The sequence below is a fragment of the Rhodanobacter sp. Soil772 genome (genome assembly GCF_001428385.1).
In the GTDB taxonomy this organism is placed as follows: domain Bacteria; phylum Pseudomonadota; class Gammaproteobacteria; order Xanthomonadales; family Rhodanobacteraceae; genus Rhodanobacter.
On sequence record NZ_LMSK01000003.1, the window covers coordinates 444,182 to 499,576 of the forward strand.

60 protein-coding genes (2 of these 60 only partly in view) are annotated in these 55,395 nt (G+C 67.6%); 51 read left to right on the top strand and 9 right to left on the bottom strand.

Annotation, left to right across the window (positions count from 1 at the left end; genetic code table 11):
* From flgF to ASG75_RS13625, 39 genes are all read left to right on the top strand, one after another.
* On the top strand, window positions 1-136 hold the 3' portion of the coding sequence (flgF, locus tag ASG75_RS13435; RefSeq protein WP_082547616.1) for a flagellar basal-body rod protein FlgF. The gene continues 605 nt to the left of window position 1, outside the view; the window shows 136 of its 741 coding nt (coding positions 606-741); its start codon lies beyond the left edge, outside the window; the stop codon is at window positions 134-136.
* Between the two features lie 50 nt (window positions 137-186).
* Window positions 187-972, top strand: a complete 786-nt coding sequence (flgG, locus tag ASG75_RS13440) for a flagellar basal-body rod protein FlgG (RefSeq protein WP_056390393.1) — start codon at window positions 187-189, stop codon at window positions 970-972.
* A gap of 11 nt (window positions 973-983) precedes the next feature.
* Window positions 984-1,664 (top strand): flagellar basal body L-ring protein FlgH, encoded by a 681-nt coding sequence (flgH, locus tag ASG75_RS13445; RefSeq protein WP_056390397.1) that lies wholly within the window; start codon window positions 984-986, stop codon window positions 1,662-1,664.
* Entirely contained in the window at window positions 1,664-2,797 is a 1,134-nt protein-coding gene (locus ASG75_RS13450; RefSeq protein ID WP_056390399.1) for a flagellar basal body P-ring protein FlgI, read from the top strand. The genes flgH and ASG75_RS13450 overlap by 1 nt, the downstream gene beginning before the upstream one ends.
* Before the next feature lie 16 nt (window positions 2,798-2,813).
* Window positions 2,814-3,896, top strand: a complete 1,083-nt coding sequence (gene flgJ / locus ASG75_RS13455) for a flagellar assembly peptidoglycan hydrolase FlgJ (RefSeq protein WP_056390401.1) — start codon at window positions 2,814-2,816, stop codon at window positions 3,894-3,896.
* Between the two features lie 72 nt (window positions 3,897-3,968).
* Window positions 3,969-5,843, top strand: coding sequence for a flagellar hook-associated protein FlgK (gene flgK / locus ASG75_RS13460; RefSeq protein WP_056390403.1), 1,875 nt, complete (start codon window positions 3,969-3,971; stop codon window positions 5,841-5,843).
* Between the two features lie 3 nt (window positions 5,844-5,846).
* Window positions 5,847-7,049 carry a flagellar hook-associated protein FlgL gene (gene flgL / locus ASG75_RS13465; protein ID WP_056390406.1) on the top strand — a complete coding sequence of 401 codons (1,203 nt, stop codon included), beginning with the start codon at window positions 5,847-5,849 and terminating at the stop codon, window positions 7,047-7,049.
* A 132-nt stretch (window positions 7,050-7,181) separates the two neighbouring features.
* Window positions 7,182-8,660, top strand: coding sequence for a flagellin (locus tag ASG75_RS13470; protein WP_235580238.1), 1,479 nt, complete (start codon window positions 7,182-7,184; stop codon window positions 8,658-8,660).
* A 63-nt stretch (window positions 8,661-8,723) separates the two neighbouring features.
* On the top strand, window positions 8,724-10,118 hold the full coding sequence (fliD, locus tag ASG75_RS13475) for a flagellar filament capping protein FliD (RefSeq protein WP_056390414.1): 1,395 nt from the start codon (window positions 8,724-8,726) through the stop codon (window positions 10,116-10,118).
* Window positions 10,119-10,149: 31 nt separating this feature from the next.
* The gene (gene fliS, locus ASG75_RS13480) at window positions 10,150-10,557 is read left to right on the top strand and encodes a flagellar export chaperone FliS (RefSeq protein ID WP_056390693.1); all 408 of its coding nucleotides are present in this window, start codon (window positions 10,150-10,152) and stop codon (window positions 10,555-10,557) included.
* Window positions 10,554-10,838: a flagellar protein FliT gene (locus ASG75_RS13485; RefSeq protein WP_235580239.1), complete on the top strand. Its 285-nt coding sequence runs from the start codon at window positions 10,554-10,556 to the stop codon at window positions 10,836-10,838. Before fliS ends, ASG75_RS13485 begins: the two co-directional genes overlap by 4 nt.
* A gap of 80 nt (window positions 10,839-10,918) precedes the next feature.
* Window positions 10,919-11,503, top strand: coding sequence for a PilZ domain-containing protein (locus ASG75_RS13490; RefSeq protein WP_056390416.1), 585 nt, complete (start codon window positions 10,919-10,921; stop codon window positions 11,501-11,503).
* Between the two features lie 346 nt (window positions 11,504-11,849).
* A complete protein-coding gene (locus tag ASG75_RS13495; RefSeq protein ID WP_056390419.1) occupies window positions 11,850-13,274 on the top strand; it encodes a sigma-54-dependent Fis family transcriptional regulator in 1,425 nt (474 codons plus the stop codon).
* A 151-nt stretch (window positions 13,275-13,425) separates the two neighbouring features.
* Entirely contained in the window at window positions 13,426-13,752 is a 327-nt protein-coding gene (gene fliE, locus ASG75_RS13500) for a flagellar hook-basal body complex protein FliE (protein ID WP_056390422.1), read from the top strand.
* 47 nt (window positions 13,753-13,799) lie between these two features.
* A complete protein-coding gene (gene fliF, locus ASG75_RS13505) occupies window positions 13,800-15,506 on the top strand; it encodes a flagellar basal-body MS-ring/collar protein FliF (RefSeq protein WP_056390425.1) in 1,707 nt (568 codons plus the stop codon).
* Between the two features lie 16 nt (window positions 15,507-15,522).
* Window positions 15,523-16,512, top strand: a complete 990-nt coding sequence (fliG, locus tag ASG75_RS13510) for a flagellar motor switch protein FliG (RefSeq protein WP_200935711.1) — start codon at window positions 15,523-15,525, stop codon at window positions 16,510-16,512.
* Window positions 16,512-17,135 (top strand): FliH/SctL family protein, encoded by a 624-nt coding sequence (locus tag ASG75_RS13515; RefSeq protein WP_056390432.1) that lies wholly within the window; start codon window positions 16,512-16,514, stop codon window positions 17,133-17,135. Before fliG ends, ASG75_RS13515 begins: the two co-directional genes overlap by 1 nt.
* Before the next feature lie 16 nt (window positions 17,136-17,151).
* The gene (gene fliI / locus ASG75_RS13520; RefSeq protein ID WP_056390435.1) at window positions 17,152-18,519 is read left to right on the top strand and encodes a flagellar protein export ATPase FliI; all 1,368 of its coding nucleotides are present in this window, start codon (window positions 17,152-17,154) and stop codon (window positions 18,517-18,519) included.
* The gene (gene fliJ / locus ASG75_RS13525; protein WP_056390438.1) at window positions 18,516-18,941 is read left to right on the top strand and encodes a flagellar export protein FliJ; all 426 of its coding nucleotides are present in this window, start codon (window positions 18,516-18,518) and stop codon (window positions 18,939-18,941) included. Before fliI ends, fliJ begins: the two co-directional genes overlap by 4 nt.
* 652 nt (window positions 18,942-19,593) lie before the next feature.
* Complete coding sequence (locus tag ASG75_RS16715; protein ID WP_235580245.1) at window positions 19,594-20,142, top strand: flagellar hook-length control protein FliK; 549 nt, start codon at window positions 19,594-19,596, stop codon at window positions 20,140-20,142.
* Window positions 20,143-20,399: 257 nt separating this feature from the next.
* Window positions 20,400-21,050, top strand: coding sequence for a flagellar basal body-associated FliL family protein (locus ASG75_RS13535; RefSeq protein ID WP_235580240.1), 651 nt, complete (start codon window positions 20,400-20,402; stop codon window positions 21,048-21,050).
* Between the two features lie 16 nt (window positions 21,051-21,066).
* Window positions 21,067-22,083 (top strand): flagellar motor switch protein FliM, encoded by a 1,017-nt coding sequence (gene fliM / locus ASG75_RS13540; RefSeq protein ID WP_056390444.1) that lies wholly within the window; start codon window positions 21,067-21,069, stop codon window positions 22,081-22,083.
* A complete protein-coding gene (gene fliN, locus ASG75_RS13545; protein WP_056390448.1) occupies window positions 22,080-22,427 on the top strand; it encodes a flagellar motor switch protein FliN in 348 nt (115 codons plus the stop codon). The genes fliM and fliN overlap by 4 nt, the downstream gene beginning before the upstream one ends.
* Complete coding sequence (locus tag ASG75_RS13550) at window positions 22,427-22,819, top strand: flagellar biosynthetic protein FliO (RefSeq protein WP_056390449.1); 393 nt, start codon at window positions 22,427-22,429, stop codon at window positions 22,817-22,819. The genes fliN and ASG75_RS13550 overlap by 1 nt, the downstream gene beginning before the upstream one ends.
* Window positions 22,816-23,565 (top strand): flagellar type III secretion system pore protein FliP, encoded by a 750-nt coding sequence (fliP, locus tag ASG75_RS13555; protein ID WP_056390452.1) that lies wholly within the window; start codon window positions 22,816-22,818, stop codon window positions 23,563-23,565. Before ASG75_RS13550 ends, fliP begins: the two co-directional genes overlap by 4 nt.
* Window positions 23,566-24,394: 829 nt before the next feature.
* Window positions 24,395-24,664, top strand: coding sequence for a flagellar biosynthesis protein FliQ (fliQ, locus tag ASG75_RS13560; protein WP_056390705.1), 270 nt, complete (start codon window positions 24,395-24,397; stop codon window positions 24,662-24,664).
* Window positions 24,661-25,431, top strand: coding sequence for a flagellar biosynthetic protein FliR (gene fliR / locus ASG75_RS13565; RefSeq protein ID WP_056390455.1), 771 nt, complete (start codon window positions 24,661-24,663; stop codon window positions 25,429-25,431). The genes fliQ and fliR overlap by 4 nt, the downstream gene beginning before the upstream one ends.
* A gap of 5 nt (window positions 25,432-25,436) precedes the next feature.
* Window positions 25,437-26,573 carry a flagellar biosynthesis protein FlhB gene (gene flhB / locus ASG75_RS13570; protein ID WP_056390458.1) on the top strand — a complete coding sequence of 379 codons (1,137 nt, stop codon included), beginning with the start codon at window positions 25,437-25,439 and terminating at the stop codon, window positions 26,571-26,573.
* A gap of 15 nt (window positions 26,574-26,588) precedes the next feature.
* Window positions 26,589-28,682, top strand: coding sequence for a flagellar biosynthesis protein FlhA (flhA, locus tag ASG75_RS13575; protein ID WP_056390461.1), 2,094 nt, complete (start codon window positions 26,589-26,591; stop codon window positions 28,680-28,682).
* A 127-nt stretch (window positions 28,683-28,809) separates the two neighbouring features.
* The gene (gene flhF, locus ASG75_RS13580; RefSeq protein WP_056390464.1) at window positions 28,810-30,078 is read left to right on the top strand and encodes a flagellar biosynthesis protein FlhF; all 1,269 of its coding nucleotides are present in this window, start codon (window positions 28,810-28,812) and stop codon (window positions 30,076-30,078) included.
* Window positions 30,079-30,092: 14 nt separating this feature from the next.
* Window positions 30,093-31,028 carry a P-loop NTPase gene (locus ASG75_RS13585; RefSeq protein ID WP_082547617.1) on the top strand — a complete coding sequence of 312 codons (936 nt, stop codon included), beginning with the start codon at window positions 30,093-30,095 and terminating at the stop codon, window positions 31,026-31,028.
* Window positions 31,025-31,753, top strand: coding sequence for an RNA polymerase sigma factor FliA (locus tag ASG75_RS13590; RefSeq protein WP_056390467.1), 729 nt, complete (start codon window positions 31,025-31,027; stop codon window positions 31,751-31,753). The genes ASG75_RS13585 and ASG75_RS13590 overlap by 4 nt, the downstream gene beginning before the upstream one ends.
* 62 nt (window positions 31,754-31,815) lie before the next feature.
* On the top strand, window positions 31,816-32,223 hold the full coding sequence (locus ASG75_RS13595) for a chemotaxis response regulator CheY (RefSeq protein ID WP_056390470.1): 408 nt from the start codon (window positions 31,816-31,818) through the stop codon (window positions 32,221-32,223).
* Complete coding sequence (locus tag ASG75_RS13600) at window positions 32,220-32,861, top strand: protein phosphatase CheZ (protein WP_056390472.1); 642 nt, start codon at window positions 32,220-32,222, stop codon at window positions 32,859-32,861. The genes ASG75_RS13595 and ASG75_RS13600 overlap by 4 nt, the downstream gene beginning before the upstream one ends.
* Window positions 32,862-32,874: 13 nt before the next feature.
* On the top strand, window positions 32,875-34,749 hold the full coding sequence (locus tag ASG75_RS13605; protein ID WP_056390474.1) for a chemotaxis protein CheA: 1,875 nt from the start codon (window positions 32,875-32,877) through the stop codon (window positions 34,747-34,749).
* Window positions 34,750-34,754: 5 nt separating this feature from the next.
* Window positions 34,755-35,495, top strand: a complete 741-nt coding sequence (locus ASG75_RS13610) for a flagellar motor protein (protein ID WP_056390477.1) — start codon at window positions 34,755-34,757, stop codon at window positions 35,493-35,495.
* Window positions 35,492-36,520, top strand: coding sequence for a flagellar motor protein MotD (gene motD, locus ASG75_RS13615; protein ID WP_082547618.1), 1,029 nt, complete (start codon window positions 35,492-35,494; stop codon window positions 36,518-36,520). Before ASG75_RS13610 ends, motD begins: the two co-directional genes overlap by 4 nt.
* Before the next feature lie 37 nt (window positions 36,521-36,557).
* Window positions 36,558-37,037, top strand: coding sequence for a chemotaxis protein CheW (locus ASG75_RS13620; protein WP_056390482.1), 480 nt, complete (start codon window positions 36,558-36,560; stop codon window positions 37,035-37,037).
* On the top strand, window positions 37,027-37,380 hold the full coding sequence (locus ASG75_RS13625) for a DUF2802 domain-containing protein (protein WP_056390485.1): 354 nt from the start codon (window positions 37,027-37,029) through the stop codon (window positions 37,378-37,380). Before ASG75_RS13620 ends, ASG75_RS13625 begins: the two co-directional genes overlap by 11 nt.
* A 37-nt stretch (window positions 37,381-37,417) precedes the next feature.
* Here the strand turns inward: ASG75_RS13625 and ASG75_RS13630 are convergent, their stop codons facing one another.
* Both ASG75_RS13630 and ASG75_RS13635 read right to left on the bottom strand, forming a co-directional pair.
* Entirely contained in the window at window positions 37,418-37,672 is a 255-nt protein-coding gene (locus ASG75_RS13630; RefSeq protein ID WP_056390488.1) for a hypothetical protein, read from the bottom strand.
* Complete coding sequence (locus tag ASG75_RS13635; RefSeq protein WP_056390489.1) at window positions 37,669-38,811, bottom strand: flagellar hook-length control protein FliK; 1,143 nt, start codon at window positions 38,809-38,811, stop codon at window positions 37,669-37,671. Before ASG75_RS13635 ends, ASG75_RS13630 begins: the two co-directional genes overlap by 4 nt.
* Window positions 38,812-39,010: 199 nt before the next feature.
* On the opposite strand from ASG75_RS13635, the gene ASG75_RS13640 reads away from it, so the two are divergent.
* The 10 genes from ASG75_RS13640 to ASG75_RS13685 all read left to right on the top strand — a co-directional run bounded on the left by ASG75_RS13640 (window position 39,011) and on the right by ASG75_RS13685 (window position 48,440).
* Window positions 39,011-39,355, top strand: a complete 345-nt coding sequence (locus tag ASG75_RS13640; protein WP_056390492.1) for an STAS domain-containing protein — start codon at window positions 39,011-39,013, stop codon at window positions 39,353-39,355.
* A gap of 13 nt (window positions 39,356-39,368) precedes the next feature.
* The gene (locus ASG75_RS13645) at window positions 39,369-39,731 is read left to right on the top strand and encodes a response regulator (RefSeq protein WP_056390495.1); all 363 of its coding nucleotides are present in this window, start codon (window positions 39,369-39,371) and stop codon (window positions 39,729-39,731) included.
* An 8-nt stretch (window positions 39,732-39,739) separates the two neighbouring features.
* Window positions 39,740-41,740 carry a chemotaxis protein CheA gene (locus tag ASG75_RS13650; protein WP_056390499.1) on the top strand — a complete coding sequence of 667 codons (2,001 nt, stop codon included), beginning with the start codon at window positions 39,740-39,742 and terminating at the stop codon, window positions 41,738-41,740.
* Window positions 41,741-41,954: 214 nt separating this feature from the next.
* Window positions 41,955-42,461, top strand: a complete 507-nt coding sequence (locus ASG75_RS13655; RefSeq protein WP_056390501.1) for a chemotaxis protein CheW — start codon at window positions 41,955-41,957, stop codon at window positions 42,459-42,461.
* A gap of 14 nt (window positions 42,462-42,475) precedes the next feature.
* Window positions 42,476-44,224, top strand: a complete 1,749-nt coding sequence (locus tag ASG75_RS13660; protein ID WP_056390506.1) for a methyl-accepting chemotaxis protein — start codon at window positions 42,476-42,478, stop codon at window positions 44,222-44,224.
* A gap of 10 nt (window positions 44,225-44,234) precedes the next feature.
* Window positions 44,235-45,107, top strand: a complete 873-nt coding sequence (locus tag ASG75_RS13665; protein WP_056390710.1) for a protein-glutamate O-methyltransferase — start codon at window positions 44,235-44,237, stop codon at window positions 45,105-45,107.
* Window positions 45,107-45,748, top strand: coding sequence for a chemoreceptor glutamine deamidase CheD (cheD, locus tag ASG75_RS13670; RefSeq protein ID WP_056390508.1), 642 nt, complete (start codon window positions 45,107-45,109; stop codon window positions 45,746-45,748). Before ASG75_RS13665 ends, cheD begins: the two co-directional genes overlap by 1 nt.
* A gap of 79 nt (window positions 45,749-45,827) precedes the next feature.
* Complete coding sequence (locus tag ASG75_RS13675; protein ID WP_056390511.1) at window positions 45,828-46,925, top strand: chemotaxis response regulator protein-glutamate methylesterase; 1,098 nt, start codon at window positions 45,828-45,830, stop codon at window positions 46,923-46,925.
* A 17-nt stretch (window positions 46,926-46,942) separates the two neighbouring features.
* On the top strand, window positions 46,943-48,130 hold the full coding sequence (locus ASG75_RS13680; protein ID WP_056390514.1) for a methyl-accepting chemotaxis protein: 1,188 nt from the start codon (window positions 46,943-46,945) through the stop codon (window positions 48,128-48,130).
* 10 nt (window positions 48,131-48,140) lie between these two features.
* Complete coding sequence (locus ASG75_RS13685; protein WP_056390516.1) at window positions 48,141-48,440, top strand: STAS domain-containing protein; 300 nt, start codon at window positions 48,141-48,143, stop codon at window positions 48,438-48,440.
* A 103-nt stretch (window positions 48,441-48,543) separates the two neighbouring features.
* Here ASG75_RS13685 and ASG75_RS13690 read toward each other — a convergent pair whose 3' ends face one another.
* From ASG75_RS13690 to ASG75_RS13720, 7 genes are all read right to left on the bottom strand, one after another.
* A complete protein-coding gene (locus tag ASG75_RS13690; protein ID WP_056390520.1) occupies window positions 48,544-48,906 on the bottom strand; it encodes a hypothetical protein in 363 nt (120 codons plus the stop codon).
* A gap of 243 nt (window positions 48,907-49,149) precedes the next feature.
* Window positions 49,150-49,713 (bottom strand): NUDIX hydrolase, encoded by a 564-nt coding sequence (locus tag ASG75_RS13695; protein ID WP_056390523.1) that lies wholly within the window; start codon window positions 49,711-49,713, stop codon window positions 49,150-49,152.
* A gap of 88 nt (window positions 49,714-49,801) precedes the next feature.
* Entirely contained in the window at window positions 49,802-50,821 is a 1,020-nt protein-coding gene (gene corA, locus ASG75_RS13700) for a magnesium/cobalt transporter CorA (protein ID WP_056390527.1), read from the bottom strand.
* A 41-nt stretch (window positions 50,822-50,862) separates the two neighbouring features.
* Entirely contained in the window at window positions 50,863-52,074 is a 1,212-nt protein-coding gene (locus tag ASG75_RS13705; RefSeq protein WP_056390529.1) for a DUF4105 domain-containing protein, read from the bottom strand.
* A gap of 6 nt (window positions 52,075-52,080) precedes the next feature.
* On the bottom strand, window positions 52,081-52,920 hold the full coding sequence (locus ASG75_RS13710; protein ID WP_056390532.1) for a transporter associated domain-containing protein: 840 nt from the start codon (window positions 52,918-52,920) through the stop codon (window positions 52,081-52,083).
* Window positions 52,921-53,001: 81 nt separating this feature from the next.
* On the bottom strand, window positions 53,002-53,463 hold the full coding sequence (ybeY, locus tag ASG75_RS13715) for an rRNA maturation RNase YbeY (RefSeq protein ID WP_056390534.1): 462 nt from the start codon (window positions 53,461-53,463) through the stop codon (window positions 53,002-53,004).
* Window positions 53,460-54,440, bottom strand: a complete 981-nt coding sequence (locus ASG75_RS13720) for a PhoH family protein (RefSeq protein WP_056390537.1) — start codon at window positions 54,438-54,440, stop codon at window positions 53,460-53,462. Before ASG75_RS13720 ends, ybeY begins: the two co-directional genes overlap by 4 nt.
* A gap of 109 nt (window positions 54,441-54,549) precedes the next feature.
* On the opposite strand from ASG75_RS13720, the gene ASG75_RS13725 reads away from it, so the two are divergent.
* On the top strand, window positions 54,550-55,224 hold the full coding sequence (locus ASG75_RS13725; protein WP_056390541.1) for a TetR/AcrR family transcriptional regulator: 675 nt from the start codon (window positions 54,550-54,552) through the stop codon (window positions 55,222-55,224).
* A protein-coding gene (locus tag ASG75_RS13730) for an HlyD family efflux transporter periplasmic adaptor subunit (protein ID WP_056390544.1) crosses the window boundary here: on the top strand, window positions 55,221-55,395 show its beginning. The gene runs 800 nt beyond the window's last position; 175 of the gene's 975 nt are visible here — the first part of the coding sequence; it begins with the start codon at window positions 55,221-55,223; its stop codon lies off the right edge, out of view. The genes ASG75_RS13725 and ASG75_RS13730 overlap by 4 nt, the downstream gene beginning before the upstream one ends.

A 55,395-nucleotide genomic window follows, 5' to 3' on the forward strand; every position in this document is an offset into this window, starting at 1 on the left:
GTCCAGCAACGTCAACCCGTCGCAGACGCTGGTGCAGATGATCCAGCTCTCGCGCCAGTACGAATTGCAGATACGGGCCATCCACAGTGCCGACGAAAACGCGCAGTCGGCTTCGCGCCTGCTGCAGATGACCTGACCGCACGAATTTCACAAAGACATCCAGACGTCCAGACGGAGTCCATCGACATGTTTTCATCCCTGTGGGTAGCCAAGACCGGCCTCGATGCGCAGCAGACGCGCATGGACGTGATCTCGAACAACCTCGCCAACGCCAACACCACCGGCTACAAGAGCGCGCGTGCCTCGTTCCAGGACCTGGTCTACCAGAACCTGCGCCAGCCGGGCGGTCAGACCACCGAGCAGACCCAGGCGCCGGCCGGCCTGATGCTGGGTACCGGCGTGCGCGTGGTCGGCAGCGAGAAGCTGTTCACCCAGGGCAACATCGAGCAGACCGGCAACTCGCTGGACGTGGCCGTGCAGGGTCGCGGCTTCCTGCAGGTGACGATGCCCGATGGCAGCATCGCCTATACCCGCGACGGCTCGCTGCACATGGACCAGAACGGCCAGATCGTCACCGCCAACGGTTACGCGGTGGACCCTGCGGTGAGCATTCCGGCGAATGCGCAAAGCATCACCATCGGCAGCGACGGCACCATCAGCGTGAGCGTGCCGGGTCAGGCCGCGACGCAGCAGATCGGCACCGTGCAGCTGGCCGACTTCATCAACCCCGCCGGCCTGCAGCCGAACGGCGACAACCTTTATCTGGAAACCGCCTCCAGCGGTTCGCCGCAGATCGGCCAGCCGGGCCTCAACGGCCTGGGCACGCTGGCGCAGGGCGCGCTGGAAAGCTCCAACGTCAACGTGGTGGAGCAGATGGTCAACATGATCGAAACCCAGCGCACCTACGAGATGAATTCCAAGGCGGTGTCCGCCGCCGACTCGATGCTGCAGTTCCTCACCAACAAGACCTGAGGCATGTCGTGATGTTCGATCGTCGTTATCCCCTCGTACTGTGCGCGCTGGCCCTGCTGGCCGGTTGTGCCAGCGGCCCGCGCGCGCACGACGATGCCGAATGGGCGCCGACGCCGCCGCCCGCGCAGCAGATCGCGCCGGCGCAGGCCGATGGCTCGATCTATCACGACCAGCAGAACATGGAGCTGTTCGCCGACCCGCGCGCGCACCGCGTCGGCGACATCCTCACCGTGGCGCTGGTGGAGAGCACCCAGGCCAGCAAGAAGGCCACCACCAGCACCAGCAAGACCGACAAGGCCAACATCGCCTCGCCCACCGTGCTCGGCCAGAACCTGTCGATCGGCGGCAAGGTGGCGAACATCGGACTGGACGGCGAGCGCAGCTTCGACGGCGCCGGCTCCAGCACACAGAGCAACCAGCTCACCGGGCAGATCACCGTCACCGTGGCGCAGCGCCTCACCAACGGCAACCTGCTGGTACGCGGCGAAAAGTGGCTGACCATCAACCAGGGCCAGGAGCTGGTGCGCATCTCCGGCATCGTGCGTCCGCAGGACATCGGCCAGGACAACGTGGTGCCGTCCACCCGCGTCGCCGACGCACGGATCAGCTACACCGGCCGCGGCACCCTGGCCGACGCGAACACGCGCGGCTGGCTGTCGCGCTTCTTCAATTCCAAGTGGATGCCGTTCTGATGAGCATGCCCCGATTTCTGCAGCGGCGCGCGGCTGGCGTACTCGCCGGGCTTGCCGTGGCCCTGTGTGCGCTGAGCGGCCCTGTACGTGCGGACAAGATACGCGACCTCGTGCAGGTGGCCGGCGTGCGCAGCAACCAGCTGATCGGCTATGGACTGGTGGTGGGTCTGGACGGCTCGGGCGACCAGACCACGCAGGCGCCGTTCACCACGCAGAGCCTGGAGAACATGCTGCAGCAGTTCGGCATCACGGTGCCAGCCAACGCGCGGCCGCAGCTGAAGAACGCCGCGGCGGTGATGGTGACGGCGGATCTGCCGCCGTTCGCCAAGCCGGGCCAGACCATCGACGTCACCGTCGCCTCGATCGGCAACGCCAAGAGCATCCGCGGCGGCCAGTTGCTGATGGCGCCGTTGCGCGGCGCCGACGGCAACGTCTACGCGGTGGCGCAGGGCAGCGTGGTGGTCGGCGGCATCAGTGCCCAGGGCAAGAGCGGTTCCAGCGTGCAGGTGAACATTTCCGCCAGCGGGCGCATTCCCAACGGCGCCTCGGTGGAGCGCGTGGTGGCCTCGTCGTTTGCCGGCGGCGGCGACCTGATGCTGAACCTCAACACCGCCGACTTCACCACGGCCACGCGCATCGCCACGGCGATCAACCAGGCCTACGGCGCCGGTACCGCGCAGCCGCTCGACGGCGGCTCGGTGTCCGTGCGCGGACCGCAGGATCCGGCGCAGAAAGTGGCGTGGCTGGGTGCGATCCAGAACCTCGACGTGCAGCCGGGCGATGCCCCGGCGCGGATCGTGGTGAACTCGCGTACCGGCACCGTGGTGATCGGTTCGGACGTCCGGGTTACGGCAGCCGCGGTGGCGCATGGCGCGATCCAGGTCACCATCGGCGAGCAGGCGCAGGTCAGCCAGCCGGCGCCGTTCAGCCAGGGGCAGACCGCAGTCGTGCCGAGCAGCAGCGTGCAGGTCAGCGAAGAGGGCGCGCACATGTTCAAGTTCGGCCCGGGCGTGAGCCTGGACACCATCGTGCGCGCGGTGAACCAGGTCGGCGCCACGCCGAGCGACCTGATCTCGATCCTGCAGGCACTGAAGCAGGCTGGCGCGCTGCATGCGGACCTCGTGGTGATCTGACCTGAGTGACGGGACCATGACGTCGATCAACAGCACATCGCCTGCGCTCGATACCTGGACCGAACTGTCCGGGTTCCAGCAGTTGCGTGCGCAGGCGCGCAGCGACGGCGGCAAGAGCGCGCTGCCGGCCGTGGCCAAGCAGTTCGAGGCGATCTTCACCCAGATGATGCTGAAGTCGATGCGCGACGCCAATGCCAGCATGGGCAGCGACATCGCCGGCAGCGAGCAGGTCAATTCGTATCGCGACATGTTCGACCAGCAGCTGTCGTTGAGCCTGGCGAACGGCCACAACGGCCTCGGCATCGCGAAGATGCTGGTGCGCCAGCTTGGTGGCAAGCCGGACGCCGCCGCGACCGCGGCCGATGCCAGCCATGGCCTGCCGCTGCCCGGCGCCGGCGTGCTCAACGCGAATGTGCGCGCGCTGCTGCAACTGGGCGCCAGCGATGCTGCGCTCGACGGCGCCGGCGATGCGGCCGACAGCGCCGGCATCATGGTCACGCCATCGACGGCCGACGCCGGCTCGGCGTGGCGCCAGGCGCTCGACCGCATGGCGCAAGGCGCGCTGGATGTAGCCGGCACCGCGGCGAAGCTGCTGCCGGGCGGCGACCCGGTGGGCTTCGTTCGCGCGCTAGCGCCGCATGCCGAGCTGGCCGCGAAAAAACTTGGCGTATCGGTGCGCGCGCTGCTGGCGCAGGCGGCGCTGGAAACCGGCTGGGGCAAGCACCTGCCCAGCCATGGCGACGGCAGCAGCAGCAACAACCTGTTCGGCATCAAGGCCGGCAGCAGCTGGGACGGCGACAAGGTCAGCGTGCCCACGCTGGAGTACGAGAACGGCGTGGCGGTGCGCCGGCGCGACCAATTCCGTGCCTACGACTCGCCGTCCGAATCGTTCGCCGATTACGCGAGCCTGCTGGCCGACAGCCCGCGCTACGCGCAGGCGCTGGGCCAGGGCGAGAACGTTGCCGGCTTTGCGCGGGCACTGGTAAACGGCGGCTACGCCACCGACCCGTCGTACGTCGCCAAGATCACCGCAATCGCCAACAGCCCGCAGATGCGCGAGGCGCTGGCGACACTCCGACTGTCGGGCGAACTCAAGTGAATGCCCGCCCGGCCGTTACCGTTGTCACGTGCCGTGCCGTTCCGGCGGTGCTCCAGGCGTTGAGGATGTTCCATGGCTGACATGCTTTCGACCGGCGTGTCCGGGCTGCTTGCCGCGCAGATCGGGCTCAGTACGGTAAGCCACAACGTGGCCAACGCGAACACCGACGGCTACAGCCGCCAGCTGGTGTCGTTCGGCGCCCGGCTGCCCGAAGGACAGGCCAATTACTACGTCGGCACGGGCGTCAATACCGTGGCGGTGCAGCGTGCGTACAGCCAGTTCCTGAACAGCTCGCTGTGGTCGGCCAGCTCCGGACAAGGGCGCGCCAGCGCCATGGCCAGCCTCACCGGCCAGCTCAACAACCAGCTTTCCGGCAGCAGCAACCTGCAGACTTCGCTGGACAGTTTCTTCGGTGCCGTGCAGGACATGGCCAACGCGCCGTCGGATGCGGCTTCGCGCCAGGTGCTGCTGGCCCGGGCCGGCGGACTCGCCAGCACGTTCCGGGCGCTGTCCGGCCAGTTCAACCAGCTTTCCGGCCAGGTGCAGCAGCAGATCGGCGACACCGTCGATTCGATCAACAGCGACAGCCAGTCGATCGCCAAATTGAACGGGTTGATCCGATCCTCGCAGGCCACCGACGGCACGCCGCCGGCCGACCTGCTCGACCAGCGCGATGCGCTGGTGAAGAAGCTGGCCGGCCAGGTCGGCATCAGTGTGGTGCCGCAGAACGACAACACCATCAGCGTGTTCGTGGGCAACGGCCAGGCGCTGGTCACCGGCACCGAGGCACATGCGCTGGGCACCGCGCCCAACATGTACGACGCCACCCGCCGGGAGGTGGTGGGTGCGGCCTCGGGCAACGTGCTCAGCGGTCGCCTCGGCGGCGGCACCCTGGGTGCGTTGCTGGATTTCCGCAGCAACGTGCTCGATCCGGCGCAGAATCAGCTGGGCCGCACCGCGCAGGCACTGGCCAGCGCGTTCAATGCGCAGCATGCGCAGGGCGCGGACCTGCAGGGCAAGATCGGCGGCACGTTCTTCGATGTTGCCGGCCCGACCGTGCAGGCGGCCAGCACCAACAGTGGCAGCGGCACGCTGGACGCAAGCATCGGCGACATCGGTGCGCTGACCGGCAAGGACTATGTGCTGAGCTACGACGGCAGCAACTGGAGCGTGCGCGACACCAACGGCAGCAGCGTCGCGCTCAGCGGCAGCGGCACCAGCGCCGATCCGTTCACCGCCGCCGGGCTGAGCCTGGTGGTGGGCGGCAGCGCCAGTGCCGGCGACAGTTTCCGCGTGCAGCCCAGCCGCAACGCCGCCGCGAGTTTTTCGGTGGCGATCGACGACCCCGACAAGATCGCCGCCGCCGCGCCGCTCACCGCCGCCGCTACGGCCGGCAACACCGGCACGGCGGCGCCCAGCGTCAGCATCAGCGACGGCAGCGACGCCAACCTGTTCGCCAGCAGCTCCGTCGTGTTCGCCACGGCCACCAGCTACAGCATCGACGGCGGCCCGGCGCAGGTCTTTACCCCGGGCCAGCCGATCGTCCACAACGGCTGGAGCATGCAACTCAGCGGCGCGCCGCAGGCCGGCGACAGCTTCGGCGTGCAGGCCAACAGCAATGCGCAGGGCGACAACAGCAACGCGCTGATGCTGGGCAAGGTCGCCAACCTCGGCGTGCTCGATGGCGGCGTCACCAGCGCGGGCCGCGCCTATGGCCAGCTGGTCAGCCAGGTCGGCAGCGCCGGCGCGCTGGCCGGCGACGACTTGACCACGCAAACCGCGGTGTACCACCAGGCGATGAGTTCGCAGCAAAGCGTCTCCGGCGTGAACCTGGACGAGGAGGCCGCCAACCTGTTGCGTTACCAGCAGGCGTACCAGGCTTCCGCGCAGGTCATCAGCACCGCCAACAACATCTTCGGCGCGCTGCTCAGCGCCGTGCAGGGGTAAGCCATGCGAGTCTCCACCAGCTGGATGCAGCAGCAGTCCGTCGGCAGCATGATGGACCGGCAGAGCGACCTGTCCGACCTCAACATCCAGTTGAGCACCGGCAAGCGCATCAACCAGCCGTCCGACGATCCGGTGGGCGCGGCGCGTGCGCTGGATTTATCGCATCTGACCGCGGACGTCGCGCAATACCAGCGCAACATCACCACGGCCAACGCGCGGCTGGGACTGGAAGACCAGACCCTGTCCAACGTCACCAACGTGCTGGGCCGCGTGCGCACGCTGCTGCTGCAAGCGGCCAACGGCACGCAGACCGACGAGACCCGCGGCGACATTGCCGCCGAGATGGTGCAGTTGCGCCAGCAGTTGCTCGGCCAGGCCAACAGCAAGGATGGCCAGGGCGACTACCTGTTCGCCGGCAACCGCACTGGCACCGCACCGTTCGCTTCGCAGAACGGCGTGACCTACCTGGGCGATGACGGCCAGCGCATGGTCGCCGCCGGCCCGGGCCTGCAGGTGGCCACCGGCGATCCGGGCAGTGCGGTGTTCGCCGACATTCCCACCGGCAACGGCAGGTTCGCGATCAGCGCCGGTGCGGCCAATACGGGCAGCGCGGTAGCCGGCGCCAGCAGCGTCAGCAACCCCAACGCGAATCCTTCGGCATGGGATGGCGGCGACTACAGCATCGTGTTCACCGCTGCCGATGCGTATGAAGTGCGCGACGGCAGCGGCACGGTGCTGGACAGCGGCAGCTACGACGCAACCAGCGGCGGCAGCATCGTCTTCCGTGGCGCGCAGGTGGCGTTCGGCGGCACGCCCAACGCAGGCGACACGTTCTCGTTGGGCGCCTCCGCCAAACAGGATGTGTTCACCACGCTGGACAACATCATCAACACGCTACGCCAGCCCAACGGCGGCGGTGCTGACATGCAGAACGGCATCAACACGCAGTTCGCGAATCTCGACCAGGCGATCGACACGATCACGCGCACGCGCGGCATGGTCGGCGCGCGCATGAACGCGCTCGATCAGCAGAGCGGACTCAACGACGACCTGACCCTGCAGTACAAGAGCGCGCTGTCGGACGTGCAGGATCTGAACTACTACGACGCGATCAGCCAGCTCGGTGCGCAGACCACCGCGCTGCAGGCGGCGCAGCAGACGTTCACCAAGATCCAGGGTTCAAAATTGTTCGATTATTTGCGTTGACAAGGCTCAAGTTTCGGTGTTGTGGGTCGAAACAGTTCACAAGGCGGATGCATTCAATGGTGAATCCCCGCCGGATTGTCTGAGCCGACCTCAAGTCGGCACACCACCCCGATTCGGAGAATTCCCATGGTCATGAGCGTTATCACCAACATCAGCTCGCTGAATGCCCAGAAAAATCTGGCGACGTCACAGAGCAAGCTGGCCACCGCGATCTCGCGCCTCTCCTCTGGCATGCGCATCAACAGCGCCAAGGACGACGCCGCCGGCCTCGCCATCTCGACCCGCTTCACCACCCAGATCAACGGCCTCAACCAGGCCGTCAGCAATGCCAACGACGGCATCTCGCTGGCGCAGACCACCGAGTCCGCGTTGAACGAGGTGACCAACAACATGCAGCGCATCCGCACGCTGGCGGTGCAGTCGGCCAACGCCACCAACTCCGACAGCGACCGCGCCGCGCTCGACGCCGAAGTGCAGCAGCGTCTGTCGGAAATCACCCGCATCTCGCAGCAGACCACGTTCAACGGTCGCCACGTGCTCGACGGCACCTTCGGCAGCGCCGCGTTCCAGATCGGCGCGAACGTCGGCGAAACGATTTCGGTGAACCTGAGCCAGGGCGCCGGCGCCAAGCAGGTCGGTCAGATGGCCACCTCGGCGACCGGTGACATCAGCAGCCTGTTCCTGTCCGGCGGTACCGCGGCTGTCGCAGGCACACCAGCCGTTGACGGTACAGCGACCAGCGCCGATGTCAGTGGCGGCGTCACGGTTGCCGGTGATTTCTCGATCGATCTGGGCGACGGCAACGGCGCGCATGCTATTGCCGACGGTACGTATGCGGATGCTTCCGCACTCGCTACGGCGATCAATACCGCCGCAGGCTCCACCGTCGCGGCCGACAACGGTGATGGCACCCTGACCGTCACCAACAGCACCGCCAATGGCTTTACCTTCAGCGGCGCCCAGGCAACTACCGCTGGTTTGAGCACGGTCGCCGCGCAAACGCCGGCCACTGCAGGCACTCCGGCCGTAGCTGGAACCCCGTCCGACCTGACCCTCGCCAGCGGCGACCTGACCATCGACGGTACCGACATGGCGGGTACCTACAAGGACGCCCAGAGCCTGGTCGATGCGATCAACAGCAAGGGCGTTGCCGGTGTTTCCGCCTACTACGACAGCAGCAGCAAGGAAATGCACCTGAACGCGCAGGCTGCATTGACCGTGAACGGCGCCAAGGCCGCTGCAGGCGCGGGCAAACTGGGCTTCACCGGTGCCGGCGCCACCGCCATTGCCACCGGCGGCGATCTGGCCAGCAGCAACGTGAAGACCGTGAGCGGCGCGAACGACACCATCAGCCGCATCGATGCCGCCTTGGGCACCATCAGCTCCATGCGCAGCGACCTCGGCGCGGTGCAGAACCGTTTCGATTCCACCATCGCCAACCTGCAGACCATCTCGCAGAACCTCAGCTCGTCGCGCAGCCAGATCCAGGATGCCGACTTCGCCGCGGAGACCGCGAACATGTCCAGCGCGAACATCCTGCAACAGGCCGGTGTCTCGGTGCTGGCGCAGGCCAACGCTTCCACGCAGAGCGTGCTCAAGCTGCTGCAGTAACTTGCCGCCGGAACGGCCGCGGATGTCCGCGGCCGTTCCATTTGAAACCAGGAAAGTCCGATCATGGCGATAACCGTCAATTCCACGACACCCACCACAGGCCTGTTGACCTCGATGGGTGTCGGATCGGGCCTCGATGTGGCCACCTTGGTCAGCCAGCTGGTGGCAGCGAAGAAGGCTCCCCAGCAGAACCAGATCACCGACCAGGCGACCACCGCCAACACCCAGCTTTCGGCCCTGGGCCAGATCAACGCCGCGCTCTCCGCGCTGCAGTCGGCCATGGCCTCGATCAGCGACGGCAGCGCGTTCAGCGCGCGCAACGTCACCAGCAGCGATACCGATGTACTGAATGCCACCGCCACCGGCACGGCCGTGGCCGGCAGCTACAAGATCGAAGTGACCCAGCTGGCCAGCGCCCTCAAGGCGTCGTCCGGCGCATTCACCGACAGCAGCACTCAGATCGGCACGGGTACCCTCACCATCACGGTGGGCGGCCAGGCCATGAATCTTTCCATCGATGGCAGCAATGGTTCGCTGGCGTCGATCCGCGACGCGATCAACAAGGCCAGCGACAATCCCGGCGTGAGCGCCACCATCGTCAACGGCACCGACGGCGCACACCTGGTGCTGAGCGGTACCCGCACCGGCGCAGCCAATGGCTTCACGGTGTCGAGCAGCGGCGGCGACGGCGGCCTTGCCGCGCTCAACTACGACGCAAGCGCCAGCAGCGGCAACAGTCTGACCGTGATCAATGCGGCCAGCGACGCGCTCTACACCATCGACGGCCTGGCCGCGAACAGCGCCGGCAACAGCATCAGCACGGCCAGCGACGGACTCACCCTCAACCTGTCCACGCTGGGCACCAGCACGGTCAGCGTGGCCGATGACCCGTCCAAGGCCACCAGCGCGCTGAGCAACCTGGTCAATACCTACAACAGCTTCGTCGGGATCTACCAGAACCTGACCAAGTACGACGTCACCAGCAAGACCGCCGGCGCGATGATCGGCGACGCCACGCTCAACGGCATCAACAGCACCTTGTCGCGGATCATCGGCGGCAGCGCCAACGGCGCCAGCCTGTCTTCCATCGGCATCTCGTTGCAGGTGGACGGCACCCTGAAACTGGACAACGACAAGCTTTCCGCCGCGCTCGGCGACGGCGGCAAGCAGGTCGGCGCCCTGTTCGGCGGCACCAACGGCTTCTCCGCCCAGCTGGGCGCGCAGTTGACCCAGTGGGTTGGTGATGACGGCGTGCTGGCCGGGCGCACCGACAGCATCAGCCAGCAGTTGAAGGACCTGGGCGACCAGCAGACCGCACTGAACACGCGCATGGACAGCCTCACCGCGCGCTACCAGGCGCAGTTCAGCGCGCTCGACACGCTGATGTCCAAGCTCAACAGCACCAGCAGTTATCTGCAGCAGCAGTTTGACGCGCTCACCAACGCCAACAAGAAGTAGTTCTCAGGGACACCAGCAAGAGGATATGGTCATGGCATTCGGCTACGGCGCAGGCGCCTATCAACAAGTTCGCTCACATAGCGGGGTGGAGTCGGCGGACCCGCACGGACTGATCACGCTGCTGATGGATGGCGCGCTGGAGCGGCTGGTGAAGGCCCGCGCGCACATGGTTCGTGGCGAGGTCGCCGCCAAGGGCGAGGCGATCACGCGCTGCATCGAGATCCTCGGCGGATTGCGCGGAAGCCTCGATCGCAAGGCCGATCCGGTGTTGGTCGAGCGGCTGGATTCGCTGTACGACTACATGAGCCGCCGCCTGCTGCAGGCCAACCTGCGCGACGACGCCAGCCTGATCGACGAGGTCAGCAACCTGCTGCAACCCATCCGCGACAGCTGGGTGAAAATTGCCCCCGCCGCGGCCCAGCCTGCGACCGGCGCGTGAGCACGGGCATCCTGGAACGCGCGCTGCGGCTGACCCACAGCATGCTGGCCGCCGCGCACGCGCAGGAATGGTCGCGGCTGATCGAGCTGGAGGCCGAGCGCGAGCCGTTGCTGCTGCGCCGGCATGCGTCTGACCCGGCCAGCCTCGCGCAGCTGGACGAGATTCTGGCGTACGATCGCCGGCTGCAGGCGATCGTCGGCAGCGCGCGGGATTCAGCCGCCGGACAATGGCAGCGGGAAACCGATCGCGCCCGCGCGATCGCCGCCTACGCACAGCCGTGACGCGCCGCGGCTGCTGAGTTCTTATCTCCGAAAGCCGCCGGCGTGGTGGTTTCGGCATCACTGCGTCGCGGAGCCGCGCCATGACTTCAGACAGTATGACTCCGGGCAGCATGACCCCGGCCAGCTGGGACGATTTCGAGCAGCGGGTCAGCTGCGAAGAGAGCCTGCACGCCGACTGCGAGCCGCTTGCCTGGCCGCCGCCGCCGGCGCAGCTGCAGCAGTTTTCCGAACGCAACGCGAACACGCTGGCGGCGATCGCGGCACTGGAAGAGCGCCGTGCCGATACCGGCGAGGACGACAGTCCGCTGATGCAGGAAATCCTGCGGATGGATGCCAAGCTCACCATGCTCGTGGAGATCGTCAACAACCTGCTGGTGCCCGGCAGCGTGCTGCCGCCGCGGCAGCTGCTGCGCTTCAATGCGACCGGGGCGATCCTGCCCGCCGGCCTGGCGCCGGCCGGCGACGGACTGTTGCTGCGCATCCGCTTCGATCTCTGCCGAAGCCTTCCGCTTGAACTCGCCGCGCGAGTGGAACGTCAATTCGACGATGGTCGGGTGTTCGTGGTTTTCGCGCCGCTCGGCGATGTGTTGGGTGACGCAATTGAGCGACTGGTTTTCCGCCATCACCGACGCAAAGTGGCAGGGGCGCGCCAGCTGATCGGTTAAAGCGCGCTTTGGTCGGCAGACGCTGTGTGACGTGGTTCGCACTTACGAAACCCGGTCCGCAGTTGCTTCGACGCCGATCACACCTGCCGCGTGTGCACTGCCGCGTTGCGGATGCCACGCAAACGTTTTTGTTTCATGCAGTTACAGGGAACGCCCACGTATGTTCGCCGGCGCGAGGGCGTCAGCTTTCCCGGCATGTGACGTTTTACCGTCGCGATGGCCTGAAAAATTGGCCTCCTTATTGCTCATGGTTCATCAGGCCGGCAACGGAAACCCGGCACCGATGAAAAAGTGGCCTCGCTGGAAGCGGGGACCGCCAAACAAGCAGTGTGGTAAGGAGAAAGCGATGCAGAAATTCGACTTCCTGGTCATCGAATCCGATGAGACGCGTGTGGAGTCCGTGCTCTCGGCGCTCCACTTCCTCGGCTACCGGCCACAGCATGGCGCCGCCTGCCGCGAGACGGACGAATCCACCCATGCATGGCGCGCGGTGTACATCGGCAGCGTCGACGATGCCGCCGAGGCGGAACGTCAGTTCGCCCTGCTGGGCACCGCCGCGTCGCACGCTCCGGTATTGCTGGCGAGCGACTCGGCCTGGGTCGAACGCTTCAGCGCGCCGACGTCGCCGTTTGCCGCGCGGGTGGCCACGCTGGCGTTCCCGCTGCGCTACGAGAAGATGGCCGAGGCCATGCGCAATATCTACGCGCGCCTGCTTGGCGGCCAGTCCAGTGGCTTGCGCTTTGTCGGCAACTCGGCGCCGATGATCCGCGTCAACGGCTTGATCCGCCAAGTCGCGCCGTTCGATTCCACCGTGCTGGTGCTGGGCGAATCGGGCACCGGCAAGGAAATGGTGGCGCGCGCGATCCACGAGCATTCGCCGCGCCGGGACAAGCCCTTCGTGGCGATCAACTGCGGGGCGATTCCGGCGGAGTTGCTGGAGAGCGAGCTGTTCGGTCACGAGAAGGGCTCCTTCACCGGTGCGATCAGCGCGCGCAAGGGCCGTTTCGAAATGGCCGAAGGCGGCACCCTGTTCCTCGACGAAGTCGGCGACATGAGCCTGCCGATGCAGGTGAAGCTGCTGCGCGTGCTGCAGGAGCGCGCCTACGAGCGGGTGGGCGGCAGCAAGACCATGCGCTGCGACGTGCGCATCATCGCCGCCACGCATCGCAACCTGGAGCAGTCGATCGCCAGCGACCGGTTTCGCGAGGATCTGTTCTATCGCCTCAGCGTGTTTCCGCTCGAACTGCCGTCGCTGCGCGAACGGCTGGAGGACCTGCCGATCCTGATCGGCGAGTTCAACCAGCGCCTCGCCCGCCGCGGGCTGGGCGTGGTGCGCTTCAGCGCCGGTGCGATGCAGGCGTTGCGCGCGCATGCCTGGCCGGGCAACGTGCGCGAGCTTTCCAACCTGGTCGAGCGCATGGCGATCCTGTTCCCGCATGGCGAGGTGCGCGGCAGCGACCTGCCGAAGAAATATCGCGACCAGCAGATCGGCGACGAAATGCACGGCGCGGCCCTGCTGGCGCTGATGGAAGATGAGTTGCCGTCGGACGAGGCCGGCGTGCAGCCGGTATCCGAATCGCTGCGCATCCTGCCCGAGCATGGCCTCGACCTGAAGGATCACCTGGCCGACATCGAAGTGGGGCTGATCCGCCAGGCCCTCGATGCCACCGGCGGCGTGGTGGCGCACGCGGCGCGGCTGCTGCACATGCAGCGCACCACCCTGGTGGAAAAACTGCGCAAGTACGGGTTGCAGAACAGCCTGGCGGCGTAGGGCCGGGAGTCGGGATTCGGGATTCGAAACGGCAAAGGCTCGTCGGCCCCGCACTGCTCTGACGAATCCCGGAAGAAGCTGGCACGGCTCGTGCAACCACCAAATCGAAACCCCGTCACGCGTCGGGAATCCGTCATGAGGACGCACCGCGATGAGCACCATCGACGTCAACAACCTGCTTTCACAGATGCGCCAGATGACGGCGCAGGTGCGTCCGCCGGAAGCCGCGGTCAAGCCGGCGGCCGTTGGCGGGCAAGCCGATTTTTCCGACGTTCTCAAACAATCCATTTCCGCCGTGGGCCGCAATCAGATGGAAGCCGGCCGCATGGCCGCGAGTTTCGAGCGTGGCGATCCCGGCGCAGACCTCGGTCGCACGATGATCGCGGTGCAGAAGGCCGACCTCTCGCTGCGCACTGTGGTCGAGGTGCGCAACAAGCTGGTCGATGCGTACAAGGAAATCATGAACATGCCGGTCTGACGCGTACGCGTCGATCCGACTTCGCCCCCTAGCCCAAGAGCAGCACCATGGCAGACAACGCCATCGCGACGACCGGAGACAACGGTTCGCGCCTGGACCCCTTCAAACAGCTCGCGCGCAACCCGGCGACGCGGCAGCTCGTGCTGCTGGTGGCGGTGGCTGCGGCCGTGGCGCTGGGCGTGGCCGTGGTGCTGTGGTCGCGCGGCCCGAACTACGGGTTGCTGTATGCCGGCCTGGAACAAAAGGACGCCTCGGCGATCACGCAGGAATTGCAGGCGGGCAATACGCCTTACCAGCTGAGCAGCGACGGCGCGTCGATCATGGCGCCGGCCGCCGACCTGGCTGCCCTGCGGCTGAAGCTGGCCGCGAAGGGCCTGCCCCAGGGCAGTGCCGCCAGCAGTGCGCTGCCGGCCGCCGACTCGCCGTTCGGCATGAGCGACCTGGCCGAACGCACCCGCTATCAGCAACTGCTGGAAGCCGATCTGGGCGCCACCATCGGTGGGCTGCAGTCGGTGCGCGCCGCGCGCGTACATCTGGCGCTGCCGAAACCGTCCGCCTTCATCCGCGACAATCGGGAGGCCAGCGCATCGGTACTGGTCACCTTGTATCCGGGCCGTCAGCTGGATGCCGGCCAGGTGGCGGCGATCGTGCACCTGGTGGCGGCCAGTGTGCCGAACCTGGAGGCGCGCCAGGTTTCCGTGATCGACCAACAGGGCCAGTTGCTGACCACCGATCCGGAAAGCCCGGGGGCAGTGGGCGACAACCGCCTGCGCATCGCCACGCGGATCGAGAACACCTACGCCCAGCGCATCGAGGAACTGCTGACGCCGCTGGTCGGCCCCGGCCGGGTGCATGCGCAGGTGCATGCCGATCTGGATTTCAGCCAGACCGAGAAAGCCACCGAGACGTTCGGCCACGAACACCCGGCGCTGCGCAGCGAGCAGACCAGCAGCGAGCAGCGCGGCGCGGATGGCGCCGCCGGCGGCGTGCCTGGCGCGCTCAGCAACCAGCCGCCGAGCATGGTCGCGCAACCCACGGCGGCCAAGCCGGACGCCGGCAAGGCGGCGCCCGCGACAGCCACGGCAACGACCGCCAACTCGGGGGGAGATAGTTCCAGCAGCGCCACCCGCAACTACGAACTCGACCGCACCATCAGCCATGTCAGCGATCCGGCGGGGCGGCTGGCCCGGCTTACCGTGGCGGTGGTGCTGGACGACAAATTGGTCAGTCCCGACAAGCCGGGCGATACGGCCGACGATCCGGCGGCAGCGCCCAAGGCGGTGCCGTTCAGCGCGCAGGAGCTGCAGCACCTGACCGACCTGACCAGGAATGCCGTGGGCTTCAACGCCACTCGCGGCGACAGCGTCAGCGTGATCAATCAGGCGTTCCAGCGCGGCCCGGCGCTCGAGGCGCTGCCCGAAACCCCGCTGTGGGGCCGCCCCGGCGTGATGGATCTGATCAAGCAGGGGATCGGCGTGCTGATCGCGCTGCTGGTGGCGTTCGGCCTGTTGCGCCCGCTGCTGAAGGGATTGCTGCGCGGCGAAACGGCAGCGCGCGCGCTGCCGTCGCCGATGCCGCAGATCTCGGTGCGTGTCGACGACGATTTGGCGGGCAACGAGCCGGCCCGGCTTGGCGGGGCCGTGCCGGCGCTCTCGTATGAGCAACGCGTCGGCCAGGCCCGGCGGATGGTCGGCGAAAACTCCAAACAGGTGGCGCAAGTCGTGAAGAACTGGGTGAGCGAAGATGGCAACTAATCGTTCCGATGCGCCCATCAATGGTGCGCAGCGTGCGGCAATCCTGCTGCTGACGCTGGGTGAGCAGGACGCCGCCGAAGTGCTCAAGCACCTCAGCGCCCGCGACGTGCAGGCAGTCGGCACGGCGATGGCGGCGCTCAGCAGCGTATCGCGCGAGCATGTCGAACACGCGTTGATCAAGCTCAACGAAGACATGGGCCGGCAGACTTCGCTGGGCGTCGGCACCGAGGAATACATCCGCAAGATCCTGGTCAATGCGCTGGGCGAGAACAAGGCCGGTGGGTTGATCGACCGCATCCTGCTCGGCCGCAGCAGCAAGGGGCTGGAGTCGCTGAAGTGGATGGAGAGCCGCGCCATCGCCGAGATGATCAACCAGGAGCACCCGCAGATCATCGCGCTGGTGCTGGCGCATCTGGAGCCCGACCAGGCCGCCGAGGTGATCGGCTACCTGCCGCCGCGCGTGCGCTCCGACGCGGTGATGCGCATCGCCACCCTCGACGGCGTGCAGCCGCATGCGTTGAACGAGCTGGACGAGATCATGGAGCGCCAGTTCTCCGGCAACACCAAGAAACTCAAGTCCGCCAACGTCGGCGGGCTGAAGGCCGCCGCCGACATCCTCAACGCGATGGAAACCAGCCGCGAGACCGAATTGATGACGGCCATCCGTGGCCTGGACGAGGCCTTGGGCGGACGCATCGAGGACCTGATGTTCGTGTTCGAGGACCTGGCCGAACTGGACGACCGCGGCATGCAGATCCTGCTGCGCGAGGTGCCGTCGGGGACCCTGATCACGGCGCTGAAGGGCGCCGAGCCGGAGGTGCGCGAGAAGATTTTCGCCAACATGTCCAAGCGCGCCGCCGACATGATGCGCGACGACCTCGAGGTGAAGGGGCCGGTGCGCCTGAGCGAGGTCGACGCGGCGCAGAAGGAAGTGCTGGCCATCGCCCGGAAACTTTCCGATGCCGGGCAGCTCAGCCTGGCCTCCGGCGGGGATGAATTCGTCTGATGACCGCCACGACCCACAACGCGGCAACGGATTTCCGGCGATGGGAACTGCCGAACGTGGGCACCCAGCCGACGGCGTCGAAGGCGGCCAACACGTCGCCGCAACCGACCGTGCGCGAGCTGGCGGCACTCGAACAGCAGGCGCGCGAGGAAGGCTATGCGGCGGGCCACGCCGAAGGATCGGCCGCGGCGCAGCAGCAGCTGCAACAGCGCATGGCGCAGCTCGATGCGCTGTATGACGCCGCGGCGCGTCCGCTGCTGGTGCTCGACGAGCAGACTGGGCAGGAGCTGGCGCGGTTGGCCATGATCGTGGCCGGCCGGGTGATCACGCGCGAATTGCAGCTGTCGCCCGAGCTGATCGCACGGGCCGTGCGCGAGGCAGCCTCCGCGCTGCCGGCGGCCACCCGCGAGCTTCGCGTGCACGTGCACCCGGCCGACTTAGCCTTGCTGCATGAACTCGGTGCGGCCGAAAGCCACTGGCAACTGCTCGCCGATCCGTCGCTGGCGCGCGGCGACTGCCAGCTGGAGAGCGAACGCTCCCGGCTCGATGCGCGGGTGGAGACCCGCCTGGCGGCGGTGATCGACGCCGTGCTCGGCGATGACACCGACGGATCCGGCAAATGAAAACGGAGCGTTCTGCATGAGCACCGAGGCGATCCTCGCCGCCCGGCAAACGAACTGGCAGCGTCAGTTCGCGCGTCAGGGCGCGCGCGCCGAAGCGGTGCGTACGCTGACCGTGGAAGGCAGCCTGCGCCGGGTGGTCGGCCTGACGCTGGAGGCGGAAGGTTGCGAAGCCGCGCTGGGTGCGCGCTGCCTGGTCGACACGGCCGACGGTGCCACGCTGGAGACCGAGGTGGTCGGTTTTGCCGATGAACGCCTGCTGCTGATGCCGGTGGGCGACATGCATGGCGTGCTGCCCAATGCACGGGTTCGCCCGTATGCGCGCAGCGGTGGCCTGCCGGTCGGCATGGGCTTGCTGGGCCGCGTGGTCGGCGCCGATGGCGTGCCGCTGGACGGGCTCGGTCCGCTGGAGTCGGACGAGCACGCCGCGCTCAAGCGCGAGCCGATCAACCCGATGGCGCGCAAGCCGATCGACGCGCCGCTGGACGTCGGCGTACGCGCGATCAACGCGCTGCTTACCGTCGGCCGCGGCCAGCGGCTGGGCCTGTTCGCCGGTTCCGGCGTCGGCAAGTCGACCCTGCTCGGCATGATGACCCGCTACACCAACGCCGACGTGGTGGTGGTCGGGCTGATCGGCGAGCGCGGCCGCGAAGTGAAGGAGTTCGTCGAACACACGCTGGGCGAGGAGGGCCGCCGCCGCGCGGTGATCGTCGCCGCGCCGGCCGATGCGCCGCCGCTCAAGCGCCTGCGCGGCGCTCAGTACGCCACCGCTATCGCCGAGTGGTTCCGCGACCGCGGCCAGCGCGTGCTGCTGCTGATGGATTCGCTGACCCGCTACGCCCAGGCGCAGCGCGAGATCGCGCTGGCGATCGGCGAGCCGCCGGCGACCAAGGGTTACCCGCCGTCGGTGTTCGCGATGATGCCGGCGCTGGTCGAACGTGCCGGCAACGATGCCGAAGGGCGCGGCTCGATCACCGCGTTCTACACCGTGCTGACCGAAGGCGACGATTATCGCCACGACCCGATTGCCGATGCGGCACGCGCGATTCTGGACGGCCATATCGTGCTGTCGCGCGACCTCGCCGAAGCCGGCCATTACCCGGCCATCGACATCGAGGCCTCGATCAGCCGCGTGATGCCGGCGGTGGTGAGCCGCGAGCATCTGCGCGCGGCGCAGCGTTTCCGCCAGGTCTATTCCGCCTATCGCCAACAACGCGACCTGATCGCGGTGGGCGCGTACCAGAAGGGTTCCGATCCGCAGGTCGACCAGGCGATCGAGATGTGGCCGCAGCTGCGCGTTTTCCTGCAGCAGGAAGTGGACGAACCGATGACGCTCGAAGTGGCGATCGAGAAACTCGATGCTCTCGCCGCGCAGGTGGCCGGATGAATTCGCGCACGAAACAATTGGAGCCTGCGGTGGAGCAGGCCAGGCAGCGCAGCGAGGATGCGCTGGCGCAACTGGCGGCACAGCAGCAGGCGCTGGCCAGGGCCGAGCACCAGCTCAGTGAACTGCAGCGTTATCGGCTGGAGTATGCGGCTGCCGGCGATGGCGCGCAGAGCGTGACGGCGTTGCTCAACCGGCAGAAATTCGTGGAACGGATCGACCAGGCGATCGTGCAGCAGGAGGCCGAGGTGGCCCGGCAGAGTCGTCTGCTGGCGCAGGTGCGCGATCACTGGCGACGGGCGCATGCCCGCGAAAGCGCGCTGGTCAGCGTGGTCGCGCAGCACCGCGAAGAAGAACGCCGGGCCGCGGATCGCCACGAGCAGGCCGAGGTCGACGAGCGCATGCAATACCGGCGGCTGCGATGAAGGCCGCGATCGCCTTGTCGTTGCCGATCCGCATCCGTGCGGCTTCGTCGCGTGCGCCGCGGCCGGCCGCGCGCATTTATCGTTGAAGGATTGCCCCGCCATGACCGCTTCCGTCACCGTTACCGTACCCAGCGTCGCCGCCACGGCGGGATCGCGACCCGCTGCTGCCGAGCCGCGCGATGGCGCCGACGCGGCGACCGGTTTCGACAGTCAGCTGCATGCCGCGCGGCAACAGCATGACGCCAGGAACATGGACGACGCATCGAACAAGCAGGATGAGCGCAGGCGCATGGCGACTGCACCGTCATCGCTCGGCCAGCAACCGGATGCCGCTGCGCCGGTCGATCCGGGTGTCGTGCCGGTGTTGCCGCCGGCAACCGCGCAGGCCGCCGAGACGGTTGTAGCGGCGACGAGCGAGTCGACGGACAAGAGCGAGCCGGATGACCAGCCGGCATCCGCCATGGCGGGCGCCATGCTCGCCTTGCTGGGATCGTCGGTGGCAGCGGCGCTGCAGCCGGCTGCCGGCATTGCCGGTGCGGCCGCCGGTGCGCTGGCGCAGGCGGGCAAGACCGTGGCCAGCGACGCCAGGGCTGCCGCCATGCTCCAGCTCGGTGCAGCAGGCAGCCAAGCCGCCGCGCCCGCCGTCAGCACGATGCCGGTGGCGGCCAACTTGCTGGCGGTGGCTCACGCCGCGCTGCCGGCGTCGACCGCTGTCGACAAGGATTCATCGGATGGGCGTGGCTTGGCGGCTGTACTGTCGGCTCCTCCCGCTGCCGCCGCGCCGGTGGCAGCGCATCAGCTGCAACTGCAGTCGCCGCTGGGGAGCCAGGCGTTCGCCCAGGACCTGGGCCAGCAGGTGGCCTGGCTGGGCGGCCAGAACATCAAGCAGGCGCGGATCCGCCTGCATCCCGAGGAACTGGGCTCGCTCGACGTCAGCGTCAGCGTGACGCACGGGCGTGTCGATGTGGTGTTCAGCGCGCAGCACCCCGCGGCGGTCTCGGCCGTGCAGCAGAGCCTGCCGCAGCTGGATCAGATGCTGGCACAGCACGGTCTTTCGCTCGGGCATGCCGAGGTCGGCCAGCACGGTCGCGGTGGCCGCCAGGGGCATGCCGAAGATGCCGGCACGGCGGCGGTGGAAGAGATCGGCGATGTTCTGCCGGTGTCGCTGGGCAGGGTCGGTTTGCTCGACGCGTTCGCCTGAGCCCGTCCACGGGCCACCTTGCGCTCGCCAGCACCGTTCTTGTCCCGCCGGTGGGTATCTCGAAAAACCGCGGTCATCCCAGCGAGAGTCGGGATCCGGCGACTCCAGGTTATTGAAGAGCAAGACGCTGGGTTCCTGCTTTCGCAGGAATGACGAGCAAGACCGTGGCTGTTCGAGGCTCCCGGTTTCCACGCCGTCGTTGCAGGGGAGTTTTCGCGCTGATGGAAGAGCCGCCGTGATCGCGTCGCGACGACGCAATGGCAGGCGTCAAGAAAGCGCCGCAAGCGGGTTTCGCCTACCGCAAATCCAGCTGGGACAACGTTTACCGTCGATGGCACGCGGTTTGCTTTTGCAATGGTAAGCACGCCAGTGTGCGTGCCTTTCAACAATTGCAGATCGAGGTTTCCATGGTTGATGACGGACAAACCGGTGAGGTGGTCGATGCCCCGCCGGAGCGCAAGAGCCGCAAGCTGCTGGTGATCGCGGTGTCGGCGGTTCTGCTGCTGGCGCTGGGTGTCGGCGGCTATGTCTGGCAGTCAAGCCAGTCCACGTCGGCCGGGGCCGGCAAGTCGACGCCGAAGGTCGCCAAGGCCGAACTCTATCTGCCGCTGGATCCGGCTTTCGTGGTGAATTTCCGCGACGCCGAATCACTGCGCTATCTGCAGGTCGGGGTCACCCTGATGTCGCACGATCCCCATGCGATCGAGGTGGCCAAGGCTGCCGATCCGGTGATCCGCGATGCGCTGGTGGCGCTGTTCAGCAACCAGGACTTCGCGATCATCGGCGACGCCGCCGGGCGCCAGAAACTGCAGGGCGAGGCGCTTGATGCGGTACGCAAGATCGTCCGGGCGCGGCTCGGCCGGCCCGGCATCGACGCGTTGTACTTCACCAGTTTCGTGATGCAGTGACCGGGATGACGCGCGCATGAGCGATCTGCTTTCCCAGGACGAAATCGATGCGCTGCTGGACGGCGTGAGCGGCGGCGCGGTAGCCACCGGCAGCGACGAGCCGTTGCCCAGCGATGCGGTGATCACGTACGACTTCACCCAGCAGGACCGCATCGTGCGGGGACGCCTGCCCACACTGGAAATGGTCAACGACCGTTTCGCGCGGTTTTTCCGCGCCGCGATCTTCAACGTGCTGCGCAAGACCTGCGAGGTCTCGGTGCTGGGCGTGAAGATGATCAAGTTCGCCGAGTACGTGCACAGCCTGGCGGTGCCGAGCAACCTCAACCTGGTGCGCATCAAACCGCTGCGCGGCACCGCGCTGGTGGTGTTCGAGCCGCGCCTGGTGTTCACCGTGATCGACAACTTCTTCGGCGGCGACGGCCGCTACCACGCCCGCATCGAGGGCCGCGACTTCACCGCCACCGAGAACCGGGTCATCCAGATCATGCTGGGCGAACTGTTCGGCGCGATGGCCGAAGCGTGGGCGCCGGTGCTGGAGCTTCAGTTCGAATATCAGAACTCCGAAATCAACCCGCAGTTCGCCAACATCGTCAGCCCGACCGAGACGGTGGTGGTGTCGCGCTTCCACGTCGAGCTCGACGGCGGCGGCGGCGAGATCCACCTGACCCTGCCGTACGCGATGGTCGAGCCGATCCGCACCCTGCTGGACGCCGGCGTGCAGAGCGACCGGGCCGATCGTGACGACCGCTGGGCCGAATTGCTGCAGGAAGAGGTGCTCGATGCGGAGGTGAGCCTGAACTCGCTGCTGCTCGAAGCGCAACTGAGCCTCGGCGAGTTCCTGCATCTGCGCCCCGGCGACGTGATCCCAGTGCAGCTGCCGGAGCTGGCCACCGTCTATGCCGAGGACGTGCCGGTGTTCCGCGGCCGTTACGGCCAGTCCAACGGCCGCAACGCCGTACGTTTCCATGTCCAGGCCGGTCGTCGCGAAAGACGCTCGGCCGGCGACCATTCCCTAGAGAAGAATCCCGCATGAGCCAACACAGCGATAGCGCGTTCGCCGATACCGCCTCCCGCGTCGAACTTGACCCCCTGCACGGCGTCGCCGCGGACGGCGGCGAGGTCAACCTCGACATGATCCTCGATGTGCCGGTGACCTTGGCCATGGAAGTCGGGCGCACCCGCATCAGCATCCGCAATCTGCTGCAGCTGAACCAGGGCTCGGTGGTGGAGCTGGACCGCGCCGCCGGCGAGCCGCTGGACGTGTTCGTCAACGGCACCCTGGTGGCGCATGGCGAGGTGGTGGTGATCAACGAGAAGTTCGGCATCCGCCTGACCGACGTGATCAGCCCGGCCGAACGCGTGCGCAAGCTGCGCTGATGAGCACGTTGGCGCTCATGCTCGCTGCCGTGCCGGCGGCCACACCGGAGTTCAATGCCGCCGGCGAACTCGTGCGCGTGGTGCTGAGCCTGCTGGGCATCATCGGGCTGATCCTGGCGGCCGGCTGGCTCACCCGGCGGATGCAGCGTCGCCACGGCGTGGCCGGGCGGCGCATCCGTTGCGTGGAGACGTTCGCGGTGGGCGCGCGCGAGCGGCTGCTGCTGCTCGATGCCGACGGCAAGCGCCTGCTGATCGGCATGGGGCCGGGCGGCATGCGCACGCTGCACGTCTACGACGGCGCACCGGCCGAGCCTGTTTCGATCGAGCAGCCCGCCGCTCCATCGCTGCCGGCGTTCGGCGAGCTGCTGGCACGCTGGAAGCGCAGCTCATGAGGACGTGGCGCTGGATCGTTGCGGTGTCGCTGCTGCTGTTGCCGCTGGCTGCGCTGGCGGCACCGCCGCCGGGCATTCCGCTGGTCAACGTGCAGAACGTGCCCGGTGGCGGGCAGAGCTGGACGCTGTCGCTGCAGGTACTGGCGCTGATGACGGCGCTGACGCTGTTGCCGGCGATCGCGCTGATGATGACCTCGTTCACCCGCATCATCATCGTGCTCGGTTTTCTGCGCCAGGCGCTGGGCACGCAATCGACCCCGCCGAACCAGGTGCTGCTGGGGCTGGCGTTGTTCCTCACCCTGTTCGTGATGTCGCCGGTGCTCAATCGCGCCTATGCCGATGGCGTGAAGCCGTACATGGACGGCCAGCTTGCCGCCGAGCAGGCGCTGCCGGCGGCATCGGCGCCGTTCAAGCACTTCATGCTCGACCAGACGCGCGAGGCCGACCTTGCGCTGTTCACCCGGCTGGCCGGTGAAAAACCCTATGCGGACAAGGCCGACGTGCCGTTCAAGGTGGCGATGCCGGCGTTCCTCACCAGCGAACTGAAGACCGCGTTCCAGATGGGCTTCCTGCTGTTCATCCCGTTCCTGATCATCGACCTGGTGGTGGCCAGCGTGTTGATGTCGATGGGCATGATGATGGTCTCGCCGATGATCATCTCGCTGCCGTTCAAGATCATGCTGTTCGTGCTGGTGGATGGGTGGACGCTGCTGCTCGGGACCCTGGCCGGGAGCTTTTACACATGAATATGCTCCCGATGGCCACTGCGGATTTTCGTCTTGTGAAGTTCAAGGCGAAGAGCTTTCGCCCTCCTGCAACTGTAGGAGCGCACCTTGTGCGCGATGCTCTTGTTTCGTTCAGAGCGAAGAGCTTCAGAGGCAAGAGCTTTCGTGCGCCTGCGGCGCCCGAGTTACTTCTCTTTTGCTTGTCCAAAAGAGAAGTAACCAAGAGAAAACGACCCCCCGCTTGGCGCTTGCCGGGCCTCCTGCCCGGCAAGTCCGTGAGCCGGGGCCGGGCTTTTCGAGCGGGCATCCTGCCCGCGCGAAAAGGCGTTGCCATCCCTGGCAACGCCCGCTGCGCGGCCTGTCGTCCCCGACTCACCGCCGCGCAAAGGACCCCGGGTAGAGCAGCGGGCCATCGTGGCCCGCACTCGGTGATGAAGCGGAAAAGCAGAAGCCACAGCAAAGCATCGCTTTGCTGTGGCTTCGCTCCTGCTCTTGATCTGGCTCTTCTGAAGAGTGCGCGCTGGGAGCGCGCTGCTCTACCCGGGGCCCCTATGGCGCGGCGGGTGGGCGAAGGAAAGCCCGCAGGGTGGCCGGCATGGATGCCGGCCAGTTTTTCGCCAGCACAGGATGTGCTGTCGAAAAAACCCGTAGCCCACCCGCGCACCCGGAGGGCAGGATGCCCGCAGGGCGCGCCATCGGGGTGGCCTCTCTTTTGGTTACTTTTCTCTGGCCACCCAGAGAAAAGTGACTCGCCCTCCGAAGGAGGACGAAAGCTCTTCGCTTTGAAACCTGCAAAAGCGTCGCGGCTGAAGCCGATCCCACAAGGGCTGCTCCAACAGGGATGGACACCATGACCCCCGAATCCATCATGGAGATCGGCCAGCACGCGCTGTACGTGGCGATGCTGGTGGCCGCGCCGCTGTTGCTGACCGCGCTGGCGGTGGGTCTGCTGGTGGGCGTGATCCAGGCGGCCACGCAGATCAACGAGATGACGCTGAGCTTCATCCCCAAGCTGATCGCGATGGCGCTGGTCGCCTTGGTGACGGGGCCGTGGATGCTGCGTCTGCTGGTGCAATACACGACGCAGCTGATCGAGAGCCTGCCGGGCGCGGTCAGATGACGGCGCTGGACCTGGCGCAGTTGCCGCTGTGGTTGGGCAGCCTGTTCTGGGCGATCGGCAGGGTGAGCGGGCTTTGCCTGGTGGCGCCGGTGTTCAGCGCGACGGTGGTGCCGGCGCGTATCCGCATCGGCGTGGTGGTGGTGCTGTCGCTGGTGCTGGCGCCGCTGGCGCCGGCGACGATCGACCCGCTCAGCGGCGACGGCGTGGCGACCATGGCCGGGCAGGTGCTGATCGGCGCGGCGGTGGGGTTCGTGCTGAAGCTGGTGTTCGAGGCGGTCTCGTTCGGCGGCGAGCTGGTGGGGCAGAGCATGAGCCTGGGTTTTGCCGAGGTGGTCAATCCGCAAGCCGGCGGCAGTTCGAACGTGCTGAGCCAGTTCTACCTGCTGCTGGTGACCTTGCTGTTCCTCGCGATGGACGGCCATCTGCGCCTCATCGCGCTGCTGGCCGACAGCTTCCACAGCCTGCCGCCAGGCGTGCCGGCGATCAACGCCAACGGCCTGCACGCGGTGGTCGGCTTCGCGGCGCAACTGTTTTCCGGTGCCGTGCGCGTCGCCCTGCCGGCAATGACCTCGTTGCTGGTGGTGAACATCGGCTTCGCCGCGATCAGCCGCGCGGCACCATCGATGAACCTGTTTGCAGTGGGCTTTCCGATCACCGTGTCGCTGGGTTTCATCGCCTTGTGGCTGGCGCTGCGCAGTCTGCCGGGCGCGTTCGAGGCGTTGCAAGATGACGCCTGGTCGCTGATGCGCAACCTGCTGGGGAGCTGACTGCCATGTCGGACGACAGCGACCAGGAAAAAACCGAACAACCTACCGAAAAAAAGCAGCGCGAGTCCCGCGAGAAGGGCGAGGTTCCGCGATCGCGCGACCTGTCCGGTGCGATGGTGGTGCTGGCTGGCGTGGCGGCGCTGATGAATAGCGGCGAGAGTGCGTTCCTGCATGCCCGGCAGATTTTTTCGCTGGGCCTGGGCTATTCGCGCGAAGCGCTGTTTACCGATGCGCTGCCGGGGCGCGCGCTGCAGGCGGCGATGCACGAGGCGCTCAAGCTGTTCGCACCGGTGGCAGTGGCGACGATGGTGGCCACCTTGGTCGCGCCGCTGCTGCTGGGCGGGCTGAATTTCAGCGCGCAGGCGCTGCAGCCGAAGTTCGAACGGCTCGACCCGATCAAGGGACTGGGCAAGATTTTCGCGATGCGCGGTCTGGTGGAGCTGGGCAAGGCGCTGCTGAAGTTGCTGTTCATCGGCGCGGTGCTGGCCCTGCTGTTGCGGCACTGGCAGGGCGAGTTGCAGGCCACCGGCCGCGGCTCGGTCGTGGCCGGTATCGCGCAGTCGATCGGCCTGCTCGGCCGCGCCGCGCTGTGGTTCGGCTCGATGCTGGCGCTGATCGGCGGCATCGATGCCCTCTACCAGAAATTCGACCACGCCAAGAACCTGCGCATGACCAAGCAGGAAATCAAGGACGAGATGAAGGAGAGCGAGGGCAACCCCGAAATGAAGGGGCGCATTCGCCAGGTGCAACAGGCGCAGGCGCGTAGGCGAATGATGGAAGAGCTGCCCAAGGCCGACGTGGTGGTGGTCAACCCGACCCACTTCGCCGTGGCGCTGCGCTACGACGACGGCCGTATGGGTGCGCCGCGGGTGATCGCCAAGGGCGTCGACGTGCTGGCCCAGCAGATCCGCCTGGTGGCGGGCTCGCATCGCATCCCCCTGGTCGAAGCGCCGCCGTTGGCACGCGCCTTGTATGCAACGACTGAACTGGGTCGGGAAATCCCCGCCGCGCTGTATGTGGCGGTGGCCCAGGTCCTGGCCTACGTCTACCAGCTGAAGCAAGCCGCGGCGCAGGGCGAGACACCACCGGCAGCGCCAACCCCCGAGGTCGATCCCGACCTGATGGGGCCTTACCGCGAATAACGACGAGTCAAATCCATGACGGGTGCAGACGTACTAGGCAACTTCAAACACCTGGCGCGACGTGGCATTGGCGCGCCGGTGATGATGCTGGTGATGCTGGCGATGCTGATGTTGCCGCTGCCGCCGTTCCTGCTCGACATGCTGTTCAGCTTCAACATCGCGCTGTCGCTGGTGATCCTGCTGGCGGTGGTCTACGTGATGCGCCCGCTGGAGTTCGCCGCGTTCCCCACCGTGGTGTTGATGGCGACCTTGCTGCGGCTGGCGCTGAACATCGCCTCTACCCGCGTGGTGCTGCTGCACGGGCATGACGGCCCCGGCGCCGCCGGCAAGGTGATCGAGGCGTTCGGCGAGTTCGTCATCGGCGGCAACTTCGCGGTCGGCCTGGTGGTGTTCGCGATCATCACCATCATCAACTTCGTGGTGGTCACCAAGGGCGCCACCCGCGTGTCGGAAGTGACTGCACGCTTTACCCTGGACGCGATGCCCGGCAAGCAGATGGCGATCGACGCCGATCTCAACGCCGGCCTGCTGACCCAGGAGCAAGCCCGGGAACGACGCCAGGAAGTGCGCGAGGAAGCGGACTTCTACGGTTCGATGGACGGCGCCTCCAAATTCGTGCGCGGCGACGCCACCGCCGGCATCCTGATCCTGATCATCAACATCGTCGGCGGCTTCTTCGTCGGCGTGATGCAGCACGGCCTCTCCGCCGGCGAAGCGGCCAAGACCTATACCTTGCTGACCATCGGCGACGGCCTGGTGGCGCAGGTACCGGCGCTGATGCTATCGGTGGCCGCGGCGATCATCGTCACCCGCGTGTCGAAGTCGCAGGACATGGGCAAGCAGGTGATCGGCCAGGTGTTCGGCCAGCCGCGCGCGCTCGGCGTGGCGGCGGTGGTGCTGATCGTGATGGGGGTGATCCCCGGCATGCCGAACGTGGCGTTCCTGCTGCTGGGCGCCAGCTGTGGCGGCGCGGCGTGGCTGCTGCTCAAGCGCGAGCGCGATACCCGCGCCAAGCTGGCCGAATCGATCGCCGAGAAGTCGGTCGCCACTACACCGACCGAGCGGGTGGAGCTGGGTTGGGAGGATGTCGCCAGTGTCGATCCGCTCGGCCTGGAAGTGGGCTACCGGCTGATTCCCTTGGTCGACGTGCACCAGGGCGGCGAGCTGATGGGGCGGATCAAGTCGGTGCGCCGCAAGCTGTCGCAGGAACTGGGCTTCCTGGTGCCGGCGGTGCATATCCGCGACAACCTGGACCTGGGTCCGAACACCTATCGGGTCACCTTGATGGGCGTGCCGATGGGCGAGGCCGAGGTGCACAACGAGCGCCTGATGGCGATCAACCCGGGCCAGGTGCACGGCACCCTGCAGGGCATCGCCACGCAGGATCCGGCGTTCGGGCTGGAGGCGGTGTGGATCGAGAGCGGCCAGCGCGAGCTGGCACAGAGCTATGGCTACACCGTGGTCGATCCGGCCACGGTGATCGCCACGCACTTGTCGCACATCCTGCAAGGTCATGCGCACGAACTGCTCAGCCACCAGGACGTGCAGCAGCTGCTGGACCGGCTCGCCGCCACCGCGCCGAAGCTGGTCGAGGACCTGGTGCCCAAGCGGCTGTCGCTGGGCGTGGTGGTCAAGGTGCTGCAGAACTTGCTGGCCGAGCGGGTGCCGATCCGCAACATGCGCAGCATCGTCGAATCCTTGGCGGAGCACGCCGGGCAGAGTCAGGATCCCGGCGTTCTGACCGCTGCCGTGCGCGTCGCACTGGGCCGGCAGATCGTGCAGGAGATCACCGGGCTGGGCACCGAAGTGCCGGTGATCACGCTGGCGCCCGAGCTCGAACAGATCCTGCTCGGCTCATTGTCCGGCGGCGGTGGCGTGGCCGGCGCCGCAGTGGAGCCGGGCCTGGCCGACCGCCTGCAACAGAGCGTGGCCGACGCCGCGCGGCGCCAGGAATTGAGCGGCGAACCCGCGGTTTTGCTGGTCGCGCCGCTGCTGCGGCCATGGCTCGCACGCTTCACTCGCCACGTGGCACAAAACCTGCACGTACTCGCTTACAACGAAGTGCCCGACAACCGTCGGGTGCGACTGGTACAGGCATTGGGTCGATGAGAGCCGGGATGACGGGATTCGGGATTCGGGATTCGGAAGAGCTGGCAGCGCGGCGGGTTTGCGGCGCTCTGACTTTTGACGAATCCCGAATCCCGAATCCCCAATCCCGCTCGCGGAGCGAGCACGTATGAAGATCAAACGTTTCGTGGCGCCGGACATGCGCCAGGCGATGCGCGAAGTACGCGAAGAGCAGGGGCCGGAAGCGGTGATCCTGTCCACGCGCCGGCTGGATGAAGGTATCGAGCTGGTTGCCGCGATCGACTACGACGAGTCGCTGATGCGCGAGGCTACCCGGCACGGTGCACCGCTCGCGGCGGCGTCTGCCGACGCGGAGGCGACGGCAGCCAGGCCGCGGGTCGAGCCGGTCGAGGCGGTTGCGCCCCTGCCGCGTTCGCGCGTTGCCGCTGTGCCGCCGCCGTTGTCCGCGGCGAACGACATGCCGGCGATGCGCCCGCTGATGGAACAGGCCGCGCAGGACACCGCGCAGATGCGCAGCGAGCTGGGCAGCCTGCGCGAGTTGCTGGAAATGCAACTGTCCAGCCTCGCCTGGAACGACATGGAACGGCGCCAGCCGCTGCGCGCGCGGATTCTGCGCGAGATGACGCGGCTGGGGATCGAACCCGACGTGGCGCGGGCGTTGGTGGCCGAGCTGCCCGACCAGATCAATGCCGAGCAGGCCCGCTACCTGCCGCTGGGCATGCTCAGCCGCAGCCTGACGGTGAGCGGCCGCGACCTGTGCGGCGACGGCGGCGGAGTCATCGCGCTGGTGGGGCCGACCGGCGTGGGCAAGACCACCACCATCGCCAAGCTGGCGGCGCGCGCGGTGATGCGCCATGGCGCCGACCAGGTGGCGTTGGTCAGCACCGATCACTACCGCATCGGTGCCGCCGCGCAGCTGGAACATTACGGCCGGCTGCTCGGCGCGCGGGTCTATCCGGCCTACGACGCGGCCAGCCTGCGCAAGGTGCTGGAGATGCTGCGCGGCAGCCACACCGTGCTGATCGATACCGCCGGCGTCGCCGGCAGCGATCCGCGGCTCGCCCAGCAACTGGAAATTCTGGCCGATGCCAACGGCCTGCGCGCCTGCCTGGTGTTGGCGGCGAACGCGCAGTCGCAGGCGCTGGACGAAGCGGTGCGCGCCTACCTGCCGCTGAAGCCGCACGCCTGCATCCTGACCAAGCTGGACGAAGCCCCGGCGCTGGGCGGCGCGCTGTCGGTGCTGATCCGTCACCGGCTGCCGCTGGACTACACCACCGACGGCCAGCGCGTGCCCGAGGACATCGCCACGGCGGATGCGCGCGTGCTGGTGTGCCGCGCCGCGCAGTCGCTGAAAAGCCAGGCGCCCGACGACAGCATGATGGCCGAGCGCTTCGGCCTCGCGGTGGCCAGCGCATGAATGGAGTATTGGCGATGGACCAGGCTTCCGGATTGAAGCAGATGCTGTCGGCCATGAGCGGCCGGCCCGCGGCGGACGTGCCGTCCGCCCACCAGGCCAGCAGCCTGCTGGCCGCCGTGCCCGCCGCCCGCCGGCATTGCCGCACTATCGCCGTGGCCGGCGGCAAGGGTGGCGTCGGCAAGAGCACGGTAGCGGTGAACCTGGGCATGTCGTTGTCGGTCGCCGGGCATGACGTGGTGCTGCTGGACGCCGACATGGGCCTGGCCAACGTCGACGTGATGCTCGGCCTCACGCCGTCGCGCCACGTCGGTCACCTGCTCGACGGCGAATGCACGCTGGAAGAACTGATGCTGCCCGCGCCGCGCGGCTTGCGGGTGGTGCCGGCCGGTTCCGGCGCGCGCCGGCTGGCGCAGCTGGACAACGGCGAGCACGCGGCGATCATCCGCGCGTTCGACGAACTGCTGCAGCCGCCCGAATACCTGCTGGTGGATACCGCCGCCGGGCTCTCGGACAACGTGACGATGTTCGCCGCCGCCGCCGCCGAGGTGATCGTGGTGGTGTGCGACGAACCGGCGTCGCTGACCGACGCCTACGGCCTGACCAAGGTGCTCAGCCGCGATTTCGGCGTGCGGCGCATCCGCATGGTCGCCAACATGGTGCGCAACGAGGGCGACGCGCGGGCGCTGCATCAGAAGCTGGCGCGGGTCAGCGACCGCTTCCTCGACGTGGTGATCGAATTCGGCGGCTGGGTGCCGCACGACGAGCGCCTGCGTCAGGCCATTCGCCGGCAGTGCGCGGTCGTCGACCTGTGGCCGTCCAGTCATTCCGCGCTGGCATTCAAGCAATTGGCGGGTGCGGTCGATAAGTGGGTGGAACCCGACCGCGCGGGTCTCGACCGGATTGCTTTTTTTGGTGGCCGGGCAACACCGGTGGGTGGGGTGCCGAGATGAGCGTGGCTTCGGAATATCTGCAACTTTCCCGCGAGAGTGCCGACGAACTGGTGCGTCGGCACGCGCCGCTGGTCCGGCGGATCGCCTATCACCTGATGGGGCGGTTGCCGGCCAGCGTCGACGTGGGCGACCTGATCCAGGCAGGAATGATCGGTTTGCTGGAGGCGGCACGTCACTTTGCCCTCGATCGCGGGGCCAGCTTCGAAACGTATGCGGGCATTCGCATTCGTGGCGCCATGCTGGACGAGTTGCGCCGCACCGACTGGACCCCGCGTTCGGTGCATCGCAAGACCCGCGAAGTGGCCGAGGTGATCCGCCAGATCGAGACCGAGACCGGTGCCGAGGCCGACGACGCCGAAGTCATGCGGCGGCTGGGCATCAGCGCGGAGGAGTACCACCAGGTGCTCGCCGACGCGGCCTGCGTGCGCCTGCTCAGCCTCACCGCCTCGGATGATGGCGAGGAAAGCACGGTGCTCGACGTGGTCGACGAAAGCAGCCTGGGGCCATCGGAGAACATCGAGCGCGACGGCATGCGCGAAGCGCTGGCCGAAGCGATCAGCGGCCTGCCCGAGCGCGAGCAGATGGTGATGTCGCTGTACTACGAACAGGAATTGAACCTCAAGGAAATCGGCGCCGTGCTCGGCGTAAGCGAGTCGCGCGTCTGCCAGATCCATGGGCAGGCGGTGCTTCGGCTTCGCGCACGACTTACCGGCTGGCGCAGTTGATCGAGTAACCCATTGAATCCCCGCGGCCGGACCTCGGCCTGTACCGCACGTGGAGAAAGCGTTTGGACAAGAACATGAAAATCCTGGTGGTGGACGATTTTTCCACCATGCGGCGGATCGTCCGCAACCTGCTGGTCGAGCTGGGTTTCAGCAATCCGCTGATCCAGGAAGCCGACGATGGCGAGAACGCGCTGGTGCTGCTGCGCAGCCAGCCGTTCGACCTGGTGGTGACCGACTGGAACATGCCCAACATGACCGGCATCGACCTGCTGCGCGCGATCCGCGCGGAGGAGTCGCTGAAAGGCCTGCCGGTGCTGATGGTCACCGCCGAGAACAATCGCGACCAGATCATCGCCGCCGCGCAGGCCGGCGTGAACGGCTACATCGTCAAGCCGTTCACCGCGGTCACGCTCAAGGAAAAGCTCACCAAGATCTTCGAACGGATCGCCGCCAGCGGAGTCAGCGCATGAATCTCTCTTCCCCCCTCGCGATCGACGATACGCTGCCGACCGAACTGCGCGACCTGCTGAACAGTCCCGACGGCCCGGCGTTCGAGCAGGCGCTGGATGTGATGGTGCGCCAGCGCGAGCAGCGCCTGTTCCGCGCGCTCGGCCAGCTGGCCCGCGACCTGCACGACGCGGTGCGCCGGCTCGGCGGCGAACTGACCCAGGAAGGCGTGCCCGGCATCGTGGCCGACGCGCGCCAGCACCTGCAGGACGCACTGGAGATGAGCGCGCAGGCCGCGCATCGCAGTCTCGACTTTGCCGAGCGCATGCGGCCGCAGGCCGAATCGCTGACGCGCAATGCCGGCCAGGTGCTCGAGTGGACGAACGGCAACGATGCCGCCGCCGTGCTGGCGCGCGAGGCCGTGGCGTTCGCCGGCAGCTGCCGCGACGGCCTCGCCGACATGGTGCTGGCGCAGTCGTGGCAGGACCTGACCGGACAGCGCATCAAGAAGGTCGCCAGCTTCATCGGCACGGTCGAATCGTCGCTGCTGGAGCTGGTGCGCCTGACCGGCGCACTGGCCGGCAGCGAGGCGCCGGCCAGTGCGGTCAAGGTGTCCAGCCAGGAAGACGCCGACCGCCTGCTCAGCGAATTCGGGTTTTGACGAGCCGCCGGTCATGAATGCGGAATTCGACAGCGAGCTGCGCCAGGATTTCCTGGTCGAGGCGGGCGAACTGCTGCAGCGCCTGGGCGAGCAGCTGGTCGGGCTGGAAGCAGCACCGGGTGACGGCGAACTGCTGAATGCCGTGTTCCGCGCCTTCCACACCGTCAAGGGCGGCGCCGGGTTCCTGGCGCTCGAGCCGATGGTGTTGCTGTGCCACCACGCCGAGGACCTGCTCAACGAAGCCCGCAACGGCAAGGTGGTGCTCGGCGCCATTCATATGGACGCGTTGCTCGAGGCGCTCGACCTGCTCAACGACATGATGGCGGCGGTGAGCGCCGAGGCGCCGCTGAGCATGCCGCCGCCGGCGCTGCTGGAATCGCTGTTGCCGGGAACCCGGCCGGCTCCGGTGGTCGCTTCGATCGCCACCCCGGCTCCGTCGGCGCTACCTGTGGCGGACGGCGGCGCGATCGACGACAGCGAGTTCGATGCCTTGCTGGACAGCATGTACGGCAGCGCCGCTCCGGGCACCGTCACGCCGGCGCCGTTGCCGGCTGTGCCAGTTGCTGCCGCGACGATCGACGACGACGAGTTCGAGGCGTTGCTGGACGCCTTGCACGGCAAGACCGGCCAGCCGGTTGCGCCAGCGGCCGTCGCCGAAACGGCTGCGCCGAAGCCCGCCGCGGCACCCATGGCGGCGCATCATGCGGCGCCGGCAGAGAACACCGTGCGGGTCGATACCGCGCGCCTGGACGTGCTGGTCAACCATGCCGGCGAGCTGGTGCTGGTGCGCAACCGGCTGCTCAGCCTGGCCGCGCGCAACGGCAGCGAGGCCCTGGTCGCCGCGGCCAACGAACTGGACCGGGTCACCGACGAATTGCAGACCGCCGTGATGGGCATGCGCATGCAGCCGGTGGGTCGGCTGTTCCAGCGCTTCCCGCGGATCGTGCGCGACCTGGCGCGCCAGCTCGGCAAGGAAGTGGAACTGGTGCTGGAAGGCGAGGGCACCGACCTCGACCGCAGCCTGGTCGAGGCGCTGGCCGATCCGCTGATCCACCTGCTGCGCAACGCGCTCGATCACGGCGTGGAGATGCCCCACGAGCGCGAGCTTGCCGGCAAGCCGCGCAAGGGCCAGGTGTGCCTGTCGGCCAGCCAGCGCGGCGAACGCATCGTGATCGCGGTGCACGACGACGGGCGTGGCATGGATCCGGACATCCTGCGCCGCAAGGCGGTGGAGAAGGGCGTGATCGACGCCGTGCAGGCCGCGCGGCTGAGCGAAGGCGAATGCTACGAATTGATCTTCCGCCCCGGCTTCAGCACTGCCGCGGCAGTCTCCGACATCTCCGGCCGCGGCGTCGGCATGGACGTGGTGAAGACGCGCGTGGCCGAACTCGGCGGCACCTTGCGGGTGCACTCACGCCTGGGCCATGGCAGCGAGCTGGAACTGACCGTGCCGCTGACCCTGGCGGTGCTGCGCGTGCTGATGGTGCGCGTGGACACGCGCCTGCTCGCGCTGCCGATGTGCAACGTGGAGGAGGTGTTCGAGCTCGACGACGATCAGGATTGCCTGCTGGACGGCCGCCTGGTCGCCCGGCATCGCGGCCGCGCCCTGCCGCTGGTCAACCTGGTCGGCTGGGCCGGGGCGCTGGCGGCCGCCGGCCGGCATGTGGCGGTGCTGCACATCGGCCATCAGCGGCTGGGCTGCCTGGTGCATGAAGTGCTCGGTCGCGAGGACGTCATCGTCAAGCCGCTCGGTCCCCTGTTCGACGGCGTGCCGGGCATTGCCGGGGCCACCGTCACCGGCGATGGCCGGCTGGCGCTGGTGATGGACCTGGCCGGCCTGGCCAGCGACGCCGGACAACTTTCCACTTCACTGCAACTGACCGGCTGACCGCCATGGATCTGGTAAGCATCATCGGCACCATTCTGGCCTTCGTGGTCATCATCGTCGGCACCATCCTGAAGGGCTCCACCGTGGGTGCGCTGTGGAATCCGGCGGCGTTCGTGATCGTCTTTGCCGGCACGGCCGCCGCCTTGCTGGTGCAGAACCAGGGCAAGGTGCTCAAGCATGCATTCAAGATGCTCTCGATGGTGTACCGGCCGCCGCAGCACCAGCCGAGCGACCTGATCAGCCGGATCGTCGGCTGGAGCGAGATCTCGCGCCGGCAGGGCCTGCTCGGGCTGGAGCCGCAGATCGAGGCGGAGATCGACCCGTTCGTCAGCAAGGGGCTGCAACTGCTGGTCGACGGCGGCGAGCCGGAGGCGATCCGCAGCGTGCTGGAGGTGGACCTGGAAACCCGCGAGTCGATCGATCTGGCGGGCGCCAAGGTATTCGAGATGGCCGGCATCTACTCGCCCACGCTGGGCATCATCGGCGCGGTGATGGGGTTGATGGCGGTGATGCAGAACCTGGCCGATCCGAGCAAGCTCGGCCACGGCATCGCCGCGGCCTTCGTGGCCACCATCTACGGCGTGGCGCTGGCCAACCTGTTCATGCTGCCGATGTCGGCGCGACTGAAGGGCCTGATCAGCAAGCAGACGCAGATGCGCGAGATCCTGATCGAAGGCCTGGTGTCGATCGCCCAGGGCGACAACCCGCGGCAGATCGAGGCGCGCCTGCAAGGTTACGTGGCATGAGAAGGCACAAGCACGAGGAGCACGTCAATCACGAGGCCTGGGCGATTCCCTATGCCGACCTGATGACCTTGCTGCTCGCGTTTTTCGTGGTGATGTATGCGGTGTCGGTCGTCAACGAGGGCAAGTTCCGGGTGATGTCCGAATCGCTGATCGAGGCGTTCAACGGTTCCAGCCACGCGATCGCGCCGCTGCCGCCGACCCGGATCCGGCCGCACAATATCTCTCCGGCGATCGCCGCGCCGGCCGGCCAGTCGGGTTCGTCGATCGTGCCGATCGCGGTGCCGATTCCGCCGCACCCGGTGCCGGCGAGCGGCGGCAGCGGACGCGAGGCGGGCCACCAGTCGAAGCAGCAGGAAAACCTGGGACGCATCGAGGATCAGGTGCGCAAGGCGCTGCAGCCGCTGATCGACCGCAAGCTGGTGGTGGTGCGGCACAATCCGGACTGGCTGGAGATCGAGATCCGCACCGACATCCTGTTTCCCAGCGGCGTGGCACAGCTGTCGGATTCGGCCAATGCGGTGCTGCGCGATCTGGGGGCGATTCTGGCCCGGTTCGCCAATCCGGTGCGGGTGGAGGGCTTTACCGACGATGTGCCGATCAGCAACGTGCTGTACCCGTCGAACTGGGAACTGTCGGCGGCGCGGGCGGCCAGCGTGGCGCGCCTGTTTTCCACCAGCGGGATCGCGCCCGCGCGGCTCGGCATCATCGGCTGGGGCGAAATGCGCCCGATCGCCGACAACGCCACCGTGGAAGGCCGCAACCAGAATCGGCGCGTGCTGGTGGTGGTGATGAGCGATCGCCCGGCCGCCGAACGCGACCACACCACGCCCGAGCACGTCGATGAGATAACCGGGTTGGCGGCTGCGCCGGCACCGGCCGTCGAGATGATGCCCACCGTGCGCGTCAGCAGTGGCGGCAACGGCACGCCGGGCCAGGCGACGGACGGCATCGGGAGTCCTGCGTTGCCGGACGTCGCCGCCGGCCACGTCGGCGGAACGGCTCGCCGGATCAACTCGAGCAAGTGAAACCGATGACTGCATCCTCTGACCATGGAGTAGAAGCATGAGTGCCGCCGCCCCTGTGTCCGAAGCACGCGCTCAGCACTGGCTGTCGTTCCGTATCGGGGTGCAGCTGTACGCGGCGCCGCTGGACGACGTCAGCGAAGTCATCCGCGACGGCGACCTGACGCCGGTACCGGGCGCCGCCCCCGACCTGCTAGGCGTGCGGCATCTGCGCGGGCGCATCGTGCCGGTCATGGACGGCCGCCGCCGGCTGGGCCTGCCGGCGCTGCCGGCGGCGAATCCGGCCACGGTGCGCGTGGTGATGCTGTCGCACGCGGGCCAGCGGGTCGGCCTGCTGGTGGACGCGGTCGGCGAGCTGCTGTGCAGCGACGGCATCGACATCGCGCCGCCGCCGCCCGGGCGGGCCTGCCGCGACGACGACCCGGTCAGCGGTGTGCTGGCCTGGCAAGGTGGTTTCGTGGCCTTGCTCGATGTCCGCCAGCTGTGCCGGGTGGGCGAGGGGAGCGGCCATGTGGCTTGAGGCCGGCGTGGGTATCTTGCTGTTGCTGGCGCTGGCGCAGTCGGCGCTGTTGTTCCACGGCTGGCGTCAGCTGCACGAGTTGCAGCGGCGGGTCGCCGACCTGTCGCACGACGCGGCCCATGCCCGCACCGACGTGCCGACCTCGATGCTGGTGACGGCGCTGGGACGGCTGGAACGCCAGGTGGGCCGGATCGAGCAGCAACCGCCGCCGGTGCGGCAGTCTTACGAACTGGCCCAGCAGCTGGCGCGCGAAGGCGCCGACGTGGAGCAACTGGTCAGCCGCTGCGGCTTGTCGCGCGACGAGGCGAGGCTGGTCTTGCGGATGCATCCGGCCAGTTCCTGAAAGCGATGCCGCGGGTGCGCGGCACGAGCCGGGCGGGTCATTCTTCCGCCGCGTCGTAGACGGCGGCCAATACCGAGGCGGCCGCCGCGTAGAGCAGTACCGGCACGTCGTCGCGCAGCCGCAGCGATGCCAGCAAGGCGGCGATCTGGGGATCGTGATGCAGCGGCAAGCCCAGTGCCTGCGCGCGCGCCAGCAGAGCTTCCAGCGATTCGGGCGGCATCGCCCTGGTCTCCGCGTGGTTGCCGCTGGCCAGCCGCAGGCTGACCCGACGCGGGACCGGCGGCGTGTTCATGCGGTGGCCTGCAGCAGCACGGAGCTGTGCCGGCCCAGCGGCTGCGGCAAGCCGACCTGACAGCTCAATTGGTCGAGCAAGACGCCGCAGGCAGCCAGCCGCTGGCGCAGCGGGCCGAACTGGCGTTCCATCCGCTGCGCGGTCTCCGCCTGTTCGGCCCACAGGCGCACCGCCAACCGCGGCTCGCGCAATTGCAGTTCGCCCTGCAGCGGGCCCAGTGCAGGCAGGTCCAGTGCGAAGCCGAGCGTCCAGCCGTGGGTGCCGTCGGCGAGGTCGGCGGCGAATTCCAGCTGGATCTGCAATACATCGCGCCCGTCCTCTCCTTGCAGCGGGATCTCGATCATCCAGGCCGGCAACGGGCTGGCGCTGGCCTCCAACTGGGCCACCTCCACTCGCGCCAACGCCGCTTTCACGTCGCCATGCAGGCGATCCAGCAATGGGTCCACGCCATCGTCGGCGGGCGCCAGCGGCAGCGGCAGGCGCGGCTGTGCCTGCACGCCGCGTTGCAACAGCGGAGGCGCGACATCGCTGCGGTTCGGCGCCGGCGGTGCCGGTGCACGCCGGTCGAGCAGTCCGGCCAGGCGCAGCAGGGCGCCCTTCCAGTCATCCTCGGCCAGCGTCGCCAGGTTGCCGTGCGGGCTGGCCAATTTGGACTCGAAGAACAGGCCGCTGCGGCTGATGGCCTCACGCAGACCTTCGCCGCGAGTGATTTCCGCGGGAGTGCGCAGGGATTGTTCGAGCAAGGCCAGCGCCGTGCGCAGTTCCGGCGGCAACTGGCGCAATACCGGCCGCTGGGCCAGTGCGCCCAGCGTGGCCAGCAAGGGTGCGTAGCCGTTCTGCTGGGGCAGGCGTTCGCGCAGCACGCGCTGGAAGGTCGGGTCGGCAGGAGACGACAGCACCTCCAGTTGCGGCTGCGCGCCCAGGCTCAATACGCGGACCTGGAACTGCGCCGGCAACTGGCTGCCGGGCACGTCCGCTTCCACGGTGAGCGCGCCGACCTGCAGCACCAGCAGGCCTTGCGGGTTCACGCCCAGGGGGCGCGCCGACAGCACGGTGCCGATGCGCCAGCTTTGCGCAGTGGTGCCGGAGGCGGCACCGGCCCAGGTAAGGGCGGCCAGGCTGGTCGGTTGGATGATCAAGTCGGTTCCTGCACGCGGGCGCCGTGTGTGCGAATGGGTTCGTCCTGAAGGACATCGGCCGTGCGCGGGCGAACTTGAGCCGTGGCCGACGCCGGACGCACGGCACCGGCGACGGCAGATTGCATCACGACGCCCTAAAGCGATCGCGCCCGTGGCCGATAAGTCCTCGTCAGCGCAGTGGCGCGAGTGGAGTGGCGGCATGGCCGGCAAACGGGCGGCGAAGCAGAAAGATGACGGACGGGAACCGGCGGCGGATGACGCGGCCGTGGTGGTGCTTCCGCCGGATTGCCGCCTCGCCGCCCAGGCCGCGTTGAAGGCGGAGCTGCTGGGCGTGCTGGAAAAAGGCGCCATCGTGGTGCTGGACGGCAGCCAGGTGGAGCGCGCCGACACCGCGGCGCTGCAGTTGCTGGTGTTGTTCCGGCGCGAACTCCAGGCATGCGGCGGCACGCTGGACTGGCGTGGCGCGAGTGAGACTCTCAACGAGGCGGCCGGCCTGCTCGGCTTGGCACAGATACTGGAACTGCCGGCCGCAGGGCTGGCCTGAACGAGGTGGCAGCATGGCAAAGATTCTTGCAGTAGACGATTCGGTTTCGATGCGCGGCATGGTGGCGTTCACCCTGCGCGGCGCCGGGCACGAGGTAGCCGAGGCGGAAAACGGACAGCTGGCGCTGGATATCGCGCGCGGCAGTTCGTTCGACCTGGTGCTGGCCGACGTCAACATGCCGGTGATGGACGGCATCGCGATGGTGCGCGAGCTGCGCGCAATGGATGCCTACAAGGGCGTGCCGATCCTGATGCTGACCACCGAATCGCACACCGAGAAGAAGATGGAAGGCAAGGCGGCCGGCGCCACCGGCTGGCTGGTCAAGCCGTTCGATCCGGAACAGCTGCTGGCCACCGTCAAGCGCGTGCTGGGTTAAGGAACACCATGAGTGCGGTCGACCTGACTCAGTTCCACAAGACCTTCTTCGAGGAAAGCCGGGAAGGGCTCGATGCGATGGAGGCGGCGCTGCTGGCGCTGGATTCGGGCTCGACCGACCACGAGCTGGTGCACACGATTTTCCGTGCGGCACATTCCATCAAGGGCGGCGCGGCGACCTTCGGGTTTTCGGACGTTGCCGCGTTCACCCACGTGGCCGAATCGCTGCTGGAGGAAGTGCGCAGCGAGCGTCGCGCGGTGGAGGCGGAGCTGATCGACCTGATGCTGCGTTCGGTCGACTGCCTGCGCGCCATGCTGGCGCGATCCAGCAGCGGCCAGCCAGTGGCCGATGCCGACAGCGAGGCGCTGCGCGGCGAGCTGATGCGTTTGGCCAGCGGCGAGGCGGCGGTGGCGACCGTGGTCGCGCCGAAGGCCGCCCCGGCGAACGGCTGGGATATCCGTTTCGTCGCGCTGCCGCACTTGCTGCAGACCGGCAACGATCCGCTGCGGCTGTTCCGCGAACTGCAGCAGTTGGGTCGGCTGGAGGTGCGGCGTGCCTTCGTCGTCGACCGCGCGCCGGCACGGCTGGCCGACCTCGACCCCAGCCAGTGCCACCTGGGCTGGGAGTTGCGCCTGCACGGTGCGGTGGCGCGCGGCGACGTCGATGCCGTGTTCGACTGGCTCGACGGCGACTGCGAGCTGGCCGTCGAGGCGATGGCCGAAGAAACCCCGGCGGCTGCCGCGGAGCCGGCACCGGCCGGCGTGCCTGCGGCAACGCCGGCGCCTGCCGCCGACCCGCGCCCGGCCCGCGAAACCGCTGTGGCCTCCAGCGAGGGCGGCTCGATCCGCGTGGGCATCGACAAGGTCGACGCGCTGATCAACATGATGGGCGAACTGGTGATCACCCAGTCGATGCTCAGCGACATCGGCGAGAATTTCCAGCTGTCGCAGCTGGAACGCCTGCGCGAAGGACTGCTGCAGCTCGAGCGCACCACGCGCGAGCTGCAGGAAAGCGTGATGCGCATCCGCATGCTGCCGATCGGCTCGGTGTTCAACCGGTTCCCGCGGTTGGTCCGCGACCTGGAGCGCAAGCTCGGCAAGCAGGTCAAGCTGGAGCTGCACGGCGAACATACCGAGCTGGACAAGACGGTGCTGGAGAAGATCGGCGATCCGCTGGTGCACCTGGTGCGCAACGCGATCGATCACGGCCTGGAGATGCCGGCCCAGCGCAAGGCGGCCGGCAAGGCGGAGACCGGCACGCTCAAGCTCAATGCGTACCACGAAGGCGGCAACATCGTGGTGCAGATCAGCGACGACGGCGCCGGGCTCAACCATGCCGCGATCGTGGCCAAGGCGCAGCAGCGTGGCCTGATCGCCGCGGGGCAGGAGCTCAGCGACGCCGAGGTGGCGGAGCTGATTTTCCAGCCGGGTTTCTCCACTGCCGCGCAGGCCACCGACCTTTCCGGCCGCGGCGTCGGCATGGACGTCGTGCGGCGCAACGTGCGCGACCTCGGCGGCAGCGTCGGCGTGCGCAGCGAGAGCGGCAAGGGCAGCGTGTTCACCATCGCCTTGCCGTTGACCCTGGCGATCATCGACGGGCTGGTGACCGCGGTGGGCCATGAGCGCTACATCGTGCCGCTGACTTCGATCGTCGAGTCGCTGCGGTTGCGCCCGGAGGCGGTGCGCAGGATCGCCGGCGGCGGTGAAGTGTTCCACTTCCGCGACGAATACCTGCCGATCATGCGGCTGCACCGCGCCTTCGGCTGCGCCGATGCGATCACCGATATCGAGCGCGGCATCGTGGTGGTGATCGAGGACGACAACCGGCGCGTAGGCCTGCTGGTCGACGAACTTCTGGGCCAGCAGCAGGCGGTCATCAAGTCGCTGGAAGCGCATTACCGGCGCGTGCAGGGCGTCTCCGGCGCCACGATCCTCAGCGACGGCTCGGTGGCCCTGATCGTCGATGTGGGCGGCGTGGTACGGCTGGGGCGGCGCAGCAAGGCCGCCTGAGAAAGAACCCTCATTCCCTCGATGCCGCGACGGCTGCAGCGGACGTGCCGCGGCGCCCGGCCGTTGTGCCACCGGCAACTCGTCCCGGATGCCATTGCGGCGCGCCGTCTGCCGGCCGGGGACGGCCCCGCGGCCGCTCAAGTTTCCGCCGGCAGCGCCGACAAAGTCATGGAAGCAGGACCTCTGCAGGCGTCCGTCACTAGGTAGCAGGCACATGTACGAAAACAACCAGGATGCGGTACCGACCTTGCAGCAACTCACCTTCAGCCTGGCTGACGAGGAGTACGGAGTCGACATCCTTGCCGTGCGCGAAATCCGTGGCTGGTCCCGGGTCACGCGCATTCCGCAGGCGCCGGCGTACCTGCTGGGCGTGTTGAACCTGCGCGGCGCAATCGTGCCGATCATGGATCTGCGCCTGCGCTTCGGACTGGAGCGGGAGAACTACGGCGACAACACGGTGGTGATCATCGTGGCCATCGCCGAGCGCCTGTTCGGCATCGTGGTGGACGCGGTATCCGACGTGGTCGACATCGACCCGGCGGCGATCAAGCCGGTGCCCGACATGGGCGCGGTGGTGGACACCCGCTATCTGAAAGGGCTTGCCACCCACGTCGAGCGCATGGTGATGCTGCTGGACGTGGAAAAACTGATGCGTCCTGAGGACGTGGAAACACTGGATGCGGCGCTGCCGGCTGTCCAGGAAGTTGAAGTCGCCGCCTGACCCGGGAAATCGAGATGAAGATGAAGAATTTGAAGGCCCACCTGGCCCGACTGACCACGCTGACCGTCAAGGCACGCCTGATCGGCGTGCTCGGCCTGTTGTGCACGATGCTGCTGGTGGGCGCCTGGATCGGACTCGGCGGCATGGCCCGCGCGAATGAAAGCGCCCGCCAGATCTACCAGGAAGAGCTGCTTCCATTGACCAGCATCAACGAGGTGGCGCGCGGGTCGCTGAACAGCTTCATCTCGCTGAGCGAGGCGGCTTTCCACAAGGACGACAAGGCCATCGTCCAGCAGAAGCTCGCCGAGGTCGCCAAGGGCCAGCTCGCGGATGCGGCGCTGCTGAAGAAACTGGGTGCGGGCAAGATGTCGCCGGCGGTCAAGAAGCAATGGAGCGCGTTCGAGAGCGCCCGCGGCGACGTGACTTCGTCGATGACCGAGATCACCGATGCGCTGAACCAGGCCGACGACGGCGTCAATGCACTGCTTTACTCCGACGTGCTGCCGAACGTGACGATCATGAGCGCGGAGATGAACAAGCTCATCGCCATGCAGGTCGACGAAAGCCGGCAGCAATACGAGTCGGCCGTGAACAGCTACCAGCGCATTCGCATCATGACGTTCGGCGCGCTCGGCGCCGGCATGCTGCTGGCCGTGTTGATGGCGTTCTTCATGATCCGTTCGATCGTCGGCACGCTCAACCGGGCGGTGCGCGTGGCGAACGCCATCTCGCAGGGGCAGCTGGGGCACAACATCGTCACCCATCGCAAGGACGAACTGGGCCGCCTGCTGGAGGCATTCCGGCTGATGGACGAGCGGCTCACCCTGACTGTCGGTGAAGTGCGCCGCGGTTCCGATGCGGTCAGCACGGCGGCGCAGCAGATTGCCCACGGCAACGACGACCTCAGCCAGCGTACGCAGGAACAGGCGTCGAGCCTGGAGGAAACCGCCTCGTCGATGGAGCAGATGACTTCCACCGTCAAGCAGAATGCGGAAAACGCCAGCCATGCGAACCAGCTCGCGCGGGGTGCCCGCGAACAGGCCGAGCGCGGCGGCGAGGTGGCCGGCAAGGCGATCGTCGCGATGAGCGAGATCAACGCATCCAGCGGCAAGATCGCCGACATCGTGGGGTTGATCCAGGAGATCGCCTTCCAGACCAACCTGCTGGCGCTGAACGCGGCCGTGGAAGCGGCGCGAGCCGGCGAGCAGGGCCGCGGTTTCGCGGTGGTGGCCACCGAGGTGCGCAGCCTGGCCCAGCGCAGTGCCGGCGCCGCGAAGGAAATCAAGGAGCTGATCAACGACAGCGCCGAGAAAGTGCGCTGCGGCTCGGAGCTGGTGAACCAGTCGGGCAAGGCGCTGGCGGAAATCGTCGAGAGTGTGAAGAAAGTCACCGATATCGTGGCCGAGATCGCCGCGGCGAGCCAGGAGCAATCCGCCGGCATCGACCAGGTCAACAACGCGGTGATGCAGATGGACGAGATGACCCAGCAGAACGCCGCGCTGGTCGAGGAAGCCGCAGCGGCAGCCCGCGCCATGCACGAACAGGCCGGCGAACTGACCGAGCAGGTGGGCTTTTTCCAGTTGAGCGAAAGCGGCGCGACGCCGGTTGCGCCGTCCGCGTCGGCGCGGGCGAAGACCGCGGCAGCCGAGGCCGAAGCGGTGTTCGCCGCCGTGCGCAGCACTGCGCCGGCGCCGACGCCGGCCCGCCCGTCGCGCGCGGCCGCCGGTGTCGCCAGCGAAGCGGGCGCGTGGAAGGAATTCTGAAGTGAACGCGGTGCCCGGCACGTTCGATCATGACGCCACCGCCCCGGGCGCCGGCGGCCCGCTGCTGGGCGACGCCGACTTCCAGTATCTGCGTGCGTTCGTTCTCGAGCACTGCGGCATCGCGCTGGGCGAGCACAAGCGGCAGCTGGTGCAGGGCCGTCTGTTCCGGCGGCTGCGTGCGCTGGGCCTGCCGAACTTCGGCAGTTACTGCGAGTTGTTGCGGCGCGATCCGCACGGCGAGCTGGGCGAACTGGCCAGCGCGATCAGCACCAATGTGACGGCGTTCTTTCGCGAGGCGCATCACTACGACCTGCTGGCCAATGAACTGTTGCCGCGCTGGCTGCACGAAAGGCGTCGCGACGGCGACCGCCTGCGGATATGGTCGGCGGGCTGCTCCACCGGCGAAGAGCCCTACGCGCTGGCGATGGTGCTGGCCGAGGCGCTCGAGCAGAGCGGCAGCCGGCTCGATGCGAAGATCCTGGCCACCGACCTGTCGCCGCAGGCGCTGGAAACCGCGCGCAAGGGCGTGTATCCGCTGGAGCGCATCGCCGGCATCAGTCCGGAGCGCTGCCGGCGCTGGATGCTGCGCGGTGAAGGCGCGTACGAAGGGCTGGCCTGCGTGCATCCGCGCCTGCGCGAGCTGGTTACCATCGAGCCGCTGAACCTGCTGCATCCGTGGCCGATGCGCGGACCGTTCGATGCGATCTTCTGCCGCAACGTGGTGATCTACTTCGACCAGCCGACCAAGCGGCGCCTGTTCCATCGCTACGCGGAGTTGCTGCCGACGGGCGGTTACCTGTTTCTTGGCCATTCCGAATCGCTGCACGGCGTCAACGACGAATTCGAACTGATCGGGCGCACCGTCTACCGGAAACTCGGTTGATGGCCGCAGTGACCGACAGGAGGCTGGGCGAGGCCGCTGCACTGCCGGGTTTCGAGCACCTGCATCGGTACTGGGATCCGGTGCAATCGCGGGTGACCGTGAAGGTGCTGCCGGGCGAATTCTATGTCAGCACCCGGGACGAGCTGGTCACCACCGTACTCGGTTCCTGCGTGTCGGCCTGCATCCACGACGTGCGCCGCGGCATCGGCGGGATGAACCATTTCATGCTGCCCGAGCCGCGCGGCGAGCGCGACAGCTGGACATCCACCGTCGGCCGCGCGGCGCGCTACGGCAGCGACGCGATGGAGCAGTTGATCAACGCCATCCTCATCGCCGGCGGCCAGCGCGCCGACATGCAGGTCAAGATATTCGGCGGTGGTCGCGTGCTGTCCCAGCTGACCGACATCGGCCAGCGCAACATCGATTTCGTGCAGCGCTATATCGCCACCGAAAAGCTGAACCTGTGCGCATCGGACCTCGGCGACGTGTATCCCCGGCAACTGCAGTTCTTCCCCAGCAGCGGCCGTGCGCGCGTGCGCATGCTGCGCCGCCATGACGACGTGGCGCTGGTGGCCGACGAACGCATTTACCTCAAGCGTTTGGCAAATGACCCGATAAAGGGTGAGGTCGAGCTTTTCTAGCGGCGGCTTCGGCTCCGCGGAAGTCCGACGAAGCCGCCGTCGATACGGCGCGGCTTGGGTTTTCTGGCAGGTGAGATGGATGGCAATGGAAAAAGTGCGTGTTCTGGTGATCGACGATTCGGCGTTGGTGCGCAAGCTGATGACGGCGATGCTTGCCTGCGATCCCGGGATCGAGGTGGTCGGCACCGCTGCCGACCCGCTGATCGCGCGCGAGAAGATCAAGCAGCTCAACCCGGACGTGCTGACGCTGGACGTCGAGATGCCACGCATGGACGGCCTGACGTTCCTGGAAAACCTGATGCGCCTGCGACCGATGCCGGTGGTGATGGTGTCGTCGCTGACCGTGCAGGGCGCCGAGGTGACGCTGCGCGCACTTGAGCTGGGTGCGGTGGATTTTCTGGCCAAGCCCAGCAGTGACCTGGCCAGCAGTTTCGGCGAGAAGGCGCAAGAGATCTGCGCCAAGGTGAAGCTCGCCGCGAAGGCCCGGCCGCGTGCGCGCACGGCGGTGCGCAAGCTGGAAGTGGCGCCGCGCCTTTCGGCCGATGCGGTATTGCCGCGCGCGCAGACGGCGGGCACGCGCGGCGGCAGCCCGGTCATCGTGATCGGTGCCTCGACCGGCGGTACCGAGGCGGTCCGCGTGGTGCTGGAAGCGATGCCCCCCGACGCGCCGCCGATCCTGGTGACCCAGCACATTCCCGCCGCGTTCAGCGGCCCGTTCGCGGAGCGGATGGACCGCTGTTCGGCGATGCGGGTATGCGAAGCCCAGGATGGCCAGCCGATCCAGACCGGGCACGCCTACATCGCCCCGGGCAGCCAGCACCTGCTGGTGATGTGGGATGGCGCCAAGTACGTGTGCCGTTTGCATGATGGCCCGCCGGTGAACCGGCACAAGCCCAGCGTGGATGTGCTGTTCCGTTCCATGGCGGCCAGTGCGGGGGCCGGCACCATTGCCGCCCTGCTGACCGGCATGGGCGACGACGGCGCGCGTGGCCTGCTCGAACTGCGCCAGGCCGGCGCCGCGACCCTGGTGCAGGACGAAGCCAGCTCGGTGGTATGGGGCATGCCCGGTGCCGCCTGGAAACTCGATGCGGCAGCCGAGATGCTGCCGCTGGATCACATTGCGGCGCGCCTGCTCACGCTGGCGCGCCAACCTCGCGACGGCGCTTCGCGTACCTGACCTACGGATATCGGCTCATGGCTGTCCTGTCTCAATTGGCCCGGCGTTTCGCCAAACGTCCACCCTACGGCTGGCTTGCCAGCACGCTGGCCCTGGTGCTGGCGCTGCTCTGGCATCCGGGGTGGTTGGCCCCTTTGCTGGTCGCCGCGGTCACCGCCGTGTGGATTGTCGAGAGCCGGCACCCGCGGGAGGCGCCGCCGCCGGCAGTCGCGGCCAGCAACAACGCACCCGTGCGCGAGGCACTGGAAGACGTCCGCGGCGCACTGGTGGACGAACTCGGTCACGCCACCCGCGAGCTGCACCAGGGACTCGACCTGTTGCGCGATGCGGTGTCCGAGCTGGGCGGCGGTTTTGACGGCCTGTCGCACAAGACGGGGCTGCAGCAGTCGTTGCTGAAACAAATCATCGACGTGCAGAACGGCGGCGTGTCGGTGCAGGACTTTGCCGCCCGCACCAGCGACTTGCTGCAGCATTTCGTGGGCATGGTCGTGGAGATGTCGCGCGAAAGCCTGCGTATCGTCTACCGCATCGACGGCATGGCGAAGGAGATGGATGCGGTATTCGGCTTGCTGAAGAACGTCAGCACGATCGCCGAGGAGACCAACCTGCTGGCGCTCAACGCCGCGATCGAGGCGGCCCGTGCGGGCGAGTCCGGCCGCGGCTTCGCCGTGGTGGCCGGCGAGATCCGCAGCCTGGCCAGCAATTCCAACCAGTTCAACGAACAGATCGGCAGCCACGTCGAGCGTGCCCGTGCGGCGATGGAGCAGCTGCGCGGCCTGGTCGGCGCCATGGCCTCGCAGGATCTCAACGTGGCGCTGTCGGCCAAGGGCGGCATCGACGCGATGATGGCCCACGTCACCGAGAGCGACGCACGCACCAGCGCGGTCGCCGACCAGGTGGTCGAGATCAATCGCGGCCTCGGCAGCGATGTTTCCACCACGATTCGATCCCTGCAGTTCGAGGACATCCTCAGCCAGTTGCTGCGGCAGACCCGCACCCGGCTGGTCGAGCTGCAGGAAGTCGTGGGCGAGTGCACGCGCGACATCGAGGAACTGGCCTGCGGCCCGGTCGATGCCGACACGCTGGCAGGACGCGCCCAACGGGTACGCAGCCGGCTGGCGATCCAGCGCGAAAAGGCGCGCCTGCGTTCACGCGGACCGGCCTTGCAGAGCTCGATGGACGCCGGCGAGATCGAATTGTTCTGAGGAGTACAGCATGATCGTCCATCACGACAGCGAGCACGATTGCCTGACCCTGCAACTGGGCCAGCGCTTCGATTTCAGTATCCATCGAGACTTCCACGAGGCCTGCCTGGACAGCGGCAAGGCGGCCCGCAGCTATGTCATCGATCTGGGTGAGGTGACCAGCATGGACAGCTCGGCGCTGGGCATGCTGCTGCTGCTGCGCGAGCATGCCGGCGCCGATCGCGCCGAGATCCGCATCGTCAACGCCGGCAACGAATTGCGCAGCACGCTGCGCGTGGCCGGCTTCGACAAGTTGTTCGTCCTGCATTGAAAGCATGGCGGGGCCGACGGTCAGTCTCTGCCCGAACCCCGCAAGCCAGACAGCAAAAGGCCCCTCGCGGGGCCTTTTGCTGTGGCAATTGCGGCCGCCGGGGTTACCAGGCGCGCACGGCAATCACGGAGACTGTGTAACTGGCCATGTCCGGCTGGTAGCGGAATCGCCGGCCAAGATCGAACTTTGCCGATGCGCCAGGGGCGATGTTGGTGGTGCCGGCCGGCCATCCCTGCTTGGCCTGGATCACCTTGCCGTCGGCGTCCTTGGCTTCGATGCTGATCTGCGCGGCGGCGGGTTCGGCACAGTTGTTGACCAACTCGCCGCTCAAGCTGAGTCGAGCTTCCGAACCGAAACGGCTGGCGGCGGGCTTGAAATCCTTGATGGCGAAATCGGTGGACGCGCAGGCGGCGTGGGCGGCCATCGGGAGGAAGAGCAGCGAGGCGGAGAGAAGCAGCGTTTTCATGGGCACGAATCCGTAGGTCCAGGGAAGCCAGATGGAGGACCGGCCGGGGAGCGACAGCGGTCCACACCCTCAGGTGTCGGCCGGGACTCCGGAATCTTTAGGCGCGCCATGAAGTCCCGTTCGCGCCGGGCGGCGCACGACGACGCACCGCCTGTCGCGCGGCGGTGGGTTCGAAACGGCTGGATGCGGGTACGCGCCGGGCGGAGTCTTGCTTCGGCCGGAGCATCCCGTTGTCGAGGTGGGCTACCGGTTGGTGTGCTCGATGAACCACAACCCGGCGAACAGTTTCGGATCGATCGAGTAGCCCTCGGCGGCGCGCGCGAACAGCCAGGCGCCTGCCTCGCGGCGCGGGACCTCGTGTACCACGATGTTCTCGGTTTCGTCGCCGCCGCCGGGACCGACCTTTTGCAGTTCCCACGCACGCACGAAGGTGATCATCTCGGTGCTCATGCCCGATGACGACGGGCCGCGATGGACGAACTCCACCCGCTGGCAGCGGTAGCCGGTTTCTTCCTCCAGCTCGCGCCGGGCGGCCAGCAGCGCGGTTTCGTCGGCCTGTCCGGCCAGGTCGCCAACCAGGCCGGCCGGCATCTCGATGGTGTTCTGCAGGATCGACACGCGGTACTGCTCGACGAACAGCACGTTGTCCGTGGGCGTCACCGCCAGGATGATCACCGCGCCGCTGGGATTGTTGCGTTCGGCGTACTCCCAGCGGCCGCGCTTGCGCAGGCTCAGCCAGCGGCCTTCATGCAGGGTTTCCACCGGAGCGCCGGCATCGGCGGGCATGTGCGTTGCGGAGTCGTTCATCGGTCGTCGCGTGCGGGGAAAATCCACCGACATGGTGACCGTTCCCGGCGGCAGCGACAACCGGTCGGTCGTGTCGGAATGCGCGGTCCTACAGCCACCGCGCGCGCTTGAGCCCGATGTAGATGCCGCTGACGACGCTGGCCATCACCACGATGATCGCGGGGTAGGCCCAGGAGCGACTGAGCTCTGGCATGTGTTCGAAGTTCATGCCGTACCAGCTGGTGAGCAGGGTCGGCGCGGCGAGCATGGCGGCCCAGCCGGCGAGCTTCTTCATCACCTCGTTCTGGCGCAGGCTGACCAGCGAGAGGTTCACGTTGATCGCGGCGGTGAGCATCTCGCGCATCGCGCCGATCGCCTCGTTGACGCGGAAGGCGTGGTCGTAGACGTCGCGGAAGTACGCGCGCAGCACCTCGGGGATCAGGTTCGGGTGCAGCCGGATCAGCTGGTTGATGATGTCCTGCAGCGGCGCCACCGCCAGGCGCAGTGTCATCAGGTCGCGCTGCATGTCGTACAGGCGGCGTATCGTGCTGCTCTTGAACGTTTCGCCGAAGATGTCGTGTTCGAGCTGCTGCACCTCCTCGCGGAAGTCGCGCACGATCGGCAACAAGTTGTCGACGATGAAGTCGAGTACGCCGTACAGCCCGTAGCTGGGGCCGTTCGCCAGCAGTTCCGGCGCGTGTTCGCACGTGCGCCGCGCCGGCGCGTAGGACTGCGAGGCGCCGTGGCGCACGGTGACCAGGTAGCGCGGGCCGAAGAAGATGTGCGTTTCGCCGAACGCCAGTTCGCCGCCGATCAGCTGCGCGGTCTGCACCACCAGGAACAGCGAGTCGCCGTAGGCTTCCAGCTTGGTGCGCTGGTGCGCGGCGTGCGCGTCCTCGATCGCCAGGTCGTGCAGGCCGAATTCGTTCTGGATCTTTTCCAGCAGCTCCTCGTCCGGCTCGTACAGGCCGACCCAGACGAAGGTGTCCGGCTCGGCCAGCACGTCGCTGATCGCGTCGATGGTGACGTCGCCGATCCGGCTGCCGTCCTTTCGGTAGGCGATGCAGTTGACCACCATGGGCTGGTCGCTGGTCGACAGTGCGCTCGACGGCGTGATGATCGGATTCATGCGTGCATCATGCCCCGCGCCAGTGGGCGGGGGCAATTGGATTACCGGCGATGGCGACGCAGGCTCCAAGCCAGCGCCAGCCAGCACGGCAGGGCGAACAGCAGCCACGGCTGGTTCTGCTGCACGGTGCCGGGCAGCAGGTGCAGCAGCACGGCGACCATGCAGGCAAGCAATTGCAGGGCGATCACGCCGTCGATGAAACGCGAGGCGGCGTAGCCGCGGCGCGCGCGCCACAGCGTCGGCAACAGCAGGAAGGCCAGCGGACTGAACAGCAGCAGGTTCGCGTTGGCCCACGCCGAGTGGTGGGTGGTCAGCGTCCACAGCGCCAGCAGCAACAGGCCGACCAGGCCGGCCGCGAGCAGGTACAGCGTGCCGAACGCGACGTAGCCGGCGGGCCACCGGCGGTGGGCGAGCACGATCAGTGCGGCCAGCAGCAGACCGGCCAGGGCCAGCGGCAGGCGCAGGTCGGGCGCGGCTGCCGGTGGTGCCTCCAGCCGGTTCGGCGAGACGAGTTGCTCGGCCTGCAGCAGCGGCCGCAGGCCGCCGTGGCCGTCGTCGACGCGCACCTCGCGCAGTTGCGCCTGCAATACCTCGGGCAGGAAGCTTTCCTGCCAGGCATCCAGCGGCTGGTCGGCATACGGCCCCAGGCCCAGGTCCATCAGCAGCATCAGCCAGGGCTGCGCACTCATCAGCCGATCGGTCTGCTGGCGGTAGGTCATGCCGCCGCGGCGTGCCTTCAACCGGGTTTCCAGCACGCCGCCGAGCGCCTTGTCCAGCGCGTCGCGCACGCGGGTGGTGCAGTTGTCGACGTAGTAGTCGTAGGCGTAGCCGGCGTTCTCCGGGCGCAGGTTCCACAGCAGGAAGTCGCGCAGCGCGGCGGCCTGGTCGGCGGTCAATGCCAGCTGCTGGCGGGTGATCGAGCGGCCGGCCTCGACGTAGAAACTCTCGTCGAGGCCGCTGGGCGCCGCGTCCATCAGGTAGTGCATGCGGCCGCGGGCGAAGTTCAGCAGGAAGTTCTGCTCGCTGAAATCGAACACGCCGTAGTTGAAGTTGATCGCCTCGCCCGAAGCCGTGTCGCGCAGCTCGATCGCGTCGTGGCCGAAACGCTCCCAGTAGGTTTCGCCGGGGCCGTAGGTGACCAGCGAGACTTCGAGATTGGCGCCGGGGGCGTTGGCGACGCTGGCGTGGACAGGCGGAAGCAGGGCCAGCATCAACAGCGCGAGCAGCAGGAGGTTGCGGCTGATCGGGTTCATGCGGCCTTACTGCTTGACCACGCGAAAGGCCTGCACGCGGCGATCGTCGGCTTCGGTGACGTGGAACAGGTAGTCGCCGATGGACACTTCCTCGCCGACCTCGGGCAGATGGCCGAATTCGGAGGTGACCATGCCGCCCACGGTGTCGTATTCCTCATCGGAGAAATCGGCGCCGGCCTGCTCGTTGAAATCCTCGATCGGGGTCAGCGCGCTGACCAGCCAGTCGCCGCCGGGCTGCTCGTGCATCAGCTCGGGTTCTTCCCCGTCGTCGTGCTCGTCGTCGATCTCGCCGACGATCTCTTCCAGTACGTCCTCGATGGTGATCAGGCCGGCGACACCGCCGTACTCGTTGACCACCAGCGCCATGTGGTTGCGGCTGAGCCGGAATTCTTCCAGCAGCACGTTCAGGCGCATCGACTCGGGAATCAGCACGGCCGGGCGCATGATCGCGCGGATGTCGAAGTGTTCGGCGGCGCCGAAGTACTTCAGCAGATCCTTGGCCAGCAGGATGCCGAGGATCTCGTCCTTGTCCTCGCCGTGCACGGGGAAGCGCGAGTGGCCGGATTCGACCACCGCGGCGAGGATGTCGGGCAGCGGCGACTCGGCCGCCAGCATCACGATCTGCGCGCGCGGCACCATCACGTCGTCCACGCTCAGTTCGGTGACCTTGATCGCACCCTCGACCATGGTGAGGGTGTTCACGGACAGCAGTCCGTTGGTCTGGGCGGAACGCAACTCCTCGATCAGTTCGTCGCGGTTGCGCGGTTCGCCGGAAAACATGTGGCCCAGTCGATCCCACCAGGTTCGGTGGGCCGGGCCGCTGGTACTGCCAGGGTCGTCGCTCATTACTCGTTGGGATTCTGCCCGAAACCGGGCGGAAGGCCGATTCTAGCGGAAAAATCTTGGCGGTTCAGGGCACAAGCCCCCTTACCGGTACGGGTCGGCGATGCCCAGGCCGGCCAGGATGCGGGTTTCCAGCGCTTCCATCGCTTCGGCCTCGGCGTTTTCGATATGGTCGTAGCCGAGCAGGTGCAGTACGCCGTGGATGGTCAGGTGAGCCCAGTGGTCGCGCGGCGATTTGCCCTGTTCGGCGGCCTCGCGCAGCACCACCGGGGCGCAGATCGCCAGGTCGCCGATCAGCGGCAAGGCCACGCCCGGCGGCAGTTCGACGGGGAACGACAGCACGTTGGTGGCGTAGTCCTTGCCACGGTAGTCGCGGTTGAGCGCGCGGCCTTCGTCGGCGTCGACGATGCGGATCGCCAGTTCGGCGCTCTTGCGCCGTTTCGCCCCGCGCAGCGCCGCCTCGACCCAGCGCCGGAAGCTGGCCGGTGCGGGCAGGCCGGCGCGCGGCACGGCGTAGCCGACGGCGAGCGTCACCGGTGCGCTCATTCGCTGTCCTCGTCCTTCTGTTCGAACGCCTCGTAGGCGCGCACGATCTTCGCCACCAGCGGGTGGCGCACCACGTCGCGCGAGGTGAAGAAGGTGAAGTTGATGCCGCTGACGCCGCGCAGCACCTCGATCGCCTGGCGCAGGCCCGAGCGCGTGGTGCGCGGCAGGTCGACCTGGGTGACGTCGCCGGTGATCACCGCCACGGTGCCGAAGCCGATGCGGGTGAGGAACATCTTCATCTGCTCGACCGTGGTGTTCTGCGCTTCGTCGAGGATCACGTAGGAGTCGTTCAAGGTGCGCCCGCGCATGTAGGCCAGCGGCGCGATCTCGATCACGTTGCGCTCGATCAGCTTGGCCACCTTCTCGAAGCCGAGCATCTCGTACAGCGCGTCGTACAGCGGGCGCAGGTAGGGGTCGACCTTCTGGCTGAGGTCGCCGGGCAGGAAGCCCAGCTTCTCGCCAGCCTCGACCGCCGGGCGCACCAGGATCAGCCGCTGCACCCGGTTCGCCTCCAGCGCCTCGACCGCGCTGGCCACCGCCAGGTAGGTCTTGCCGGTGCCGGCCGGGCCCACGCCGAAGTTGATGTCGTGGCTGGCGATCGCATGCAGGTAGCGCGCCTGGTTCGGGCCGCGGCCCTTGATCACGCCGCGCTTGACCTTGATCACCACTTCCTGGGCGCCTTCGGCGGCCGCCTCGGCGATCGCGTCGATGCCGGATTCGGCCAGTTGCAGGTTGATCTTCGCGCCGGTCAGCGCTTCGTTTTCGGTGGTGGCGTACAGCGCGCGCAGCACCTTCTCGGTGGCTCTGGCGGAGGCGTCTTCGCCGATCACCTGGAAGATGCTGCCGCGGTGGTTGATCTCCACGCCGAGGCGCAGCTCGACCTGGCGCAGGTGCTCGTCGAACGGTCCGCACAGGTTGGCGAGGCGGGCGTTGTCTTCGGGATCGAGGGTGAAATCGCGTTGGTTGAGGTCGCTCATAGGTGCGCGAGAGTAGCGCGCCGCTGCCGGAAGAGCCATCGCGACGGCCGGCGCGATGGCGGCGATTTCGCCGGTTGCATGTAATTAAATGTTGAATTAATTTATCCGCATGGCTACCTCGAACAAGCATGCGAAAACCGGGCGCCGCGCCGGGCGTCCCAGCGGCGACGACCTGGACCTGCGCACGCATTTGCTGGATGCCGCGATCATGCAGTTTGCGCGGGTGGGAATCGGTGCAACCTCGCTGCGGGCGATTGCCACCGAAGCGCAGGTCACGCCGGCGATGCTGCACTACTACTTCGGCGACAAGCAGCGGCTGGTGCAGGCGATGATCGACGAGCGGTTGCTGCCCGTGTTCGGGCCGCTGCGCGCGCAACTGGAACACGCCGACGGCGATCCCATGGTGTTGATCGAAAGCTTCGTGCGTGGCATCGGTGCGGTGGTGGCGCGCCATCCCTGGCTGCCGTCGCTGTGGGTGCGCGAGGTGTTGTGCGAAGGCGGCGCGCTGCGCGAGGTGCTGTTCCGGCAGGCCATTCCCAACCTGTCGCAAATGCTGGCGCAGCGCTTCGTGTCGGCACAGGCGGATGGACGGCTGAACGCCGGCCTGGACCCGCGCCTGTTGGTCGTCTCGCTGATCGGGCTGACCCTGTTCCCCGCCGCCGGTGCGCCGATCTGGCGGCGTGCGTTTGGTGCCGAGGGGCTGGGGCCCGAGGTCATGCTGCAACACACGCTTGCGCTGTTGGGTCGTGGCGTGGGCGCGGCAGGGTCCGGAGAAACCGCATGAATATTGCACGCACGATGCGCCACTTGCCGCCGCTCGTCCTGTTCGCCGTGGCCGGTCTCGCCGCCTGCAGCAAACCGCCGCCGCAGGCGCTGGGTACGCTCGAATACGATCGCATCGCGTTGCCGGCGCCGGCCGCCGAACGCGTCGTGGCGATCGACGTGCGCGAGGGCG

Coding starts and splice junctions, on each gene's coding strand:
- flgG (WP_056390393.1), top strand. CDS start 187: ATGTTTTCATCCCTGTGGGTAGCCAAGACCGGCCTCGATGCGCAGCAG.
- flgH (WP_056390397.1), top strand. CDS start 984: ATGTTCGATCGTCGTTATCCCCTCGTACTGTGCGCGCTGGCCCTGCTG.
- ASG75_RS13450 (WP_056390399.1), top strand. CDS start 1,664: ATGAGCATGCCCCGATTTCTGCAGCGGCGCGCGGCTGGCGTACTCGCC.
- flgJ (WP_056390401.1), top strand. CDS start 2,814: ATGACGTCGATCAACAGCACATCGCCTGCGCTCGATACCTGGACCGAA.
- flgK (WP_056390403.1), top strand. CDS start 3,969: ATGGCTGACATGCTTTCGACCGGCGTGTCCGGGCTGCTTGCCGCGCAG.
- flgL (WP_056390406.1), top strand. CDS start 5,847: ATGCGAGTCTCCACCAGCTGGATGCAGCAGCAGTCCGTCGGCAGCATG.
- ASG75_RS13470 (WP_235580238.1), top strand. CDS start 7,182: ATGAGCGTTATCACCAACATCAGCTCGCTGAATGCCCAGAAAAATCTG.
- fliD (WP_056390414.1), top strand. CDS start 8,724: ATGGCGATAACCGTCAATTCCACGACACCCACCACAGGCCTGTTGACC.
- fliS (WP_056390693.1), top strand. CDS start 10,150: ATGGCATTCGGCTACGGCGCAGGCGCCTATCAACAAGTTCGCTCACAT.
- ASG75_RS13490 (WP_056390416.1), top strand. CDS start 10,919: ATGACTTCAGACAGTATGACTCCGGGCAGCATGACCCCGGCCAGCTGG.
- ASG75_RS13495 (WP_056390419.1), top strand. CDS start 11,850: ATGCAGAAATTCGACTTCCTGGTCATCGAATCCGATGAGACGCGTGTG.
- fliE (WP_056390422.1), top strand. CDS start 13,426: ATGAGCACCATCGACGTCAACAACCTGCTTTCACAGATGCGCCAGATG.
- fliF (WP_056390425.1), top strand. CDS start 13,800: ATGGCAGACAACGCCATCGCGACGACCGGAGACAACGGTTCGCGCCTG.
- ASG75_RS13515 (WP_056390432.1), top strand. CDS start 16,512: ATGACCGCCACGACCCACAACGCGGCAACGGATTTCCGGCGATGGGAA.
- fliI (WP_056390435.1), top strand. CDS start 17,152: ATGAGCACCGAGGCGATCCTCGCCGCCCGGCAAACGAACTGGCAGCGT.
- fliJ (WP_056390438.1), top strand. CDS start 18,516: ATGAATTCGCGCACGAAACAATTGGAGCCTGCGGTGGAGCAGGCCAGG.
- ASG75_RS16715 (WP_235580245.1), top strand. CDS start 19,594: ATGCCGGTGGCGGCCAACTTGCTGGCGGTGGCTCACGCCGCGCTGCCG.
- ASG75_RS13535 (WP_235580240.1), top strand. CDS start 20,400: ATGGCAGGCGTCAAGAAAGCGCCGCAAGCGGGTTTCGCCTACCGCAAA.
- fliM (WP_056390444.1), top strand. CDS start 21,067: ATGAGCGATCTGCTTTCCCAGGACGAAATCGATGCGCTGCTGGACGGC.
- fliN (WP_056390448.1), top strand. CDS start 22,080: ATGAGCCAACACAGCGATAGCGCGTTCGCCGATACCGCCTCCCGCGTC.
- ASG75_RS13550 (WP_056390449.1), top strand. CDS start 22,427: ATGAGCACGTTGGCGCTCATGCTCGCTGCCGTGCCGGCGGCCACACCG.
- fliP (WP_056390452.1), top strand. CDS start 22,816: ATGAGGACGTGGCGCTGGATCGTTGCGGTGTCGCTGCTGCTGTTGCCG.
- fliQ (WP_056390705.1), top strand. CDS start 24,395: ATGACCCCCGAATCCATCATGGAGATCGGCCAGCACGCGCTGTACGTG.
- fliR (WP_056390455.1), top strand. CDS start 24,661: ATGACGGCGCTGGACCTGGCGCAGTTGCCGCTGTGGTTGGGCAGCCTG.
- flhB (WP_056390458.1), top strand. CDS start 25,437: ATGTCGGACGACAGCGACCAGGAAAAAACCGAACAACCTACCGAAAAA.
- flhA (WP_056390461.1), top strand. CDS start 26,589: ATGACGGGTGCAGACGTACTAGGCAACTTCAAACACCTGGCGCGACGT.
- flhF (WP_056390464.1), top strand. CDS start 28,810: ATGAAGATCAAACGTTTCGTGGCGCCGGACATGCGCCAGGCGATGCGC.
- ASG75_RS13585 (WP_082547617.1), top strand. CDS start 30,093: ATGGACCAGGCTTCCGGATTGAAGCAGATGCTGTCGGCCATGAGCGGC.
- ASG75_RS13590 (WP_056390467.1), top strand. CDS start 31,025: ATGAGCGTGGCTTCGGAATATCTGCAACTTTCCCGCGAGAGTGCCGAC.
- ASG75_RS13600 (WP_056390472.1), top strand. CDS start 32,220: ATGAATCTCTCTTCCCCCCTCGCGATCGACGATACGCTGCCGACCGAA.
- ASG75_RS13605 (WP_056390474.1), top strand. CDS start 32,875: ATGAATGCGGAATTCGACAGCGAGCTGCGCCAGGATTTCCTGGTCGAG.
- ASG75_RS13610 (WP_056390477.1), top strand. CDS start 34,755: ATGGATCTGGTAAGCATCATCGGCACCATTCTGGCCTTCGTGGTCATC.
- motD (WP_082547618.1), top strand. CDS start 35,492: ATGAGAAGGCACAAGCACGAGGAGCACGTCAATCACGAGGCCTGGGCG.
- ASG75_RS13620 (WP_056390482.1), top strand. CDS start 36,558: ATGAGTGCCGCCGCCCCTGTGTCCGAAGCACGCGCTCAGCACTGGCTG.
- ASG75_RS13625 (WP_056390485.1), top strand. CDS start 37,027: ATGTGGCTTGAGGCCGGCGTGGGTATCTTGCTGTTGCTGGCGCTGGCG.
- ASG75_RS13630 (WP_056390488.1), bottom strand. CDS start 37,672: ATGAACACGCCGCCGGTCCCGCGTCGGGTCAGCCTGCGGCTGGCCAGC.
- ASG75_RS13640 (WP_056390492.1), top strand. CDS start 39,011: ATGGCCGGCAAACGGGCGGCGAAGCAGAAAGATGACGGACGGGAACCG.
- ASG75_RS13645 (WP_056390495.1), top strand. CDS start 39,369: ATGGCAAAGATTCTTGCAGTAGACGATTCGGTTTCGATGCGCGGCATG.
- ASG75_RS13650 (WP_056390499.1), top strand. CDS start 39,740: ATGAGTGCGGTCGACCTGACTCAGTTCCACAAGACCTTCTTCGAGGAA.
- ASG75_RS13655 (WP_056390501.1), top strand. CDS start 41,955: ATGTACGAAAACAACCAGGATGCGGTACCGACCTTGCAGCAACTCACC.
- ASG75_RS13660 (WP_056390506.1), top strand. CDS start 42,476: ATGAAGATGAAGAATTTGAAGGCCCACCTGGCCCGACTGACCACGCTG.
- cheD (WP_056390508.1), top strand. CDS start 45,107: ATGGCCGCAGTGACCGACAGGAGGCTGGGCGAGGCCGCTGCACTGCCG.
- ASG75_RS13675 (WP_056390511.1), top strand. CDS start 45,828: ATGGCAATGGAAAAAGTGCGTGTTCTGGTGATCGACGATTCGGCGTTG.
- ASG75_RS13680 (WP_056390514.1), top strand. CDS start 46,943: ATGGCTGTCCTGTCTCAATTGGCCCGGCGTTTCGCCAAACGTCCACCC.
- ASG75_RS13685 (WP_056390516.1), top strand. CDS start 48,141: ATGATCGTCCATCACGACAGCGAGCACGATTGCCTGACCCTGCAACTG.
- ASG75_RS13690 (WP_056390520.1), bottom strand. CDS start 48,906: ATGAAAACGCTGCTTCTCTCCGCCTCGCTGCTCTTCCTCCCGATGGCC.
- ASG75_RS13695 (WP_056390523.1), bottom strand. CDS start 49,713: ATGAACGACTCCGCAACGCACATGCCCGCCGATGCCGGCGCTCCGGTG.
- corA (WP_056390527.1), bottom strand. CDS start 50,821: ATGAATCCGATCATCACGCCGTCGAGCGCACTGTCGACCAGCGACCAG.
- ASG75_RS13705 (WP_056390529.1), bottom strand. CDS start 52,074: ATGAACCCGATCAGCCGCAACCTCCTGCTGCTCGCGCTGTTGATGCTG.
- ASG75_RS13710 (WP_056390532.1), bottom strand. CDS start 52,920: ATGAGCGACGACCCTGGCAGTACCAGCGGCCCGGCCCACCGAACCTGG.
- ybeY (WP_056390534.1), bottom strand. CDS start 53,463: ATGAGCGCACCGGTGACGCTCGCCGTCGGCTACGCCGTGCCGCGCGCC.
- ASG75_RS13720 (WP_056390537.1), bottom strand. CDS start 54,440: ATGAGCGACCTCAACCAACGCGATTTCACCCTCGATCCCGAAGACAAC.
- ASG75_RS13725 (WP_056390541.1), top strand. CDS start 54,550: ATGGCTACCTCGAACAAGCATGCGAAAACCGGGCGCCGCGCCGGGCGT.